Genomic DNA, 56,629 nt, shown 5'->3' with positions numbered 1-56,629 from the left:
TCCGACCGTCGGGCAAGCCGCTGTCCGAGGGCGTTCCCGGCCTCTACAGCTATGACGGCTTCCACAAGGCTGTGCTGCCGGCGCTGCCCAAGGTCGCCAAGGCGCTGGTCGACGAGAATTGGGTGCTGGGCCAGCCGAGCAGCGGCCCGCAGGCGGTCGCCAGCGCCCAGCGGCTGGAGAAGGGCATCCTGGCCGTCTATCTCGACCGCTACGCCCGCCAGTGGGACGAGCTGCTGGGCGACGTGGTGGTGGTGCCGCTGCGCAGCCTGAACCAGGCGGCCGACGTGCTGAACACGCTATCCGGCCCGCAATCGCCGCTGAAGCTGTGGCTGACCGCCATGGTGCGCGAGACGACGCTGGCCCCCGGCCCCAACGACAAGCCGGCCACGGACGGAAAAGGTCCGGTCGCGGGAGGGCCGCTGGCCGGGATCGCCCAGCAGGCGCAGGCGGGGGAGAGGGCGGTCGAGTCCACCGGCACCAACGCCGCCTATCTGGCGCGGCTGGCCGGCGTCTCGCTCCAGCCCGCAGGCCCGCCGCCGGGCCAGCCGATCAACGACCATTTCAAGGCGCTGCGCGACCTCGTGCAGGGCGAAGGCGGGGCGCCGCCCAGGCTGGACGAGTCGCTGAAGCTGCTGGGCGAGCTGTACCAGCAGATCGCCCGGGCCGCCAACGCGCCCGACCAGAACGGCGCGCTGCTGGCCGGGCTGGCCGGCGGCGGCGACAAGGGTGCGGTGGCGGCACAGCTGCGCACTCTTGCCCGCGACCTGCCCGACCCGATCGGCGGCATGGTCGCCACCGTGGCGCAGAGCGCGGCGACCGTCAGCGCCGGCGGCGCGCGGACGCAGATCAACAAGGCGTGGCAGTCGACCGTCCTGCCCTTCTGCCGGGCGGCGCTCGACAACCGCTTCCCGATGGTGGCGACCAGCCCGGTCGACGTGACGGCGGCCGACTTCTCCAAGCTGTTCGCGCCGGGCGGCATGATCGACCAGTTCTTCAACACCAACCTGCGACCCTTCGTCGACATGACGGTCAGCCCCTGGGCCTGGCAGAAGGTGGATCAGGTCGATCTGGGCATCCCGCCCGCCGTGCTCGACCAGTTCGAGCGGGCGGCGCGCATCCGCGACAGCCTGTTCCCGGCCGGGGCCGCCGCCGCCAAGGTGGTGTTCGAGATCACCCCGGTCGAGCTGGACGCCAAGGCGACGCAGGTGGCGCTGGACATCGACGGCCAGACGCTGATCTATCAGCATGGACCGCCGCGGCCGCAGGTGATGAAATGGCCGGGTGCGGAAGGCACCAGCAGCGTGCGGCTCGGCTTCGGCCCGCCGCTGCCGGGCGAGCCGGCCGGCATTTCGCGCCAGGGCCCCTGGGCCCTGTTCCATTTCCTCGCCGACGGCAGGCTGGAGTCCACGCCGCAGCCCGACCGCTTCACCCTGTCGGTGACGGTGGGCACGCGCAAGGCGGTCTTCGCCCTGCGCGCCGACAGCGTGAACAACCCGTTCGGCAAGAACCTGCTGGAGAGTTTCCGATGCCCGACGGCGCTGTAGCCGCGACACTCCCCGGCCCCATCGGCCCCTACCGGGTCGAGGGCGTGCTTGGCCAGGGCGCCATGAGCGTGGTGTACCGCGCCACCGACGGGCGCGACGGCCGGCCGGTGGCGCTGAAGCTGCTGCGCGGCGAGCTGCTGGCCGCAGCGGAACGCAACGCCGTGCTGACCCGCTTCGCGCGCGAGGCGCAGATCGGCCTGAAGCTCGACCATCCGAACATCGTGCGGGTGCATGACTACGGCACGCTGGACGCGGCCCAGGGCGGCGCCCCCTACCTCGCCATGGAGCTGATCCGCGGGCGGGAGCTGAAGCAGTATCTGGAGGCCGACCGGCCGCTGTCGATCCAGCAGGGCGGCACCCTGATGGCGGCGGTGCTGGACGCGCTGGCCTTCGCCCATGCCCGCAACGTCATCCACCGCGACATCAAGCCGGCCAACATCGTGGTCGAGGACGACCTGACGCCGAAGCTGGCCGATTTCGGCATCGCGCAGATCTCGTCGTCCGACCTGACCCAGGCCGGCGACCTGCTGGGAACCCCCGCCTACATGGCGCCGGAGGTTCTGCGCGGCGAGAAGGCCGACCCGCGCAGCGACCTGTTCTCGGCCGGCGTGGTGCTCTACTACCTGCTGGCGCAGCGGCGGCCCTTCTCCGGCTCGGTCGCCACGGTGATGCAGCAGATCCTGTTCGTCGAGCCGCCGCCGCCGTCCCATGCCAACCCGGACCTGCCGCCGCCCTTCGACGGCCTGATCCTGAAGGCGCTGGCCAAGACGCCGGGCGACCGCTTTGCCAGCGCCGGGGAGTTCGCCGACGCGCTGCGCCGCGCGCTGGCCGTCGCCGGCACCATGCAGGCGCCGGCCCCCAGCGCCGAGCTCACCCTGTTCGGCACCGAGCTGCCGGACATCGCCCCGCCGCTCGACCGCAACGCCCTGCTGGCGGCGCTGGAGACGGCGCTGCGCGCCATCCCCGGCCAACCGATCGACGCGCGCAGGCTGGAAGAGCTGCTGGGCATGCTGGCGGACTGGCAGGCCGGCGGCGAACAGGCGACCTCGGCCGGCGAGTTGCAGCGCTGGCAGTCGCTGCTGCTCGGAGCCGGGATCGAGCCCCTGACCGAGCTGATCGTGGCGGCCGCCCCCGCCCCGCGCGCCGCCCCGGCGAGCCAGCGGCGCGACTGGATGCCGCTGGTCCGGCTGTTCGCCGCGCTGAACCGCGCGCTGGCCGGCACGCCGGCGGCCGACCGGGCCAGGATGTCGGCGGCGCGCATCGCCTTCGACCTGTCCGGCCGCTTCTTCCTCTATTCCGGCGAGCTGAACCGGGTGCTGATGGACGGCGACAATCCGGACATCCAGATGCTGTCGCTCGACTTCCTGCGGCTGGAGCTGCTTCAGCATGCGCTGGAGGAGCTGGGGGCCGAGGCCGAGCTGGCGCAGAGCCGCAGCGCCATGCTGATGTTCGCCGTCCAGGTCATCCGCAAGGTGACGCAGATCCTGCGCGCCTGCACCGACGGCAACGACGGGCTGGCCCGCTTCGGCGTCGCCATCATCCTCGCCAACATCGAGGAGCTGATCGTGATGGCCCAGCGCCTGTTCGAGACCGGCGGGCAGGCCACCGGCGGGCTGCCGCAGGACGCGGTGGCCGAGTTCATCGCCGCCGCCGGCCGGTTCGCCAGCCTGTCGGTGGAAGAGCTGCGCGGCGAGGTCGCCCAGGGAAACCTGGCTGGGGGAAACATGGCGGGCAGCGCCGACAGCTTCGCCGCCCGCCTGCGCGGTGTCGGCCAGCTCTATCTGTTCGCCACGCGGCTCACCGCGCCGGACTGCGCGCCGATGATGCACAGCCTGTCGACCATGCTCTACGGACTGGTCGCCGGGCTGACGGCCGATCTCGGCAACGCCCCGGTGTCCGACACAGGCGCCCGCGCCCGGCTGGTGGCGTTGGCCGACATGGCAAGCGGGCTCGGCTGGAGCGAGGTCGAACGGATCGCCCTGACGGCCTTGCGCCGCTGGGCGGTGGCGGGCGTGACGGCGTGACGGGACACTGGCTCAACCGATCGAAGGATGGCGGCGCATGGGGGAACGGATGGACGATACCGTGACGAACCGCCTGGACCTGGTCCTGCGCAACGAGCTGTCCGAACTGGAACGGCTGGCGGCCGCGGTGGACGAGTTCATCGAGCGCTACGACCTGCCGCCCGGTCTCGGCTTCAAGTTCAACCTCTGCTTCGACGAGTTGATCACCAACACCGTATCCTACGGCTATGGCGACAGCGGACCGCACGAGATCCGGGTGCGGCTCGAGTCGGATGCCGTGGAGATGCGGGCGGAGGTCGAGGACGACGCCGCCGCCTTCGATCCCTTCGACGAGGCGCCGCCGCCCGACCTGACCAGCGCCGTCGAAGACCGCCGGGTCGGCGGGCTCGGCGTCTTCCTGGTCAAGAAGACGATGGACCGCGCCATCTACCGGCGCGAGGGCGACCGCAATCTGGTCCTGCTGGCCAAGGCGCTTGCCTGACCGCAATCTGCGGCGGCAGCTTCGAGCGGGAAAGCGCTTCCCGCGGGAGGGTCGGCCTGCCGGGCCGGCGGATCGCCTTGCCCGCGCGCCTTGCCCGCGCGTAGACTCCTTCGTCCTCCCAATGATCCTGCGGAGGATCGTATAGATTGACCGGCCAATCTTGTGCGATTTGCAGAAAATGCCGGCAAGTCGCGCTCCATGACAATCCGGAAAAGCTGCGCGTCTCACTTTGCAGCAAACAGACACATGACAAGACCGCTGTTTTCTTGCAAAGTTATCGAGGTCGTCGGAACTGTGATGGGTCTGGTCATCGTGACCGCCCGCCGTCCGGAGATCGAAAGCGAACGCTGACGTGTGGAGTCGACGCATCATGACCGGGACGCAGTGCCAAGAGGCACGGCTGCGCCTTGGCTGGTCGACACGGATGCTGGCGAACAAGGCCGGTGTGCCGTGGTACGCCGTGATGAACCTCGATTATGGAACCGGCGAGGTCGATCCGGCCATCGTCGACGCGCTGGCCCGCGCCTTCCGACAGGCCGGCCTGGAATTGCGCTAGATGCTTCCGCCGGCATCGGCGTAACCCGCGAAAAGCCGCCGCATCCTCTCCCCCGGTGGGGAAAGGATGCGGAACGGCCCTGCTCAGCTCTTCTTCCCGGCCTTGCCTTTCCCGCCTGGCCCCTTTTCCGCCGGACGGTCGATGTGCTTGGCCGATTCGGTGTCGGGGGTGATCGGCTTGCCGGTCTCGGACACCTCCTTGGCCGCCTCCAGCGGGTCGGCGATGTCGCGGTCGGGTTCGTTGGACAGGATGTGGCCGTCGCCGGGCTTCCGGTCTGCCATCGGACTGCTCCTTCGGTAAGGTCTTCCGACGACAACAGGCGGGCGGGCGTTCCGTCCCCGCATCTCTGTCCGTCCCCCGAGACCCTGCCCGCCGCGGGAGTGGCGGCGGATACACTCCGTTACCGAATGACCGCCCGGCGGACACAGACCGGCAATGGACGCGCGTCATCCTGTCGTCATGAGATGCCCCACCGGCACCGCCGGCCGGCACCAGACCGATGAGGATGTCAGTCCATGAAGAAAGCCCTGCTTGCCGTGGCCGCCGCGATGATCGCCCTGACCACGGCGACCGGCTCCCCCGCCCTGGCCCAGGGGTGGCAGCCCGGGCCGGACGACCGTGGCGGCCCCCATCAGGGACAGCATCAGGACCGGATCCACGACCGGGACGGCCGCGACCGGGACGGCCATGGTCCGAATGCCCACAATCCGGCACCCCGCCCCGCTCCCCGGCCCGCCCCTCACCCCGCCCATCGGCCCGACTTCCGGCCGGGCCCGCCGGAGGGCCGCGGCTGGCATGCCGGCCAGCGCCTGCCAAGGGAGTGGCGCGCACAGCGCCACGTCATCGCCAAGCCCGCCGCCCACCATCTGCGCCGCCCCCCGCCCGGCCATCGCTGGGTCCGCGCCGGGCACGACGCCGTGCTGATCGTGTCGGCCTCCGGCATCATCGTGCAGATCATGCCCGGCCTGTTCCGCTGACGCTCCTCGGCAGGCAGGTCGGCGCACACGCCCATCGGCGCCTCGACCGCGGCCGGCAGGAGATGCCGGCCGCAAAAACATCCTAATCGGATACAGGAGTTGCCTTCACTCTTCTTTTAGAGGCAATTTCGTTGACATAAATGCAGAATAATTGATATTTTTGGTTGCTTTCATTTCCCTCGACGAATTTCTGCGCTTGGCACTGAAGAGTCGATAAACGAATTGATATGGAGAGTATAAGATGTCGTCCCCGCAGGAATATCTCCTTTCCTCCTACAATGTCCTGACGATCCAGCAGCCCGCCGATATCTTCTACAATTCCAAATCCTGCACCGCGGCCGATGTACCGCAGGACGACGTCGTCACCAAGGATTCCTTCCAGGAGTTCAAAGGGACCTACAAAAGCGAATACACGGCTCAGACACTTCAAACCACCTATACCAATTCGTTCGGCGTGGAATTCGAGTACGCCAAAGTCAGCGGCGACGCGCAGACCACCTACACAAGCAGCAAATACACAAAAACAACGTCCTTCAATGCAAGCTATTATTGTACCGTATCCTGCGGCGTCACCTCGCTCCGCAATCAGGACAGCGCCGACATCCTCGGCGCCTTGAAGCCGGATCTGGTGAGCGAGTTGAACGGCATCGCCAGTTCAGCCCAGGCGAAGGCCTTCACCGATCGGTGGGGCACCCATCTGATCACCGGCGTCAAGCTGGGCGGCAGCCTGTTCATCGCCATCCAGGCCGACACCAACACCGAAACCGACAAGACCGCCGTCGATGCCTCGGTCAGCGCCAGCTACAAGAATGCCGGCAGCAGCATCAACGCGACCGCTTCGGCGGCCAAGTCGGTGACGACGACATCGACGACGGTGACGGTCGAACAGACCACATCGACCGTCGGCGGCAGCGCCACGGCAGGCTTCTCGATCGATTGCAGCGACCCGTCGAGCTTCGAGACGTGGGCCGACAGCTGCTCGACCCAGACCGTGCAGGCGCTGAACAGCTCCGTCACCTTCTTCAGCCTGCTGCCGCAGGGCTCGGCGGCCCGGTCGACGCTGGAACGATATGTCCAGCTGGCCATGCTGGCCGAGAGCCTCAACCACCCGGCCTATCTGAACGCGACCGCGACGCTCCAGCCTTACAAGACCTTCTCGGTATCGGTGGCGCCGAACGAAGCGGGCGAACGGATCCTCTGCGGCGGCGCCGCGCTGTCGGAACATTCCAACAGCTTCCTGATGGGTTCCTATCCCAACCAGAACAGCGACGGCGACATCTCCTCCTGGTCCGCCGCGAGCCATGATTCCGGGGAGGCGGCGACCGGAACGCTGACCGCCTACGCCTTCGCCGTCTACGATCCCCACCGGCTTCTGACGGTGACCGTCAAACCCGGCTTCAGCCATAGCACCGCGTCGGGCGGCGACGAGGTGGGGGCGACCGTCCAGGGCCTGCTGGTGGGGGGCGGCACCAAGAGCACCGCCGAAGGCAGCAGCTCGATCAAGCTGGTCTATGCGAGCTATCCGTCGCCGGCACCAGGCAACAGCTATTACACGGAATGGATTTCCCGAAGCTGCGATTACATCAACAAGGCGAGCGACACGACCCTCACCTCCTATGCGATCGGGCTGATCCTGCCGGACGGCCTGTCGGTGTCATCGACCTTCACCCCCAACCAGACGCAACCCGCCGAATTCGGCGATTCGATCGCCGTCCTTCCGAAATCCCAATTCGTCTGCGGCGGCGGCTTCTGCCTGACATTCGTCGACAACGCCCAGAACTTCCCGACCGCCTCCTACCCGGCCGATCTCAATTCCTGGCGGGTGACCAATGTCGACGGCAACGGCAGGCATGCCAAGGCCTCGACCACCGCCTATGCCATCACCCTGAACGCAGAGGTTCCGGTCTGAGAACCTGGAGGGGGCGTCATCCGTCGCCGATGCCCTTCTGCACCAGGACCAGGAAGATCTTCTCCTCCAGCTGGTCGGGCGTGAAGGGCTTGGCGATGTAGCCGCTGACATGGTGGGCAAGCGCCTTCTTCACCGCCTCCATGGTAGCGAGCGCCGTGACCATCAGGAACGGCAGGTCGCTGTTCGTCTCGCGCACCCGCTTCAACAGGTCGAGCCCGTTCAGCCGCGGCATCATCCAGTCGCAGATGATCAGGCCGTAGCCGACACCGTCCGACCGGAAACGCTCCAGCGCCTCCTGCCCGTCGGCGGCGGTGTCGACCTGCCCGATACCGAGGTCGCGCAGGACGGAGGCGACGAGCGTGCGCGGTCCCTCCTCGTCGTCGACCACCAGCACCCGCAGGGCGGCAAGGTCGATGAAGGGCACGCCGACCATGGCCAGCGACTGGCGCAGCCAGCCCGTCCGCGCCGCCCGCTCCTTCGGGCCGGGTGCGTTCAGCAGGACATGGCGGATGAAGCGCGGCCGGTGGCAATGGCGGTAGAGCACACGCGCCACCGCCAGCCGGCTCTTGCCGGTGCAGACACCCCCCTCCCCCGCCAGCCGCACCAGATCGAGCACGGCGTCGGTCGGCGGATCGTCCTTGGCCTGGATCAGCGGGGCGAGCACGCGCTGGGTACGCAGGAAGGCGTTCTGGATATCGTCCATCTGGCCGGCGAGACAGTCCCGCTCCTCCTCGGGAAAGGCGCTGGCCAGCACCATCCGCTGGACCTCGGCCAGCCCCTTCAGCTTTTCGTTGCGTTCCTTCCAGCAATCGATGAGGCGGCCGGCGAAGTCGCGGCTGTCGAAGAAGCTCCGCAGATAGACGGTCACCGCCTTGGCCGCGGTGGGCGACAGCGGCATCTTCTGCATCACGAACAGGATGCGCAGCTTCTGCACGAAGTTGCGGCCACGGGTGATCTCGGGGACGGTGTCCTCGTTGACCAGCAGGGCGGTGCGGCGCTGGAGCGCGGCTTCGGTCCGGGCGCCGCCGGCATAGCTGCCGTCACGGTCGCGCAGGCGGGCGGACAGGTCGCTCAGCGCCAGGATCTCGCGCTGGACCGCCTCGATCCCGTACATGTCGCCGGCGCTGGAAATGGTGAAGCAGGCGGGCTTGGCCATCTCGCGGCGGAAGGCGGCGGCCAGCGCCTCGCGCAGGCCCGGCATCGGCACCCGCCGCATCAGCGCGTCCAGCCGCCGGAAGACCGGCGGCGCATCCTCCGGCATCGGCCGGTCGGCGGCGATCGGCGTCACGATCAGGTCGATCAGCGTGACGAAGGGTGCGTCCCGCGCGCAGGAGGCGGTGCCGGCGTCGCTCGCCAGGATCTCGCCCAGCAGCCGTTCGAGCGGCGCCAGCGCGTCGGGATGTTCGGTCGCCTCCGCCAGCGTCAGCAGTGCTTCGGCCTTTTCGGCGAAGTTGCGGCCGACGGCGATGTGCTGCGTCACCGCGGCGTCGAGCAGGAAGCGGCCGAGGAAGCCGCCGTTGGACAGCAGCTCCGCCGCGGTGCCGACATAGGAGTCGGGCAGGAATTCCGGCGGCGGATGCTCCTTCACCCGTTCCCTGGTCAGGCGGGCCACCTCGTTGACCAGCGGCGTCAATGCGCCCTTGCGGTCCATCGCCCGTTCGGCCTGGGTCAGGATGGCGACGAAGGTCGCGGTGTTGGACAGCGCGGTCTGGTGGCGCGGATGGTGCAGCAGCTCCGTCGCCGTCAGCGCATTCTCGTCGAGGAAGCGGCGGCAGAGCCGGCCGACGCTGTCGCGACCGACCGTGGCGTAGAAGTCGGCAGGCTCGCGGCAGCCGGCGGGAATGCCGCCGTCACCTGCGTCCGGACCAGGATTGGCGGCAGGATTGGCCCCGGGATTGGCCCCGGGATTGGCCCCGGGATTGGCGGAAAGATCCGCCGCGGGATCGGCGCCCGCGGCCTGCTGGCGGTCGGAGTCCATCTCCGGCTCACACGGCCAGAAGGTCGCGCAACGCCTGGAGCAGCCGTTCCGGCGCCACCGGCTTCATCACGATCTGCCGGCCGGCCTGCGCCGTCAGCCCGGCCGCCGTCTCCTTGGAGGCGTAGCCGGTCAGGAACAGGATGGGCAGCAGCGGGTTGCGCCCCTCCAGCGCGCGGGCAAGCTCCGGCCCGTTCATCCGCGGCATCGACACGTCGCTGACCACCGCGTCGAACAGGCCGCCGGCCCCGTCGTAACGCTCCAGCGCCTCCAGCCCGTCGGCGGCCTCGGTCACGGTGCAGCCGGCCTCCTCCAGGGCAAGGCGCAGGTAGCGGCGCACCGACTCCTCGTCGTCGACCAGCAGGATCGCCGCCCCCTCGCCCTCGGCGACCTGGAGCAGGTCGGGCCCCGGAGACGCGGCCGGCGCCGCCGGGGGATCGGCGGCGGGCAGGTACACCGCGAAGGTGGCGCCGCGCCCCTCCTCCCCTTCCAGTTCGACCGCGCCGCCGGCCTGCTGGGCGGTGCCGTAGACCATCCACAGCCCGAGCCCGGTGCCCTTGCCCGGCTCCTTGGTGGTGAAGAACGGCTCCCAGATCCGGTCGCGGATCGCCGCCGGCACCCCGCCACCCTGGTCGCTTACCCGGATCGCCACATAGCGGCCGGGCTTCAGGTCGCGATGGCGGGCGAAGAAGGCGGCGTCGGGCCGCTCCACCGTCAGCGCGATGGTCAGGGTGCCGCCGTCCGGCATGGCGTCGCGACCGTTCAGCGCCAGATTCAGCAGCGCCTGGCTCAGGGTGACAGGGTTGACCAGCGCATGGGCGGTCTCGTCGCCGGCCACGATCGCCACGTCGATCCCGGCGCTGAGCAGCGGCTTCAGGAAGACGCGCAGGTCGCGCACCAGCGGGGCGACCGCCACCAGCTCGCGCTCGTCAGCGACGCGGCGGTGCGAGAAGTCGAGCAGCTGTCCGGTCAGCGCCGCCGCCCGTTCCGACGCCTTGGCGATCTCCTGCACGCAGGTCAGCACGCGGACGGGATCGGCCGGGTTGCGTTCCGCCAGACGGGCGAATCCGCCGATGGCGGTCAGCATGTTGTTGAATTCATGGGCGATGCCCCCGGCCATCCGGCCGACCGCCTCCATCTTCTGGGCCCGCTGCAGCTCGCCCTCGACCCGGCGGCGGTCGGTGATGTCGTTCAGCACCAGCAGCACCGCCGGCTCGCCGCGATACAGGGCGGGGGTAGCCCCGACCTCCAGCCGGCGGCGCTCGCCGGACGGGCGCAGCGCGGTGCATTCCAGCCGCCGTCCGCCGTCCGCCGCTGCACCGTCGGCAAGCCTGTCGTCGAAGTCGGCCCCCTCCATGCCGGCCCTTTCCATGCCGGCGGCAAGCGTCGCCTCCAGCGTGCCGCCCTCCTCCAGGAAGCCGGCCAGCGGCAGCCCTTCCAGTGCGTCGGCGGCGATGCCGAGAATCGCGGCGGCGGCGCCGTTGGCGAAGCGAATGGCGGCGCGGTCCCAGATGACGATGCCGTAGGGCGCCAGCTCCACCAGCTGCCGGTAGCGCAGCTCGCTTTCCTGCAGGGCGGTGACGGTCTGCTTCAGCCGGGCGGTCTGGCCGGCCAGCTCCTCCTCCCGCGTCTTCAGCTCGGTGATGTCCATCAGGATCTTCACCACGCCGCCGGTACCGGTGGCATGCTCGCTGATCCGGTACCAGCGGCCATCCGACAGCCGGCCGTCCACCGGGGCGGAATGCTGGAGATGGCGGGTCAGCCGCTGTTCGACCCAAGCCCCGATGTCGCCCTCGCCCTCGAAGCCGCCGCGTTCGGCCGCCGCGCGCAGGATTTCGGAAAAGTTGCGGCCGGGGGTCAGCATGTCGGCGATGGTCGGATAGGCGCGGCGATACTGCTCGTTGCAGATCAGCAGCCGGCCGTCGGCGCTGAACAGGACGAAGCCCTCGGACACGCTGTCGATGGCGTCATGCACCACCGCCTGCATGAAGCGCGCCTCCACCAGGGCCAGCGTCTCGGCGGTGGCGTCGACGCCGCAGCCGCGATAACCGCGGAACCGCCCATCGGCCCCGTGGACCGGCACAGCGCTGAGCCGCAGCACCAGATCGCGGCCGTCCACCCCCTCGAAACTAACCTCGAGTTCCTGGAAGGGCCGGCCGGCCTCGATGTCGGCACGATATTCTGCCCAGGTCGCCGCATCGTCGACCAGCGTGCCCAGGTCGAACAGCGACCAGCCGAACACCGCGCGCGGATCGCAGCCGAGCATCGCCGTCAGCCGGTCGGACAGGTAGAGGTAACGATGATCCGGCCCGGTTTCCCAGAACCAGCCGGGAGAGGCGGCGGTGAAGTCGCGGGCACGCGCACGCATCAGCGCCAGCTCGTCCCGGGCCTGGCGCAGGGCGGCGTCCGACCGGGCCAGCGCCGCGGCGGCGGTGGCGGCAGTGGCGGCGGCAGTGGAGGCGGCGCGCCGCGCGCCCCACAGCGACAGCCCGCCGGCGGCCGCCAGCGCACCGGCCGCCGGCAAGCCGGCCTGGCCGGTGGCGGTGAGTGCGAACAGCAGGCCGAAGGCGGTCAGGCCGCCCAGCACTCCCGGAAGCGAGGCGGAAAGGCGGGAGGACGGCTGGCACCGGGGCAATGACCCGCCTGAACCCGCAGTGCGGACAGGCTCGTTGGCGTCTGCAACGTCCACGGGACCTCCATCCGGCCGGAAGGGTGACGATTCGACGATGGTCCGTCGAACCAACTCCGTCTTAGAAGGTCAGGCGTTAACAGCAAGTTTCGACGCTAACGTTCCTTCCCCTTATAGGGGCGATTTTCTGCAACCATTTGCCGCAGTGCGGCGCAAGACTTGCCGGCCGCACCACTCTTACGATGGTTGGACAGTGATACCGGCCCGGCAGCGATGGCGGTCAACCGCCGATGTCGATGTCGAACTCGCCGTCGTCTTCCGGCGCACGGCCCAACAGCAGGTCGGCGGCGTCCAGGGTCAGCGCCTCGACCTCCTCGTGGCGGTCCTCCTCGGGCAGGCGCAGGGCGTGCATCACCTGGGTCGCCAGCTGGATCAGCATGGCGCGGACGCAATCGTCCTCCGGATAGTCCAGCGCCACCACGTCCTTCAGGAAGGCGCCGAGCTGGTCCGGGCTGTTCCAGGGATGGGCGATCACGGTGTCGAAGCCGCTGGTGCCGAGGAAGACGGCGTTCAGCGCGATGGCCTGCCGGTTGATGCCGTCGACGGCCTCGTCCTGGTCGAGCCGGCCGTGCAGCGCCTCGTTGAAGGCCTCCAGGCTGAGCTCGACGAACTGATGGACCAGCAGCCGCACGACCGCCTCGTCGCCGAGGTCGTTGCGCGCCTGCGGTTGGGTCAGCACCGGCAGCGGTTGCAGCAGCGCCGCGATGATCGGCTTTGCGGATTGGGATTCCATCGCGGGCAACTCCTGTCGAAAGGCGGCCCCGGCGGTCGCGGGGCGAAGGGTCCATGGCCGGCGATAGTGCCAGAGCCGGAGGCAAAACGCAAAAAAGGCCGCCTCCCGGGGGAAGCGGCCCTTCCGGCAGGTCCGGCGTGACGCCGGACCTCGAGGGATCAGCCCACCAGCTCGGTGCCGGCGAAGAAGAAGGCGATCTCCTGCGCGGCGGTCTCGGCGGCGTCCGAACCATGGACCGAGTTGGCCTCGATCGACTCGGCGAACTCCTTGCGGATGGTGCCCTCGGCGGCGTTGGCCGGGTTGGTGGCGCCCATGATCTCGCGGTTGCGGGCGATGGCGTTCTCGCCTTCCAGCACCTGCAGGACCACCGGGCCGGAGATCATGAAGGAGACCAGGTCGCCGAAGAACGGACGCTCGCGATGGACGCCGTAGAACTGCTCGGCCTGGGCCTTCGACAGCTGAACGCGCTTCTGGGCGACGATCCGCAGGCCGCCGTCCTCGAACTTGGCGTTGATCTTGCCGGTCAGGTTGCGGCGGGTGGCATCGGGCTTGATGATCGAGAGGGTCCGTTCGACGGCCATGCTGGTGACTCCTGCGGGATTGAGGCTTTTCGCCGATTGAAAAACGCTGAGGCGCCGCCGGAAGACCGGGGCGCCGGATGGGCGGCTTTATAGAGGCGCTTGCGCGGCGCGGCAAGGCGTTCGTTGAGAGGGTATCGGCGGGCCGGCCCGCGCTGCGGGCAGCGGGCGTGTCCGGGCCGTGTCCGGGCGCGGGGATGTCAAGGAGGCGGGCCGGACATGGGTCAATCGCGTGTCATCGCCCCTGCCCCGCTTCAAATCGGCGCGCCCCCGTGCTACATCCTCGCCGCTATGCTGCACATCAATGACCTGACCTTCCGCTTCGGCGGCCGAGTGTTGTTCGACCATGCGACGGCCGTCGTGTCCAAGGGGCACCGGGTGGCGCTGGTCGGGCGCAACGGCACCGGGAAATCGACCCTGCTGAAGCTGATCTCGGGCCAGCTGCAGACCGATGCCGGCGCCGTGACGCTGCCGGCCGGCATGCGGATGGGCATGGTGGCGCAGGAGGCCCCCAGCGGCCCGACCACCCTGATCGACGCCGTTCTGGCCGCCGACACCGAGCGCACCGCCCTGCTGGCGGAGGCCGAGACGGCGACCGACCCGATGCGCATCGGCGAGATCCATGCCCGCCTCGCCGACATCGAGGCGCATTCCGCCCCGTCGCGCGCGGCGCAGGTGCTGTCCGGCCTGGGTTTCGACGCCGAGGCGCAGACCCGGCCCTGCTCGGACTTCTCCGGCGGCTGGCGGATGCGCGTGGCGCTGGCCGGCGTGCTGTTCTCCCGCCCCGACCTGCTGCTGCTCGACGAGCCGACCAACCATCTGGATCTGGAAGCCACCATCTGGCTGGAAGGCTATCTGAAGAACTACCCGCACACCATCCTGCTGGTCAGCCACGACCGCGAGCTGCTGAACGCGGTGCCGACCACCACGATCCACATCGACCAGGGCAAGCTCGTCACCTACAGCGGCAACTACGACCAGTTCCTGACCCAGCGCCGCGCCAACCAGGAGCGGCTCGCCTCGATGGCCGCCAAGCAGGAGGCGCGGCGCAAGCACATGATGTCCTACGTCGACCGCTTCCGCTTCAAGGCCAGCAAGGCCCGGCAGGCCCAGAGCCGCCTGAAGCTGCTGGAGCGGATGGTGTCGGTCACGCTGATGGAGGACGATCCCGAGGTCGTCTTCAACTTCCCTCCGCCCGACGAGCTGGCGCCGCCGCTGATCGCGCTGGAGGGGGTCAGCATCGGCTATGGCGACAAGGTGATCCTGCGGCGGGTGAACCTGCGCATCGACATGGAGGACCGCATCGGCCTGCTGGGCGCCAACGGCAACGGCAAGTCGACGCTGGTCAAGCTGCTGGCCAACCGCCTGGCCCCGATGGCCGGCGAGATGCACCGCCCGTCCAAGCTGCGCATCGGCTATTTCGCCCAGCACCAGTCGGAGGAGCTGGACCTGTCGCTGACGCCGATCCAGCAGACCCAGCGCATCATGCCGCTGGCGCTGGAGGAGAAGGTGCGCGCCCATCTCGGCCGCTTCGGCTTCCCGCAGGCCAAGGCGGAAACCAAGATCGCCAACCTGTCCGGCGGCGAGAAGGCGCGGCTGCTGCTGGCGCTGATGAGCCGGGAAGTCCCGCACATCCTGATGCTGGACGAGCCGACCAACCATCTGGACATCGACAGCCGCGAGGCGTTGATCGAGGCGATCAACGATTTCCCCGGCGCGGTGATCATCATCAGCCACGACCCGCACCTGATCGAGATGACGGTGGACCGGCTGCTGCTGGTCGCCGACGGCACGGTGCAGGCCTATGACGGCGACCTGGAGGATTACAGGCGCTACCTGCTCGACCGCGCCAAGGCGGAGCGGGCGGCGGCGAAGAGCGCGGCCGGCGGCGGCACCGCCGAGCGCGATGCCGGACCCAACAAGAAGGACCAGCGCCGCGCCGCGGCGGAGGCGCGCACCGCGCTCGCCCCGCTGAAGCGCAAGGCGACCGACGCCGAGGCGCTGGTGACAAGGCTGAGCGGGGAAAAGCGCAAGATCGAGACGAAGATGTCCGATCCGGCGCTCTACACCGGCCCGGCCGAGACGCTGACCAAGCTGCAGATCGAACTCGGCACGGTGGAGAAGAAGCTGGCGACCGCGGAGGAGACCTGGCTGGAGGCGCTCGAAGCCTATGAGAGCGCCGCCGCGGAGGCCGGCGTTTGAACGCCCGCCGGCATCTGGACGACGCCGGCGGCGAAACGCTGGAGAGCGTCATCGCCCTTCCCGTCCCCTGCGAGGCGGTGGAGGAGGAGCGCACCTCCGACGTGCTGGCGCGGTTCCGCGCCAACCTGCCGGCCGGGCGGGTCACGCTGGGCGACCTGATCCAGGCGCTGGGCGACCGGTCGCTCGGCACCATCCTGCTGGCGCTGTCGCTGCCGACCATCGCCCCGGTTCCGCTCGGCGTGTCCTGCCTGTTCGACCTGCCGATCTTGCTCTACACCGCACAGCTCGCCTTCGGCCGGCGCGGGGCCGGGCTGCCCGATTGGCTGATGCGCCGGTCGATCGGCAGCCGCATGGCGGCGCGCACGCTGGATACCGCCATGCCGCGGCTGGTGTGGATCGAGCGGATGCTGAAGCCGCGCGTCCACCGGCTGGCCCGCATCGACGAGGAACGCTGGTTCGGGCTGCTGCTGTTCATCCTGACGCTGACCTGCATCGTCCCACTGCCGCTGACCGGCTGGTTGCCGGGCTTCGCCCTGGTGCTGATCTCGCTGGGACTGATCGAGCGCGACGGCGGCGCCATCGGCGTCGGGCTTGGGCTGACCGCGGCGGCCCTGGTGTTCCTGACGCTGGTCGCCAGCAGCCTGTCATACGCAGGTCATCAACTTCTGGCAGCAACCTTGCTGTAGGACGGCCGGCGGGCCGTCCCGACCCGCAGGGAGGCTGCCTTGACCGAGATCCAGACCAAGACCCAGACCGGAACCGCGCCCGCTCCGTTCGCCGAATCCTGGCTGTTCTTCCGCCGCTGGCTGGCCGACCCGTGGGCGATGGGATCGGTCGCGCCATCCTCCCGCTCGCTGCGCCGCCGCATCACCCGCGAGATCCGCTGCGAGGCGGACGAGGCCGTGGTGGAGTTCGGCGGCGGCACCGGCCCGATCACCGCCGCCATCCTGGAGTCCGGCATCCCGGCCGGCCGGCTCTACAGCTTCGAGATCGACCGCGACCTTGCCGGCCATCTGCACCGCCGCTGTCCCGGAGTCGCCGTCATCGCCGACGATTGCCGCAAGGCGCCCGAACTGCTGGGCGAGGCGCTGTGCGGCAAGGTCGGCACCGTCGTCATCGGCATTCCGATGATCACCTTCCCGCTCGCTTTCCAGCGCGAGGTTCTGGACGCCACTTTCCGCATCCTGCGGCCGGGCGGGCGCTTCCTGCTCTACAGCTTCATGCCGCACTCTCCGCTCGACCGGACGGCGCTGGGACTGCGCGGCGAGCGGCTGGGCTTCACCCTGCGCAACCTGCCGCCGGCGTCGGTGTGGGGCTACCGCCGGGCCGAAGGGTGACAGCGGCCTTGGGACCGGTCCTGATGGCGGTCGCGGCGATCGGTTCGCCGACGGCGAGGCGGCTGGTCGGCGGTCGGGCACGCTGCGTCATCGGCGTGGTATCAGGGGCGTGGTATCAGGGGCGTGGTATCAGGGGCGTGGTATCAGGGGCGGAGGCGTCATGCCGCTTCCTCCCGTGAAACGGCGCGTTCCTGCCGCTGCCGCGAGAGGGCCACGGCGGTCAGCCAGCCGGCCGTCAGCAGAGCGGTTGCATCCACCACCATCACCGCCGTCGCCCCCAACCAGGGAGCCGCCGGATGCAGCGCCAGCCGCAGCAGCGGCAGCCCGGCATAGGCAAGGGCGAGAACGAGCAGCGCCGCCCGCTCCACCACCGGCCGGCTGCGGTCCAGCCAGGGCAGGAGATAGAACAGGACGGCGGCCCCAGACGCGGCGAGCACCACGCCGCCATGGGTCGCTCCGGTCATCAGATTGTCGGCAAGCAGCAGAAGCGGCACAAGCAGATACAGCGCGTTGTTGGCGTAGAACAGCCGACGGGACAGGGTGAGCCGGTCCTGCGGACGCCCTTCATCCTTCGCACTCCGCAGCCACAGCAGCTTCATGCCGGAATCCACGATCCACAGACAGAGCACGCCGAGCAGGCAATAGACCAGCACGGTGCCGGCACCGCCGAAGCGGGCATAGTGCAAGGGCCGCAACGCGCTTTCCACCACGCCACCCCAGCCGCCGCCCTGGCCGCCGTCGCGGGAGTCGCGCACCGTGGCGATGGTGGCGTCGGCGAGGCTGCAATAGGCGCGCAGGCTGCCGGCACCCTCACCGGCCCAGGTGAGCCGGCCGCGGGGAATGCCCTCGACCATCAGCCGGTCGCCCTGCCGTTGCAGGCGCCCGATGCGGCTGTCGGGGAAGCCCTCGGCGAAGCGGTCGAGACAGAGCGACAGGCTGTCCGGCACAATGGCGGTCACGCTGCGGCCGGGAACCATGGCCTCGTCGCCATCGTCGCTCAACAGGGCGCGGGCGGCCTTCGGGCTTCCGCCCGCCTGGAGCAGCGCGTCGAGCGGCTGGCTCGCCACCTTCAGCCCGAGGATCCCGCCGCTCAGCCCCATCAGGAACAGATAGGGGATCAGCCAGAAGCCGAACCGCTTGTGCGCGTCGCTGAGGTCGATCAGACGGGACCGGCGGCGCCAGCTCCATGCCTCGACGATCACCTTGCCATGGATGAACAGGCCGGTGCCGACCAGCAGGACGATCAGGATGCCGGCCAGCCCCATCAGGAAACGTCCGTAGGGCTTGGGCAGCAGCAGGTCGGTGTGGATGCGGCGGAACAGGGAATCCGTCAGCACGCTGTTCCACTGCGCCATGACGTCGACCGCCGGGTTGACGATCAGGTTCGTCAGGGGCGCCCCCTCTCCGAAGCGGCCAGAGAAGATGAAGAAATCCCGCAGCGGCGTCGGCGCCATCATCGTCCAGTCAAGGCCGACCGCATGGCGCGACGCCACCGCCCGCAGTGCCTCGACGGCGGTCGGGATCGGCCGCCCGGCGGCCTCCGCCAGACCCGGCATCATCCAGGGGCGCACGAAGTCGGCATAGAAGGCCAGCAGCCCGGTCCACAGCGACCAGGAGATCAGCAGGCAGAACACCAGGCTGATCAGGCGATGGATCGACAGCAGGCGGGCGGAGGTCGACTGGCTTGGCATGAACCGTCCCTAAAGGCTGTTTCCAGTCTGGCGATTTCCCGGCTGGCCGTTTCCTGACCGGCCCGGCCGCGGACCGGCGACCCAGAGCATGGCGAACCAGAGGCAGGTCCAGACCACCGGCCCGGCCACCATCACGATGTGGACTCGGTCGACCCCGCCCACGCCGGCCAGCGCGCACAGGCCGGAAACCGCCGCCAGCGACAGCGGCAGCCCGGCCAGCAGGCTGGCGAGCGAGATCAGGAACACGCGGAAGGCCTGCCTGGTCATCGCCGCCGCTCCGGCCTGGGTGGTTCGCGCAGATGGGCCGTCAGCAGGCTGCCGGTCAGCCCGATCTCCATCACCGCCAGCAGCAGGCCGGCCTCACCGCCCAGGCTGGCGACCGCCAGGGCGAGCAGGACGGCCTGGAGCGCCCAGAAGACGCCCCACAGCCGCCGACGGTCGCGCCGGTCGAGCGGATGCCGCCTAGAAATCAAGGCTGATGCCGCCATAGACGGTCCGAGGCGCGCCGACCGACACGCGGTAGGTGCCGCCCGACGCGGTCAGGTACGACTTGTCGGTCAGGTTCTTGACGCCGAGATCCAGGCGGATCTTCTTCTCGCCGACCGGGATGTAGTACCAGGCGCCGGCATCGATCAGCGTGTAGCTGCCCAACTCAAACGTATGCTGGGCATCGCCGTAACGGTTGCCGACCAGGGTCGCGCCGGCACCGAAGCCGAGGCCGACCAGCGGGCTCGACGGATCCTTGAACTCGTAGCTCGACCACAGGCTGGCATTGTGGGTCGGCACGTTGGTCGGGCGGTTGCCGTCGATGCTGCGGTCGGCGCTCTCCAGCTCGGCATCGACATAGCCGACGGCGGCGCGGATGTTCCAGCCCTCCGCCGGGTTGCCGACCACCGACAGCTCGGCGCCGCGGGACTTCTGCCCGCCGGTCAGCACGGCGACGCCGTTGACGGACTCGACCACGTTGCTCTGCTTGATGTCGAACAGCGATGCGGTCATGAACAGCCGCTCGCCCATCAGGTTGACCTTGGAGCCGACCTCGTACTGGCGTCCCTTCTCGGCCGGGAAGACCTGGGTGTCGCCATTGTAGAAATTGTGCGGCTGGAAGGTGTCGGCATAGTTGGCGAAGAAGGACACCTCCTCGAACGCCTTCCACATCACGCCTGCGGTCTTGGTCAGGTTGCGGTCGACCGGGTAGGAGCCGACCGTGGTGCCGCGGCCCAGCAGGTTCTCGACGCGGGCGCTGCCCTTGGAAAGCTCGTAGCGGGCGCCCAGCGTCAGGGTCACCGTCGGCAGCAGGCTGATGTCGGCCTGGATGAAGGGGCCGAAGTCGGTCTGCTCGACCCGGCGCGCCGTCCTCGCGGTCGGCCGGGCGCTGTTGTCGGTCAGCTGCCAGCTCGCCGGGTTGGACACGGTCCCGCCGACCTGATCGGCGCCGACATAGTTGATCCAGCTTTCCTTCTGGGTGCGGTACTCAATGCCGGTCGCGAGCTTGACCGGCAGCAGCGCCTCGAACTCACCCTTGGTCTGCAGCCGGCCGAAGACGGTGTCGAGGTTGCGGTCGTCGTTGCCCTCGACCCGGCGGACCAGCAGTCCGTTCGATCGGATGCTGCGCACCTCGGTGTGGATTTCGTCGGTGCGCTCGTGGTTGTAGAACAGCTTGCCTTCCAACGTCCATTTGTCGGAATGCAGCGGGATCGAGATGTCCGCCTCGGCCTGATGGTAGGTCGAATCGCGTTTGGTGAAGTCGGCGTCGTAGCGGGTCGAGCGCGAGACGTCGGCGACGCTGCGCAGGCTGCCGCCGGCCGGGTAGGTGATGAAGCCGCGGTCGAGCGGCCGCTTGTCCTTGCTGAATTCGTAGCCCACGGTCACGCTGGCGCCGCTCGACCCGACCCAGCTCATGGTCGGGGCGAAGAACTGGCGCTGGACCAGGGTGTCGTCGCGGAAGCTGTTGCTCGACTCAGCGCTGCCGACGATGCGGTAGGCGAAATTCTCCGACAGCGGGCCGGTGCTGTCGAACATGGTCTGCCGCTCGCCATGGGAGTCGACGTTGACCTCCAGATGGTTGCGCGCCTTCCAGCTCGGCTTCTTGGTGGTGATGTTCACCAGCCCGCCCGGCGTCATCTGGCCGATGTCGGACACCGGCCCCTTGATGATCTGGATGCTCTCGATGGTGCTGGGATCGATGCGGCTGTTGCTCTTCAGGCGGACGCCGTTGCGGTAGACGTCGTCACGGCGGCGGAAGCCGCGGATGATGTAGTCCTCGCGCGTGCCGCCATAGCCGTCGTTGTTCACGACGTTGGGGAAGTAGCGGTAGACCTCCTCCATTTCCCGGGCATGCTGGTCCTGCAGAAGCTGCTCGGGAACCACGTCGATCGTGCGGGGGATCTCGGTGATGTCGCTGCTCAGCCGGCCGCCGACGTCGGTCTGGCGACTGTCGTAGCGGGCCTGCGGCGTACCGCCGACCATCAGGGTGTCGAGGACCACCGGCGCCTCGCCGTCGGCCTGGGCGGTGCCCGCCTTGGACGGTGCCGCCGTCGCCCCTGCGGTCTGGGCCGCGGCATCGCCGGCCAGCGCGACCGGTCCGGTCAGCGCAATCGCCCACAGCAGCACGGCATGCGATGCGCCGCCCTTCAGCCCGCCCCACACGGAACCGGCTTCCGGTGGATGCATACGCCCCTTCACACTCCACGTCATCTTAACGCCCCCCATAGGCACACGGCATCGGTTGCACAATCAAAATGCGATTCAGAATTAATCGCGTTATAGGCGACTGAATCCCCCACAGATCCGGTGGCCGGCATGTCCGCGCCAGCCCTTGTCGTCCCTTTTCACTGAACGGCGTCGAGCACGTTGCGCAGGCTCAGCGGCAGCATATCGGTCCAGGCGCGCCCGATATGGGCATGACGATCGACCTTGCTACCCTCCATCCCCCCCTGCCCGCCATCCGACGGATAAGCGGTCTATAGGCCGGCCAGATCGAGTGTCGCTCTTCATCGTTGATGACACATGGCAAACACTGATCGGCATCAGCCCATGCAATTTCACACATCCAAAGCGGGATTGGTGCCCAAAAACGATATACAGCGGTTGACCCGCAACATACTCGGGCACGCCTGAATTACAATATTGAAAATGATTCTTAGTCTCATAATTAAATGCGAGATACAACCAAACATTGGCCGTATTTGCCACATCATCCACGGCCCCGTCAGCCCCGAAGCCAAGAGCTTTGGCCAAGAGCTTTGGCGGCATGGGCCGCCGCCGCGCCGGTCGGCGCGGATAGCAGCGGTCATCATCAATCACCGCTGGTATAAGGTGTCCCGCCCCGTCACCCGAACCCATCGGGAGTTCCCATGAAATTCGGCTACACCATCCTCTATGTCCCCGACGTCGCCGCCTCGCTCGCCTTCTTCGAGACGGCGTTCGGCCTGACCCGCCGCTTCCTCGCCGAGACCGGCGATTACGGCGAACTGGACACCGGCGCCACCACGCTGTCCTTCGCCAGCCAGGATCTGGCCCTGTCGCATCATCCCGCCGGCTATGTGTTCGCCAGTGCCAGCGACAGGCCGCTGGGCGTCGAAATCGCCCTGGTCACCGGCGACGTGGAGGCGGCGCACGCCACCGCGCTCGCCGCTGGCGCCACCGAACTGGCGCCGCCCAAGGCCATGCCCTGGGGACAGGTCGTGTCCTTCGTCCGCTGCCCCGACGGCACGCTGGTCGAGCTGTGCACGCCGGTCGGCGGCTGACCAAATCTCCGGGCTGACACCGTTGCCCGACGTCAACCGCCCCGCCTATGCTCGCCCCTCCCGTCCACGGCCGAGGATGACTCCCGGTGCTGTCCTTCATCCTGTCGAAGCTGCTGTGGGGACTCGTGGCGCCGGGCAATGCGCTGGTGCTGGCGGTGGTGCTGGGCGCGCTGCTGCTGCGGACGCGGCGCTGGCAGCGGGCCGGGCGGCGGCTGGTCACGCTGGCGGCGATGGCGTTGCTGCTGGTCACCTATACCGGGCTCGGCGCCCTGGTCGCGCTGCCGCTGGAGAACCGCTTTCCCCGGAGCGAACCGGAGGGCCGCATCGACGGCATCGTCATGCTGGGCGGCGCGGTCAACCCGCCGATCACCGCCGACCGCGGCGACCCCTCGCTCAACGACGCCGCCGAGCGGGTGCTGGCCTTCGCCGATCTGGTCCGCCGCCATCCGGAGGCCAAGGCGGTCTTCACCGGCGGCTCCGGCCGGCTGCTCGGGCAGGAGTACAAGGAGGACATCTCCGCCCGCGCCGCCCTGCTCCAGGCCGGCATTCCCGAGGGCCGCGTCGTCTACGAGGCGATGTCGCGCAACACCTGGGAAAACGCAGTGTTCGCCAAGGAGATGGTGAAGCCGGCAGCGGGGGAGCGCTGGATCCTCGTCACCTCGGCGATGCACATGCCGCGGTCGGTCGGCATCTTCCGCGCGGTCGGCTGGGAGGTCGTGCCCTATCCGGTCGACTACCGCACCCGGCACGATGCCAAGCCCTATCTGCGGTTCGAGTTCGCGCACAATCTGGTCATCCTCGACGATGCGGTGCGCGAGTGGATCGGCCTCGCCGCCTACCGGCTGATGGGCCGCACCGGCGAGCTGTTCCCGGCTCCCTGAGGCAGCCGGGCCGACGGGGGCGGGAGGCGGCGGCCGGGCTGTGTCATCGTGTCCGCGACCCGTTCGCAGCCATTGGCGTGGCCGTGCCACTCCGCTAGAGTGCCGCCGCTCCGGCGGTCCGTCCGGGGCGTACGGCACGGTCCGGGGAACGAGGGGTTTGGCGGATGCGTCGCTGGCGCGGGGTGAGCAGGGTGGTCGTGCTGATCGGCGTGGCGGCGCTGGCCGCCTGCGCGCAGAAGCCCGCCGGCACCAACACCGGCCTGCCGACCAGCGGCATCTACAAGGTGGGCAAGCCCTACCAGATCAACGGTGTCTGGTATTATCCCAAGGAAGATTACGGCTATGACGAGACCGGCATCGCGTCCTGGTACGGCCCCGGCTTCCATGAGAAGACCACCGCCAACGGCGAGATCTACGACCAGAACGAGCTGACCGCCGCCCATCGGACCCTGCCGATGCCGAGCCTGGTGCGCGTCACCAACCTGGACAACGGGCGCGCCGTCGTGGTGCGGATCAATGACCGCGGCCCCTATGCCAACGGCCGCGTCATCGACATGTCGCGCCGCGGCGCCCAGCTGCTGGGCTTCGACGGCCCCGGCACCGCCAAGGTCCGCGTGCAGATCCTGGCGGAGGAAAGCCGCGCCATCGCCGCCGCCGCGCGCCAGGGCACCCCCGCCCCGCTGCTGGCGGAGCTGGACGGCCCGCCGCCGAAGGCCGCCCCGCGCGGCCGGATCGAGGTCAGCGGCCCGGCCGGGCCGGTGACGATGCCCGGCGGCTCGACCGGGACCGCCCGGCCGCCCACCGTCGGCGCCCCGGTGCCGCCGCCCGCGACCCTGGCCGGCAGCATGTCGGAGGGCCGCTTCGTGCCGGCCCCGGTGGTGGCGCAATTGCCGGTGCAGGGGCACGACGCCATCTATGTTCAGGTCGGCGCCTATGGCAGCGAGGAGAATGTCGCCAAGGCCCGCGCCCGGCTGTCCGCCATCGGCCAACGCGCCAGCATCAGCCGGACGCGGTCGGCCGGAATGACCCTTCAACGCGTCCGGGTCGGTCCGCTCGACAGCGTGGACCGCGCCGACGCCCTGCTCAACCAGATCATTCAGGCCGGCCTTACGGAGGCCAAAATCGTGGTGGATTGATCCGGGCGAGCCCGTCCCACCCGACCGCTCCGCCGGACGTCCATGGCCCGAAGCCAATGGCCCGACGCCGATGACCCGGCGCCGATGGCCCGACGCCCATAGCGGAGCGCCTGTTACCGAGTGTCCTTGGAGGATTGTTGCCATGAACGCTGTTGTCGTCCGCCTGTGCGCCGTTTTCGGCCGTTCCGTCGCCGCCGCGGCCGGGATAGCCATGATGGCCGGGGCCACGATAGCCGCCGGCGCCGCCGACGCCCGGGCGGCGACGCTGGACACCATCGCCAAGCAGGCGATCCTGCTCGATCTGACCTCGAACACCGTCCTGTTCGAGAAGAACGCCGACGAGCGCATGGCGCCCTCGTCGATGAGCAAGATCATGACCGGCTACATGGTGTTCGAGGCGCTGAAGAGCGGCCGCCTGTCGCTGGACAGCACCCTGCCGGTCAGCGAACGCGCCTGGCGCATGCAGGGCTCCAAGATGTTCGTGGAGCTGCACAACAACATCAAGGTCGACGACCTGATCAAGGGCATGATCGTCCAGTCCGGCAACGACGCCTGCATCGTGCTGGCCGAGGGGCTGTCAGGCTCGGAGAGCGCCTTCGCCGAGCAGGCGAACCGCCGGGCCAGGGAGCTGGGGCTGAAGGCCAGCAACTTCGCCAACTCCACCGGCTGGCCCGACCCCAACCACTATATGACCGCCCGCGACCTCGCGCTCCTGGCCGAGCATCTGATCAAGGAATTCCCGGAATATTACCGGTATTACTCGATCCGGGAGTTCAAGTACCACGGCATCAACCAGGGCAACCGCAACCCGCTGCTGTACCGCGGCATGGATGTCGACGGCATGAAGACCGGCCACACCGATGCCGGCGGCTACGGCCTGACCGCGTCGGGCGAGCGCGAGGGGCGCCGGCTGCTGCTGGTGGTCAACGGCCTGCCCAGCATGCAGGCGCGCGCCGACGAATCGGCCCGGCTGCTGGAATGGGGCTTCCGCGAGTTCGCGTCCTACACGCTCTACAAGGGCGGCGAGACGATCGAGCAGATCCCCGTCTGGCTGGGCGAGCGCGAGACGGTTCCGGTCACCGTGCCGCAGAATCTGAGCGTCACCATGGCCCGCACCGACCGCCCCGGCATGAAGGTGTCGCTGATCAGCAACTCCCCGGTGGCCGCGCCGATCAAGAAGGGCGACACCGTCGGCAAGCTGGTGATCTCCGCCCCCGGCTTCCCGGGCAAGGAGGTGCCGGTGGTGGCCGCCCAGGACGTGCCGAAGGCCGGCATCTTCGGCCGCGCCTTCGCCGCCGCCAAGTATCTCGTGTTCGGCAACAGCCTGTGACCGGGACGACGATGACCGCCTCCGCGGCCTCTGCGGACCGTGGCCGCTTCATCACGCTGGAAGGCGGCGAGGGTGCGGGCAAGTCGACGCAATTGCGCCGGCTGGCCGACTCCCTGCGCGAGACCCTGCGTGCCCGCGGCGCCGATCTGGTGACGACGCGCGAGCCGGGCGGGTCGCCGGGGGCCGAGGAAATCCGCGGCCTGCTGGTGACCGGCGAAACCGGCCGCTGGAGCCCGGTGACCGAGGCGCTGCTGCACACCGCCGCCCGCCGCGACCATCTGGAGCGCACCGTCTGGCCGGCGCTGGAGGCCGGGCGCTGGGTTCTGTGCGACCGCTTCTTCGACAGCACCATGGCCTATCAGGGCTACGGGCTCGGGCTCGGGCGCGAGCTGGTGGAGACTTTGCAACGGGCGGCGCTGGGTGGCTTCCGCCCCGACCTGACGCTGATCCTCGACATCGAGGTCGAGACGGGACTGCGCCGCGCCGCGTCGCGCCATGGCGGCGAGGACCGTTACGAGCGGATGGACATCGGATTCCACCAGCGGCTGCGCGACGGCTTCCTCGACATCGCCCGCCGCGAGCCGGAGCGCTGCGCGGTGATCGACGCCGATGCCGATCCCGACACCGTCCAGGCGCGGATCCGGGACGCGGTGTCCGCCCGGCTGGGGCTGCGGTCGTGAGCAAGGCACGCGGCACCGCGGCCGCCGCGCCGGAGGCGGAGGAGACGCTGGCCCCGCGCCGCAATCCCGACCTCGCCGGCCATGACGAGGCCGAACGGCTGCTGCTGGAGGCCTGGAATTCCGGCCGGCTGCCGCATGCCTGGCTGATCGGCGGCACCCCCGGCGTCGGCAAGGCGACGCTGGCCTTCCGCTTCGCCCGCTTCGTCCTGGCGCAGGAACCGCATGGCGACAGCCTGTTCGGCGGGGCCGCTCCGGTGACGTCGCTGCACATCCCGCCTGAGCATCCGGTGTTCCGCCGGGTCGCGTCGGGCGGCCATGCCGACCTGCTGACGGTGGAACGCCAGCGCGACGAGAAGAAGGACCGGCTGAAACGCGACATCGCCGTCGACGACGTGCGCAAGATCGGCCCCTTCCTGCGCCGCACCTCCTCGGAAGGCGGCTGGCGCGTTGCGGTGATCGATGGCGCCGACCGCATGAACCTGAGCGGCCTGAACGCCATCCTGAAGATCCTGGAGGAGCCGCCGCCCGGCGCCCTGCTGCTGCTGGTCAGCGACAATCCGGGCGGCATGCTGCCGACCATCCGCTCGCGCTGCCGCAAGCTGACGCTGAAGCCGCTGGAAGAGGACGCCGTCGTCGCGCTGCTGGGGCAGCACCGCCCCGACATCGCCGAAGAGGACCGCGCCGCGCTCTCCCGCCTGTCGGAGGGCAGCGTCGGCCGCGCCATCGATCTGGCCGATGCCGGCGGGCTGGCGCTCTACCGCGAGATGGTCGGGCTGCTCTCCGCCCTGCCCCGCCTCGACATCGCCGCCGCCCACGCCTTCGCCGACAAGCTGACCCGCAAGCAGGATGACGGGCTGTACGAGACGGCAACCGAGTTGCTGGTCTGGTGGCTGGCCCGCTTCGCCCGTTCGCTCGCCCGGGGGGCCTGGCCGGCGGAGGTGGTGGCGGGCGAGGCCGCGCTGATGACCCGGCTGGCCAACGCCCGCGGTCTTGAACGTTGGGTGGAGGTGTGGGAAAAGGTTCAGCGTCTTTTCGCGCGCGCGGAATCCGCGAACCTGGATCGCAAGCAGGTGCTCCTGAACGCCCTGGCGGCGCTGGAAACGGCCGCCGCCTAGCGTCGGTCCACCTGCCGGGTAACCTTGATTGGAAAGAAAGTGCCGCAAATGGCCGGGCCGAAGACCTTCTACCTGACGACGCCGATCTATTACGTGAACGACGTGCCGCACATCGGCCACGCCTACACGACGCTTGCCTGCGACGTCCTCGCCCGGTTCATGCGGCTCGACGGCTATGACGTGAAGTTCCTGACCGGCACCGACGAGCATGGCCAGAAGGTGGAGAAGTCGGCGGAGAAGGCCGGCATCCCGCCGCAGGATTTCACCGACCGGGTGTCGCAGAACTTCCGCGATCTCGTGTCGCTGATGAATTATTCCAACGACGACTTCATCCGCACCACCGAGCCGCGCCATGTCGCGTCGGTGCAGGCGCTGTGGACGGTGCTGAAGGACAAGGGCGAGATCTATCTCGGTTCCTATGCCGGCTGGTATTCGGTCCGCGACGAGGCCTTCTACGGCGAGGACGAGCTGACCACCAGCCCGGCCGGCAAGAAGATCGCCCCGACCGGCGCCGAATGCGAGTGGGTGGAGGAGCCGTCCTACTTCTTCAAGCTCTCGGCCTGGCAGGACCGGCTGATCGCGTTCTATGAGGCGAACCCGGATTTCATCGCCCCGGCCGGCAAGCGCAACGAGGTGATGGCCTTCGTCAAGTCGGGGCTGAAGGATCTGTCGGTCAGCCGCACCACCTTCAAGTGGGGCATCCCGGTGCCGGGCGACGACGCCCACATCATGTATGTCTGGCTCGACGCGCTCGCCAACTACATCACCGCCGTCGGCTATCCCGACACGACCGGCGAGTATGCCAAGTATTGGCCGGCCGACCTGCACATGGTCGGCAAGGACATCCTGCGCTTCCACGCCGTCTATTGGCCGGCCTTCCTGATGGCCGCCGGGCTGGAGCCGCCGCGCCGCGTCTTCGCCCATGGCTGGTGGACGATCGAAGGCCAGAAGATGTCGAAGTCGCTCGGCAACGTCATCGCGCCGGAAACGCTGGTCGACACCTACGGCCTCGACCAGACGCGCTATTTCCTGCTGCGCGAGGTGCCGTTCGGCAATGACGGCGACTTCTCGCACAAGCAGATGGTCAACCGGATCAACGGCAACCTCGCCAACGATTACGGCAACCTCGTGCAGCGCGTGCTGTCGATGATCGGCAAGAACTGCGGTGCCGCCGTGCCGGTGCCGGGCGCCTTCACCGAGGCGGATAACGCGCTGCTCGGCGCCGCCTACGGCATGCTCGACATCGTGCGGGCGGAGATCAAGGCGCAGGCCTTCCACAAGGCGCTCGACGCCATCTGGGCGGTGGTCGGCGACGCCAACCGCTATGTCGACGAACAGGCCCCGTGGGCGCTGAAGAAGACCGACCCGGCGCGCATGGCGACCGTGCTCTATGTGCTGGCCGAGACGATCCGCCATCTCGCCATCCTGACCCAGCCGGTGATGCCGGACGCCTCTGCCCGCATCCTCGATTTGCTGGCGCTGGGGCCGGACGCGCGTGGCTTCGGCAGCTTCGGGCCGTCGGGCGCGCTGGCCGCCGGCACGCCGCTGCCGTCGCCGCAGGGCGTCTTCCCGCGTTACGTCGAAGAACCCAAGGCCTGAGTTCCGGAATGCTCGTCGACAGCCATTGCCATCTCGACTTCCCCGATTTCGCCGAGGAGCTGGACGCGGTCGTCGACCGCGCCCGGCAGGCCGGCATCGGACGGATGGTCACCATCTGCACCTACATCAGCCGTTTCGACCGCATCCTGGCGGTGGCGGAGCGCTATGACGACATCCTCTGCACGGTGGGCGTCCATCCCCACCAGGCGGCGGAGGAGTTCGCCATCACCACGACCGAAAGGCTGGTGGAGCTGTCGCGCCACCCCAAGGTGATCGGGCTGGGCGAGACGGGGCTCGATTACTTCTATGACAAGAGCCCGCGCGACCAGCAGCAGGAGTGCTTCCGCCGGCACATCCGTGCCAGCCTGGAAACCGGCCTGCCGCTGATCGTCCATACCCGCGATGCCGACGACGACACCATGCGCATCGTCAAGGAGGAGTCCGCCGGGCAGACGGTGAAGGGGCTGCTGCACTGCTTCAGCTCCGGCCGCGCCCTGGCGGAAGAGGCGCTGGAGTACGGCTTCACCCTGTCGCTGTCGGGGATCGTCACCTTCAAGAAGTCGGAGGAACTGCGCGCCATCGTGAAGGACGTGCCGCTCGACCGCATCCTGGTGGAGACCGACGCGCCCTATCTCGCGCCGATCCCCTTCCGCGGCAAGCGCAACGAGCCGGCCTATGTCACCCACACCGCGGCCTGCGTCGCCGAGGTGAAGGGGGTCACGGCGGCGGAACTGGCGCGGGCCACCACCGAGAATTTCTTCCGCCTGTTCGACAAGGCCACCATCGACACGGCGGCTGCATGAGTGTGGACGGCGCATCACCCGGCCCGGACGGCGGTGGGTCGATGCGCGTGACCATTCTTGGCTGCGGCGGGTCGCGCGGGGTGCCGGTGATCGCCGGGGTGCCCGGCGGCCAGTGGGGCCGTTGCGATCCGGCCAATCCGAAAAACCGGCGGATGCGCCCGTCGGTGCTGGTCGACCAGGGCGGCGTCTCCGTCCTGGTCGACAGCTCGCCCGACCTGCGGCAGCAGTTGCTCGACAGCGGCTGTGCCCGGTTGGACGCCGTGCTGTGGACCCACCAGCATGCCGACCATTGCCACGGCATCGACGAGCTGCGCGAGATCTGCCGCCAGATGCATGCCCCGATCGACGCCTATGGCTGGGATGAGCATCTGCGCGACATCGAGGTCCGCTTTCCCTATTGCTTCGACCCGCTGCCGGACGGCTATCCCTTCTACCGGCCGGTGCTGAAGGCGCACCGGATCGACGGGCCGTTCACGGTGAAGGGGCTAAAGATCACGCCGTTCGAGCAGGACCACGGCTATATGCGGACGGTCGGCTACCGCTTCGGCGGCTTCGCCTATTCGACCGACGTGGTGCGGCTGGACGAGCGGGCCTTCGAGGCCCTGGCCGGGGTGGAGACCTGGGTGGTCGATTGCGGCCGGCTGGAGCCGCCGCATCCGGTGCATGCGCATCTGGCGCTGACGCTGGAGTGGATCGAGCGGGTGCAGCCGCGGCGGGCCTACCTGACCCACATGGACAACAGCATGGATTACGACAGCCTGCGCCGCATCCTGCCGGCGGGTGTCGAGCCGGCTTACGACGGGCTGGTGATCGAGGTGTGAAGGGGGATGCCCCCACCCTTCCCATGGCGATGCCATGGGCCCCTTCCCTCCCCCGCCTTCGGCAGGAGAGGGAGGAGAGCAGAGAGCGGCGGCAGTTCCCTCTCCCGCCGAAGGCGGGGGAGGGTTAGGGAGGGGGCAAAAACCTGAAGCAGACTGCCCTTACTTCTTCCTCTCAAGCGGCGGGGCCGCGTAGATGAAGCGGTCGAAGCTGTACTCGGCGACGCGGAACCACAGATATTCCTCCTCGCGGAACTTCTTCCACGCCTCGTAGACCTTGCGGAACTTCTCGTTCTTCGCGGCCTCGTCCTCATAGACCTCGATGGCGGCCTGATAGCAGGCCTGCATCACCTCGTTCGGGAAGGGGCGAAGCTGAGTGCCGGCGGCGACCAGACGCTTCAGCGCGGTCATGTTCTGGACGTCGTACTTGCCCAGCATGTCGAGCGTCGCGTCGGCGCAGGCCGCCTGCAGCGCCGCCTTGTAGGCCGGCGGCAGGGACTCGTACTTCTCCTTGCCGAACAGCATGGAGACCTGCGGGCCGCCTTCCCACCAGCCGGGATAGTAGTAATACTTGGCGACCTTGTGGAAGCCGAGCTTCTCGTCGTCATAGGGGCCGACGAACTCGGCGCCGTCGATGGTGCCCTTCTCCAGCGCCGGATAGATGTCGCCGCCGCCGATCTGCTGCGGCACGACGCCCAACTTGGCCATGATGGTGCCGGCATAGCCGCCGATGCGGAACTTCAGGCCCTTCAGGTCGTCGACGGTCTTGATTTCCTTGCGGAACCAGCCGCCCATCTGGGTGCCGGTGTTGCCGGCGCCGATGGCGACCAGATTATGGCCGGCGAAGAACTCGGCCATCAGCTCCTTGCCGCCGCCATGGGTCATCCAGGCGTTCTGCTGGCGGGCGTTCAGACCGAACGGCATCGCCGCGTCGAAGGCGAAGGTCGGATCCTTGCCGACATAATAGTAGGAGACGGTGTGGCCGCACTCGATCGTGTTGTCCTTGACCGCATCCAGCACCTGGAGCGCCGGCACGATCTCGCCAGCCGCGAAGACGCGGATCTGGAACTTGCCGTCGGTCAGCTCGGCCACGCGCTTGGCCACGAACTCCGCACCGCCATAGATGGTGTCGAGGCTCTTGGGAAAGCTGGAGGCGCAGCGCCACTTGATTTCGGGCGCCGTCTGCGCGATGGCGGGGGCCGCGAGCGTGCTGGCAGCGACGCCCACACCGGCGGAGGTCAGAAATGCACGACGTTTCATCAAGAAGCTCCCTTGTCCATTCTCTGTTCAGCGTTTTTGTCGTTATGCGTTCTTATCGCTTTGCATTCACAGCGCCGGCCCGGCTGTTCGCCGGCCCGGACCCGGCCGCACCAAATCCCTCACGGGACCGGACAGCGCCGGGTGAGCGGGGAAAGTGGGAATGGTTTGGAATGCACGCTCGACCAACCCGGACGGCGCACCGAGGGAAACCGCGGACGGGCGGGCGGGCGCCAGCGCAAGGGCACCCCCACCGGTCACGCGGTTTCCGACGTCGATGTGCGTTTCCTCCCGTCCATCCGGGCTTGCCGCCGGCCTTGTCGGCCGATCCGTCCCAGCTTTCTTTTGCTTGCCGGATTATGCAGGAAGCAAATGGTCGCAATCAAGCACGAAGCGGAATTGAATATAGTATTTCAGAGGTTTAAGGCTGCGACGCGAAGCCGCGGCAGGGCATCGGCCCCGATGCTGCGCACGGCCGGCGCGACGGCGCGTCCCGCCCGCCCCGCCGCCTCCGTACAACCCGCCGGGCGCTCGCAATCGCCGGCAGGCTCCCCATCTCTTTCGCACCGGCGAACCCTGCTCCCGGCAGCCATCCGCCGCGGCGCAGGAAAAACGCCGTGCCCCGGCCGGAAGCGATGAAACCGGGACCGGGCCGGGGTGTTGACGATGACAGGGCGGCCATTCGCAGGTTGAACGACCATGACCGACGCAAGCATGGCAGACGAGGCGAAGGGGGCGGCGGCACGCGATCTGCGGCTCGACTTCTTCCGCGGGCTCGCCCTGTGGTTCATCTTCGTGAACCACATCCCGGCGAACCAGATCTCATGGGCGACGCCGCGGAATTTCGGGCTGAGCGACGCCACCGAGATCTTTGTCTTCATCTCCGGCTACACCGCGGCCCTGGTCTATGGCCGGACACTGCAGGGACAGGGGCTGCCGATGGCGGGGGCGCAGGTGCTGCACCGCTGCTGGTCGCTCTACGTCACCTACATCATCCTGTTCTTCGCCTTCACCGCCCAGATCGCCTACACCGCCCGCGCCTTCGACAGCCCGCTGTTCGCCGAGGAGATGGGCATCGCAGGCTATTTCCAGGATCCGGTGGGCGCCCTGACCCAGGCGCTGCTGCTGAAGTTCCGCCCGGCGAACCTCGACGTGCTGCCGCTCTACATCGTGCTGCTGCTGGCCTTCCCGCTGCTGCTGCCGGCCCTGCGCAGCCGGCCGCTGGCGGTGCTGGCCGGGTCGGCCGCGCTCTATGGCGCCGCCCGGCACTGGGGCTGGAACCTGCCGACCTATCCGGATGGCGGCGTCTGGTACTTCAACCCCTTCACCTGGCAGTTCCTGTTCGTGCTCGGCGCCGTGCTGCAGGGCCGGCCCGACCTGCGCGCCGCGGCGACCCGCTTCCGCCGGCCGGTGGCGCTGGCGGCGGCGGCGGTCCTGCTGGCGAGCCTGTTCCTGGCGCTGTCCTGGAAGTTCGCCCCGCTCCACGCGCTGATCCCGGTCGCGCTGACCGAGATCCTCTACCCCATCAGCAAGACCGACCTCGACCCGCTCCGGCTGCTCCATTTCTTCGCGCTGGCCTATCTCGTCCTCCGGCTGGTGCCCGCCGACGCGCCCTGGCTGGGCGGGACGCTGGCCGCCCCGGTGCTCGATTGCGGGCGGCAGTCGCTGCCGGTGTTCTGCCTGGGCGTGCTGCTGTCCTTCGCCGGGCAGACGGTGCTCGTCCATGTCAGCGGCTCGCTTTCCGCCCAGTTCCTTGTTACCGTGCTCGGCATCGCCGCGATGGTGCTGCTGGCCCGTTTCCTGGGCTGGTACCGCTCTGCCGGACGGGTCCGCCGCCCCAAGGCCGCGTCCGCCGGAAAGCTGAGCGCATGAGCGGTGCCAGGAGCGCGCGCGTAAGGGAGCGCATGGGGAACGGATGAGACGACAGGTTCGGCGGTCGCCGGCCGCTGCGGCCATGCTGCTGGCGGCCATGGTGCTGGCTGTGATGGTGGCGGGCGCGCGTACCGAGGCCCGCGCCGGCATGCCGGCCGATCCAGCCTGCGCCGTGCCGGACAGCGTCCTCGCCCCCGGCGAAGCCTTGCCACGGGTCGCATCCCGGCTGGCCGAAGACCGGACGCTGTCCATCCTGATCGCCCATTCCGCCAAGCCGAACCCGAAGCCCGGCATCGTCGGCTATCCGGTCCGACTGGAGGAGGAGTTGAAGCGCCGCCTGCCCGGCCTCGACATCCGCATCTCCGTGCTGAGCCTGCCCGGCGAGGCGGCGCCGGCGATGGTCGCGCCGCTGGCCCGGGCGGTGGAGGAGCGGCGGCCGGCGCTGGTGGTCTGGCAGACCGGCACCGTGGACGCGATGCGCAGCCTCGATCCGGAGAGTTTCGGCATCGCGCTCCAGAACGGCATCGCCGAAGTACAGCGGCGCGGCGCCGATATCGTCATCATGGACATGCAATACAGCATGCACACGGCGCAGTTGATCGACTTCGCCCCCTACGTCTCCTACATGTCCTGGCTGGCACAGAGCTCGGACGTCTTCCATTTCCCGCGCTACGACATCATGCGGCACTGGGTCGAGGACGGCCGGGTCGACTTCGCCGACGAAGGCGACGAGGCAAAGCGCCGTTCTTATGATTTCGTTCACCGTTGCATCGGACAATTGCTGGCGGAAAGCGTCGCCACGATGGTCGACCGACGCAACGGAGCCGGTCATTGAGCCCTGCCCTGCCTAAGCCCGTCAGATCCAGCGCCCGATCGGGTGCCCGCGCCCGTGCCTTCGCGCCGATCGCCGCCGCCATCCTGTCTGCCGCCACCCTCTCCGCCGCTCCGGCGGCGCGGGCCGCCGACGCCGCGCCGCCGCCGGTGCAATGCCAGCTTCCGCGCGGCGCCGCGGCGCTCTCGGCGCCGCTGCCGCTGCTGTCGCGGCGCATCGCCGCCGGCGAGCCGATCCGGATTGTCGCCATCGGCTCCTCCTCCACCGCCGGGGCGGGGGCGAGCGGTCCGGACAAGACCTATCCGGCCCGCCTCGCCCATCACCTGCGCAACCGCTTCGGCATGGCCGACATCGCGGTGCTGAACCGCGGGATCAACGGCGAGACCGACGACCAGACCGAGAAGCGGATCGACGCCGATGCGCTGGCGGCAAGGCCGGATCTGGTCATCTGGCAGGTCGGCGCCAACACGGTGCTGCGCGACGGCGACCAGGGGCTTAGCGAACGCTCGGTGCGCCAGGGGGTCGAGCGGCTGCGCGCCGTCGGCATCGACGTCGTGCTGATGGATTTGCAATACGCCCCGAGGATGGTGGAGAAGGCCGGCGTCGCCCCGATGCTGGCGCGCATCGCCGACATCGCCGCCGACGAGCGCGTCGGGCTGTTCCACCGTTTCGCGGTCATGCGCTCCCTGGTGGACTCGCGCCGGATGACCGTCACCGACCTGATCGGGCCGGACGGCGTGCACCAGAATGACGGCGGCTACGACTGCGTCGCCAGCATGCTGGCGGTCGGCATCGAGGATGCCGTCCGCGTCCACAACAGCGGGCTGGCGCGGTAGGACGCGCCGCCCACCGCTGCAACACTTATCGCTGCATCAGGGCGCTTTCCTTGCCGCAGAGGAAGAACACCTTCGAATAGACCTTCAGCAGCGCGTCGGTCAGCGCCTGGACCTCGGGGCTGCCCATGGCACGCGGCTTGGCCGGGTCGACATGCAGGACGCAGCTGTCCTTGACGTCGTTGAAGGCGGCCAGCGCGTGGATGCGGTCGGGGCGGAACTCCTCGGGGAAATTCTCGTCCATCAGCCAGAAGCACTGGAAGTTCCGGCAGGATTGCGGCCGGTCCTCGTAGATCGAGCAGCCCTTGCCCTGGTCGCAGGACGCGCACCATTTGGCCGACGGCTTCTTCAGTTCCGGCACCCCCATCAGCTTGCAGCACAGGGTGCATTCCCCGCAATCGCGGTCGGACATAACGGGATCTCCAAAAAACAGGTCAGGCCGGCGCCGGCAGGGCCGCGCAGACCTCGGCGGCCAGCAGACGCTCCACCGCCTCCGGCAGGGCCGGGCGGGCGAAATGGAAGCCTTGCGCGTATTTGCACAGGATGCCGCGCAAATACACCGCTTCGTCCGCCGTTTCCACCCCTTCCGCCACGGTGTCGAGCCGCAAAATGGTGGCAAGCCCGGCGATGACCTGGACGATGGCGGCGTTGCTCTCCCCCATCGACACCGCACGGACGAAGCTGCGGTCGATCTTCAGCACATCGACCGGCAGCTTGTGCAGGTAGGCCAGCGACGAATAGCCGGTGCCGAAATCGTCGATCGAAATCCGCACGTCCATGTCGCGGATGCTCTGCATCAGCATCCGGCATTCGTCCGGATCCTTCATCAGCAGGCTTTCGGTCACTTCCAGCTTCAGGCTCGACGGCGGGATCGGCACGGAGTCCAGCAGGTCGCGCACCGCGCCCACCAGATCGTCGTCGCGGAACTGGCGGGTGGAGACGTTGACGCTCATGAACAGCGGCACCGCGCGGGGAAAGCGCGCCTGCCAGGCGGCGAGCTGCCGCACCGCCTCGCCCAGCGCCCAGCGGCCCATCGGCGCGATCAGCCCGGTCTCCTCCGCCAGCGGGATGAATTCGACCGGCGAGACCAGCCCGCGGTCGGGATGGTTCCAGCGCATCAGCGCCTCGAACCCGGCGATGGCGCCGGTCTCCAGCAGCACGATCGGCTGGTAGTGCAGGCAGAGCTGCCCCTGCTCCAGCGCGGCGCGCAGGTCGGCCTCCATCCGCATCGCCGCCATCGCCTGCCGGCGCAGGTTGGCGTCGAACACGTCGATGCGCGCCCGCCCGCCGCTCTTGGCGCGGTACATGGCGAGGCTGGCGTCGCGCAGCATGTCCTCCGCCCGCTCGTAGCCGGTCTGGCTGAGCGCCACGCCGATCGAGGCGGTCATCACGATGTCGCGCCCCTCCTCCTGCGGGACCGGGCGGGAGATGGCGCGGGCCATGCGCTCGGCCGCCTCCAGCGCGTCGCCGGCATCGTCCAGTTCGTCCAGCAGCACGGCGAACTCGTCGGCAGACAGGCGGGCCAGCGTGTCGCCAACGCGGCGGTTCACGTCCAGCCGCTGGGCGACGACGCGCAGGACACGGTCGCCGGTGCTGCTGCCGAGCGCGTCGTTGATCGCCTTGAAGCGGTCGAGATCGACGATGATCACCGCGAAGGGCCGGGCGCCGGCACGGCGGTTGCGGTCCAGCGCCTGCCCGATGCGGTCGAGCAACAATGTGCGGTTCGGCAGGCCGGTCATGCTGTCATGGACGGCATTGAACAGGATCTGCTGTTCGGCCTGCTTGCGCGCGGTGATGTCGGTCATCGAACCGGCCATACGGACGGCGCAGCCCCTGTCGTTGCGCACCGCCAGCCCGCGCACCAGCATCCACAGCTCGGTGCCGGTCTTGCAGCGGATGCGGAACTCGTGCTGAAGGTGGGGACGCTCGCCGGCCACATGGAGGTTGATGGCAGTGCGCAGCCCGTCCAGGTCGTCGGGCAGCACACGCTGGAACCATTCGTCGACGGTGCCGGCGATCTCCGCATCGTCGAAGCCCAGCATCGCTTTCCAGCGCGGCGAGTAATAGACCTCGCCGCTGTCGAGATGCCAGTCCCACAGCCCGTCGGCCGCCCCGGCGGCGGCGAGCGCATAGCGCTCCTCGCTCTGGCGCAGGCGCTGCTCGGCGGTCTTGCGGTCGGTCACGTCGGCCTGGCTGCCGACCAGCCGGATCGGCTTGCCGGCATCGTCAAGCACGGCGATGCCGCGGCAGGCCATCCAGCGGGTGGCCCCGGCGGCGTTGCGCATGCGGTATTCGACCTGGAAGGCCGCGTCCGCAGCCGGCTCCCCGTCCGGATCGGTGTCCGGATCGGCCGCCGCCATCCCGGCCAGCGCATCGGTCAGGATCCTCCGGTCGGCCGGATGGATGCGGCCCAGCCATTCCCGCGGATGGTCGGTCAACTCCCCCGGCACCAGCCCCAGCAACGAGGCCCAGCGCGGAGAGTAATAGACGCGGTCGGTGACCAGATCCCAGTCATAGAGCCCGTCGTTGCTGGCGGCTGCGGCGAGCGAATAGCGCTCCTCGCTGCGGCGCAGCTCCTGCTCGGCATGCTTGCGGTCGGTGATGTCGGCGACGGAGCCTACCAGCCGGACCGGCATGCCGGCATCGTCCATCACCGCCATGCCGCGGCAGACCAGCCAGCGCCAGCGCGGCTTGGCGCCATTGGCGGAAGGGGCGGAGAAATCGGCGCGACGGACGCGATGCTCGATCTGGAAGGGAACCGACAGCCCGACCATCTGTGCCTCGAACGAGGCGTGCAGCCAGTCGACATCCTCGGGATGGACCAGCGACAGCCAGTCGTTCGGCCGGTTGGCGTCGCGGCCGGTGTCGCCCGGGGCCAGCCCGAGAAAGCCCTTGAAGCGGGGGGAGAGATACAGCGTGTCGCTGCGCAGATCCCAATCCCAGACGCCTTCGGAGCCAGCCATTTCCGCCAGCAGATATCGGTCGATGTTGGTGTTCAAAGACCCCTCGTCGGCCCCGGTCTGCGATCAGCGATCAGCGATTGGCGGGGCGACCCACCAGCGAGGTGCAATTCTAGGGCGAGTCTGGTGAAGAAAACATGAATGCCCCCCGCGAATGCATCCGCTTGCCCCAACCCGGCAGCGTCACGAACGGTTCCCTTCGAGAAATTTTTTCCTATATTAGGATAAACCGCTGCCTCCACCTGCGAACGGCCCCCAATGGACTGGTCCGATCAGGGAATCGTTCTGTCGTCCCGCCCGCAAGGCGAAGGCTCCGCCGTCGCGACGCTGCTGACGCGCGATCACGGCCGCCATGCCGGCATGGTGATGGGCGGCCGCTCCGCCCGCCAGCGCGGCACGCTGGAGCCGGGAACCCTGGTCGCCGTCCGCTGGCGCGGGCGCCTGCCCGAACATCTCGGCCATTTCACCCTGGAGCCGGTCAAGGGCTATGCCGCCGGCTTCTTCGACGACGCGCAGGCGCTGGCGGCGCTGATCAGTGCCTGCGCCCTGGTCGAGGCCGCCCTGCCCGAGCATGAGCCGCACCCGGCGCTGTTCGACGGGCTGCTCACCCTGTTCGGTCTGCTCGACGGCCCGGCCTGGGCCGAGACCTATGTCCGCTGGGAGATCGGGCTGCTGGCCGAGCTTGGATTCGGGCTCGACCTCGACCGTTGCGCGGTGACGGGGGCCAACGACTATCTCGCCTTCGTCAGCCCGCGCACCGGCCGCGCGGTGACCGCCTCGGTGGGCGAGCCCTACCGCGACCGGCTGCTTCCCCTGCCCGATTTCCTGGCCGGGCGTGGCGGCGGCGGCCCCGCCGCGGTCGCCGACGGGCTGCGGCTGACCGCGCATTTCCTGGAGCGCCACGTCCTGAACGGCCCCCTGCCGCCGGCGCGCGACCGCTTGAGGGAACGTTACGCGAACGCGGTAGCGCGCGCCGGCTTAAACTGCTAAACCCCCCTGATCATGAAGCCGCAAAACCCCGCCTCCGAGATCCTGGAAAAGCCGCTGGCCGACGCGCTCGGCGAGCGCTATCTCAGCTATGCACTGTCCACCATCATGTCGCGCTCGCTGCCCGACGTGCGCGACGGGCTGAAGCCGGTGCACCGACGCCTGCTGTTCGCCATGAGCCAGCTGCGGCTGGAGCCGACGACTCCGCCCAAGAAGTCGGCCCGCGTCGTCGGCGACGTGATCGGCAAGTTCCACCCGCACGGCGACAGCTCGGTCTACGACGCGCTGGTGCGGCTGGCGCAGGATTTCTCCGTCCGCTATCCGCTGGTCGACGGCCAGGGCAATTTCGGCAACATCGACGGCGATAACGCCGCGGCGATGCGATACACCGAAGCCCGCCTGACCGAGGTGGCGAAGGCGCTGCTGGAGGGCATCGACGAGGATGCCGTCGATTTCCGCCCGACCTACGACGGCGACGGCGACGAGCCGGCGGTGCTGCCGGCCAACTTCCCCAACCTGCTGGCCAACGGGTCGAGCGGCATCGCGGTCGGCATGGCGACCAACATCCCGCCGCACAATGTCGGCGAGATCTGCGACGCGCTGCGCCACCTGATCAAGCACCGCGATGCGCCGATCGAGACGCTGGTCGGCTTCATGCCCGGCCCCGACTTCCCCACCGGCGGCGTGCTGGTCGAGTCGCGGGAGAATGTGATCGAGGCCTACCGCACCGGCCGCGGCGCCTTCCGCCTGCGCGCCCGCTGGGAGGTCGAGCGGCTGGGCCAGGGCACCTGGCAGATCGTCGTCACCGAGATGCCCTATCAGGTGCAGAAGGCCCGGCTGGTCGAGAAGATCGCCGAGCTGCTGCTGGCCAAGAAGCTGATCCTGCTGGACGACGTGCGCGACGAATCGGCGGAGGACGTCCGCCTCGTCCTGGTGCCGAAGAACCGCAACGTCGATCCCGAGGTGCTGATGGCCTCGCTGTTCCAGGCCACCGACCTGGAAATCCGCTTCTCGATGAACATGAACGTGCTGGGCGCCGATCATGTGCCGCGGGTGATGAACCTGCGCGAGGTGCTGCAGGCCTTCCTCGACCACCGGCACGAGGTGCTGGTCCGCCGCTCCAACCACCGGCTGCGGCAGATCGACCACCGGCTGGAGGTTCTCGGCGGCTATCTCGCCGCCTACCTGAACCTCGACGAGGTCATCCGCATCATCCGCGAGGAGGACGAGCCCAAGCAGGAGCTGATCCGCGCCTTCACCCTGACCGATGTCCAGGCCGACGCCATCCTCAACATGCGCCTGCGCAACCTGCGCAAGCTGGAGGAGATGGAGATCCGCCGCGAGCACGAGGCGCTGACCACCGAGAAGAACGGCCTGCTGGAGCTGCTGGGCGACGAGACCCTGCGCTGGAAGCGCATCGCCGAGAGCGTGGCCGAGATCAAGAAGAAGTTCGGCGCCGGCGCGCTCGGCAAGCGGCGCACCGACATCGCCGACGCGCCTGCCATGATCGAGGTGCCGCTGGACGCGCTGGTGGAGCGCGAGCCGGTCACCGTCATCTGCTCGGCCAAGGGCTGGATCCGCACGGTGCGCGGCCATCTGACCGACGCGGAAGCCGACGAGGTGAAATACAAGGACGGCGACGAGCGCGGCTTCATCGAGCGCTGCGAGACGACCGACAAGCTGCTGGTCTTCGCCAGCAACGGCAAGTTCTTCACCATCGGCGCCGACAAGCTGCCGCGCGGCCGCGGCTTCGGCGAGCCGGTGCGGCTGATGATCGACCTCGGCAACGACGTCGACATCGTCGACCTGTTCCGCCACCGGCCCGGCCGCACCCTGCTGGTGGTGTCGGAGGACGGCCGCGGCTTCCGCGTCGAGGAGGCGGAGGTGCTGGCCCAGACCCGCAGCGGCAAACAGGTGCTGAACCTGGAGGACGGCAAGTCGGCCCGCCTGTGCCATCCGGTCAGCGGCGACACGGTGGCGATCATCGGCAACAACCGCAAGATGCTGGTCTTCCCGCTGGAGCAGGTGCCGGTGATGACCCGCGGCAAGGGCGTGCAGCTTCAGAAATACAAGGACGCCAGCGTCACCGACGTGAAGACCTTCACGCTGGCCGAGGGCTTGAGCTGGCGGAACGGCGAGCGCAACTTCAATGTCAGCGACCTGACCGGCTGGATGGGCGACCGCGCCGGCATCGGCAAGATGCCGCCGAACGGCTTCCCGAAGAACAACCGGTTCATGTGACAGGGGGTTTGGGGGTGCTTTCTGGTGCCCCCTCCCTCCCACGGCTTCGCCGCGGGTCCCTCCCTCCCCCGCCTTCGGCGGGAGAGGGCAAATTCGCAATGCGGCGGCAGTCCCCTCTCCCACCGAAGGTGGGGGAGGGTTAGGGAGGGGGCACCGCTGAGTGCCCCACCAAGTAAAATCGTCCCTACTTCGGAACCGTGACCGTCGCCGTCAGCGGCACGCGGCGTTCGACCAGGGCCGAGGTGACCTCCTTGGCCTTCACCGGGTCCATGGCGGCCAGGATCGGCGCGGTCTTCTGTTCCTTCATCTTCTGGATGACGCCCAGCAGCACCGGCATGTCGAGTTCCTCGAAGATGCGGGCCGCTTCCTTCGGCTTCATCGTCTCGTAGATCTTCACCAGGCTTTCCAGCTGCGCCGACTGCTTGTCGTCGCCCTGGGCCATCAGCTTCTGGATGTCGGCGCGGGTCTTCTCCATCTCCGCCACCTTCTGGTCGATCCGCTTCTCGGCGGCGGCCAGCAGGGCTTCGCGCTGTTCCATCTCCTTGGTGCGGCGCTCGATCTCGGCGCGGCGGTCGGCGAAATGCTGGAGCAGTTCCTGGTTGTCGATCGGGCCGAGCGGGGCCGGCGGCGCATTGGCGGCCGGGGCGCCGGCCGCGGCGCTCGCCCCGCCGGGGGCCGGCGGCGGCTCCTTGCCGGTCGCGTTCGCCATCGGCTTGGTGGTGGCGGCGGGCGGGGTCTGGCCGGGCGGCGTCGCCGGGGTGTTGCTTTGCGGCCCCTGGGCGAGGCTGACCGGGAAATCGGGCAGGCGGGCGTCATGGGTGGCGAGCCGCCACAGATCGCCGACCCGCACCCCCAGCATCATCACCGCGACGAAGATGGTCAGCGGCAGCAAGCGGAAGCGGAAACCGCGCATCCGAGCCCGCAGCCGCTCGGTCAGCGGCACGCGCGGCCGCGCCGGCTTGCGCGCCTTGGCCTTGCCCTTGCCCTTCTTCACCGGAGCCTTGCCGGCTGGGCGCACGGCCGGCAGTTGCGCCTGCTGGGCCTGCTGCGCGGCGAGCGTGGGGGAGGTGCGCACGCCGGTCGGCGCGGCGCCGGCCGGACGGATCACCACCCTGGGTTCCGCAGTGCCGCCCGCCGCCGCGGCAGGCCGTCCGTCATTGGTGCGCATGCTCATCCGAGCCCCTTACCGGCGTTCTCGATCGCCTGCAGCAGTTCGCGTTCGGCCCGCGACAGGCTTTCGCCGTCGCGCAGCATGGGGTCGCGCGGCTCGCCCGCCGGCTCCGCCCGGGCGACGGCGCGGCGCGGCGGCGCATCGGACCGGCCGGGGTCGAGGCGGGCGGGCGGCGGCGCGTCGTGATGGTCGTCATCGTCCTCGGCCGGGAAGCTGCGCAGGGCGGGTCGCGGCGCCACCAGCGGCGCCCGGGCCGGGCTGCGCGCCGCCAGCGGCGGGGCGACGGCGGCAGAGCGTCCCATTTCACGGCCCATATCCCGGGCCGCATCGCCGCGCAGGCCGTCGCGGCCCCCGACGCCGCCCAGCCGGTTCGCCAGCGTGTCGGCCGCCTCGATCATGAAATGCAGTTCGTCGCGCAGGGCCTGAGCCTTGGCGACGGTGCGCTGAAGCTCCTCGCCCGTGTCGCCGGCCGCCTTCTTCAGCGTGCGCACCCCGGTCTCCGCCCGCCCCATCGCCTCGTTGAGGCCCCGGATCAGTTCGGCCATCTCGCCGCGGCTTTCGCGCAGCGCGATGATCTGCCGGTTCAGGATGATCGCGTAGGCGATGGTCGCCGCCAGCAGGCCGACCATCACGACATCGATGATGATGGAGACCAGCGGACTCATAGCCTCATGACCTCCTGCTTGGGCAGTTCCTTTTCCAGCCGGACGGCGATGTGCCCGCCCTTGCGCCCCATCCGCCCCTGGAACATCGACACGTCGCCGCAGCGCAGCTCTATGGCGCCGTCCGGGGTGGCGTTCAGCAGGATACGGGTGCCGACGCGCCAGTTCAGCACGTCGTGCAGGGTCATCGTCACCTCGTCCAGCACGGCGGACAGATCGACGTCCGTCACCATCAGCTCCGAGGCCAGGTGGGTTTCCCAGATCGAGTCACGGCCGAACTTCTCGCCCATGAACATCTGGAGCAGCAGTTCGCGCACCGGCTCCAGCGTCGCATAGGGGATCATCAGCTCCAGCCGGCCGCCGCGATCCTCCATGTCGATGCGCAGCTTGACCAGCACCGCCGCGTTGGCGGGCCGCGCGATGGTGGCGAAGCGCGGGTTGGTCTCCAGCCGGTCGAAGCGGAAGGTGACGGGCGACAGCGGGTCGAAGGCGGCGGACAGGTCGGACAGCACCACATGGACCATGCGTTCCACGAGGTTGCGCTCGATGGTGGTGTAGGGGCGCCCTTCGATGCGCATCGCCGCCGTGCCGCGCCGGCCGCCCAGCAGCACGTCGACGATGGAATAGATCAGCGCCGAGTCCACGACCATCAGGCCGTAATTGTCCCACTCCTCCGCCTTGAAGACCGACAGCATCGCCGGCAGCGGGATCGAGTTCAGATAGTCGCCGAAGCGCACCGACGAGATCTGGTCGAGGCTGACCTCGACATTGTCGGAGGTGAAATTGCGCAAGCTGGTGGACATCATGCGGACGAGGCGGTCGAAGACCACCTCCAGCATGGGCAGGCGTTCGTAGTTGACCAGCGCCGAGTTGACCAGCGCCATGATGCCGGAATTGTCGCCGTCGCCGGCACCGCCCTGGTCGAAGCCGAGCAGGCTGTCGATCTCGTCCTGGTTGAGGACACGGGTCGACCCGCCGCCGCCCATGTCGCCGACGTCGCCGCTGTCCTCGGCCAGTGCCGCCCATTCGGCGGCAAGCCTTTCCTCTTCGCTCAGCTCTTCGGTGTCGCTCATCGGCCTCAACCCCCACCCGACCGGGCCGCCGTCCAAACCGGCACGGCCGTCACTGGACCAGCATTTCCTTGAACAGCACGTCCTTCACCTTCACCGGAAAGGCCGCGGCGGTGATGCGCAGCAGCAGTTCCTGGCGCAGCCGGTACATGCCGGCCGACCCGCGCAGATCCTCCAGCCGCAATTCGCGCAGATACACCTGGAAATTGTCGATGATGCGCGGCAGAACATGCTCCACCGCGCCGACATCCTCCGGCTTGGACAGCTGGATCGAGATCTTGATCTTCAGAAAGGCCGGCCGCTTGTTGCCGGTGTTCAGGTTTACCAGCATGTCCGGCAGGTCGTAGAAGACCGGGGCGGCATGCGGATCGGCCTTGCCCGGCTCGGCCCCATGCTCGCCCTCCGCCGCGGCCTGCTCGCCCTCCGCCGCCGGCTCCTCCTTGCCCAGCAGGCTGTCGAGCAGGCCGGAGAAATAGACGCCCGCACCGGCGCCGATCAGCAGGACGAGCGGCAGGACGACGAACAGAACCAGCTTCTTGCCGCTGAATTTCTTCCGGGGCAGGCCGTCGGTCGAAAGTTCGCCGGCATTGGATTCGGCAGCCATGACATCCTGGAATCGTTCGAGCTACGCAAGGGCACAGGGCATCCCCCGCCTGTCCAGGTCAAAGCTACTTTTGGGATAGTTAATAACTCCTTTCGAGTGGCCGGTGGACCGCCCCGGGCGGACAGGTTTGCACCATCCGTTGCGGTTTCGGCACGGTTCTTGATTGGGGCTGCCCGGCAGTCCCTGCGCGGCGCCTGTCGATCCCCCGGACTCCATCTCCCGGGCCTCATCTCCCGGACCGGCCGCCGCGACGCCCGGACTCCGCCTCCGCGACCCGCCGCCCTTCCCGGGCCGGCGGGCCGGACCGTCATCGCCCCGCCGCAGCCCGTTGCGGCGGGAACGGGATGTCCTTGCCCGGCCGGACCCGGCAAGGACATCCCGTCCCCCGGCAGATTCTGCCCGGCATCCCCTGCCCCACCCGGCGGGAACGCCCCGTCCTTGCCCGGTTTCCTGCTGTCCGGGAGCTTCGACGGAACTGGCACGCCGCCTGCATTGTCCCTTTCGCCGGTCGGACGGTTCCGCCCGATCAGTTCGCAAGGTGAAGAGGCCGCAAGATGGAAAATTCGATCTACGTCGCCATGTCGCGCCAGATGGCACTGCAACGCCAGCTGGACGTCACCTCGAACAACATCGCGAACATGAACACGGCCGGCTACAAGAACCAGCGGATGCTGTTCACCGAATTCGTCGAAAGGCCGGGCCTGCACGAGAAGGTCAGCTTCGTCCAGGACCGCGCCGTGGTGCGCGACCTGTCCAACGGCGCCATGACCCAGACCGGCAACCCGCTGGATCTGGCGCTGACCGGCCAGGGATACTTCACCGTCGATACCGCCAGCGGCCCTCGCTACACCCGCGCCGGCAATTTCCGCCTGAACGACCAGCGCCAGATCGTCGATGCCGGCGGCCTGCCGGTCCTGGCCAACAACGGCCAGCCGCTGGTCATGCCGGCCGGCACCAGCGACGTCAAGGTCAGCGGCGACGGCACCGTCGCCACCGAGCTGGGACCGGTCGGCAAGCTGAACATCGTCACCTTCAAGAACGAGCAGCTGATGACCGAGGTCGGCAACGGCCTGTACGTCACCGACGAGCAGCCCGAGCCCGCCCCGGTCGAGACGAAAGTGGCACAGGGTTTGCTTGAAGGTTCCAACGTAAAGCCCGTGGTCGAGATGACGCAGATGATCGAGGTCCAGCGTCAGTACATGTCCGCCCAGCGGATGATGGACAACGAGCACGAGCGCATCCGCACGATGATCCAGCGTCTGGGCCGCAGCGTCTGAACCAGACCGACGACGAGAGGAGAAGACCACAATGCGCAGCCTCGCCATCGGCGCCACCGGCATGATCGCCCAGCAGCTCAACGTCGAGACGATCTCCAACAACATCGCCAACTCGACCACCACCGGCTACAAGAAGCAGCGGGCCGAATTCCAGGACCTGCTGTACCAGAATTTCCGCCGCATCGGCTCGACCTCGTCGGATGCCGGCACCGTGGTGCCGACCGGCGTGCAGGTGGGCGCCGGCGTGCGCGTCGCCGCGGTGGCCCGGGTGCTGGAACAGGGCAACCTGAACATCACCGACAACAAGCTGGACGTCGCCATCAACGGCTCGGGCTATTTCCAGGTGACGCTGCCCAGCGGCGACACCTCCTATACCCGCGCCGGCAACTTCAAGCTGTCGCCGGAAGGCGTGATCGTCACCGCCGACGGCTATCCGATCCAGCCCAACATCACCATCCCGACCGATGCGGTCGACATCGCCATCAACTCCTCGGGCGAGGTGATGGTGAAGCTGGATGGCCAGACGGCGACGCAGAATGTCGGCCAGATCCAGCTGAGCACCTTCGCCAACGCCGCCGGCCTGGAGGCCACGGGCGACAACCTGTTCCTGGAAACGGGCGCCTCGGGCCAGGCCGTGACCGGCAACCCCGGCGCCCCCGGCTTCGGCCGCATCACCCAGGGCGCTCTGGAGACCTCGAACGTCAACGTGGTGCAGGAGATCACGACCCTGATCACCGCGCAGCGCGCCTACGAGATGAACTCCAAGGTCATCAAGACCACCGACGAGATGATGCAGCAAGCCAGCCAGATGAAGTAACGCCGGTCCCCGGTCCTTCCTCTCGGCCTCAACTCGGGAATTGCCGCCATGATCCGCCCCGCCAACCGCCCCGCCAGAAGCTTCGCCACCCGCAGCCTCTCCGCCCTCCTGCTCGGCGCCGCCCTGATGACCGCTCCGGTCGCCGGGCTGGCCGCCACCGCGGCGGGCGTGGCCGCCGCCCCGGCCCCCGAACTCGTCTACGGGATGCCGCACGTCGAGGCCGTGCTGTCCGACGCGCTGTCGAAGGTGGTGACGCTCGGCCGGCTGCAGATGGAGCTGGACACCCGCGTGGCGGAACTGCGCGCCCCCCAGGGCGGCGGCGGGTTGGCGGTCGAGAATCTCTATTACAGCCCGGTGCAGGGCCGCTTCGCCGCCGAGGTGGTGGTGACGGGGACCGCGGTGCGCCTGCCGGTGTCGGGCCGCGCCTTCGGCGTGGTGCAGATCCCGGTGCTGACCCGCCGCGTCATCCCCGGCGACATCATCGGGCCGGGAGACGTCGACTGGCAGGACGTGCGCGCCGACATGACCACCAGCGACACCGCCGCCACCGACGCCCAGCTGATCGGCATGACGCCGCGGCGCGGCATCTCCACCAACCAGGCCGTGCGGCTGCGCGACCTGCAGTCGCCGCGCATGATCGACAAGGGCTCGCTGGTCACCATCACCCTGACCACACCGGCGATGACGCTGACCACCCAGGGCAAGGCCCTGCAGGACGGCGGCCGGGGCGAGGTCATCCGCGTCGTCAACATCCAGTCCAACCGCATCGTCGAAGCGACGGTCGCAGGCCCCAACGTCGTCGCCGTGGCAAAGCCCGGCACCATCGCGCAGTGAGGAGAAATCTCCAATGACCGCCACCTACGCCACCAGCCTGCTCCGCGTCGCGATGGTCACGACCGCCGCCCTGTCCCTGACCGCCTGCGGTGCCGCCTCGCGCATCGCCGACATCGGCAAGGCGCCGGAGCTGTCCTCCATCCAGGATCCGCAGGCCAGGGCGGGCTACCAGCCGGTCAGCCTGCCGATGCCGACCCCGCTGCCGACCGAGCGCAACCCGAACTCGCTGTGGCGCACCGGGGCCAAGGCCTTCTTCAAGGACCAGCGCGCGGCGAAGGTCGGCGACATCCTGACCATCAACATCTCGATCGACGACAGCGCCAAGGTCGCAAACGAGAGCAAGCGCTCGCGCGCCAACAGCGAAAAGGCCGGCATGCCGAACCTGTTCGGCCTGGAGGCCGGCACGCTGAGCCGCGTGCTGCCGGCCGGCGCCTCGGCCTCCAGCCTGGTCGACCTGTCGAGCGACACCAGCAACGACGGCAAGGGCTCGGTCAACCGCAACGAGCAGATCGACCTGAAGGTGGCGGCGTTGGTGACCCAGTCGCTGCCCAACGGCAATCTGGTCATCCAGGGGCGCCAGGAGGTCCGGGTCAATTTCGAAGTCCGCGACCTGCAGATCCACGGCGTGATCCGCCCCGAGGACATCACCGCCCAGAACACCATCAGCTACGAGAAGATCGCCGAGGCCCGCATCTCCTACGGCGGCCGCGGCCAGATCAGCGACGTCCAGCAGCCGCGCTACGGCCAGCAGCTCTACGACATCATCATGCCGTTCTGAGGACGTGCCTGACGGACAGGCGGCGGCCCGGATCCCGCAGCAGGGGGAGCCGGGCCGTCAAGCTGTTCATCGGACGACGGGACATTTCTGCCGACCGGGCGGTTTTGCCGGGCCGTTTCCGCCGCCCTGCGGCGGATGCGTCAGCCGGCCGGGCGCCTGCCCTCACCCTGGCCCTCATCCTCCCCGCCGACCTCGTCGCCGCGGGCCGCGTTGATCTGATCGAGCGTGCGGCCGCAACCGGTGCAGACGTCGCCGTCGATGGCGCACATGCCAAGGCAATCCGGATCGTCGCTCATGCGGTGGGGCTCCCCTGGCGGACGGTAATCGACGGTGCCATCCCTAGACCAAAGGCGGGGGCCGCTCAATGCCCTCCTCGATGGCCGCGGCTCCGGCGGGCGCGTGGCTGCCTTCGATGGAACGGAGGTGGTTGCCGTCGCCGGTCCGGCGGTCTAGACCTCTGCCGTCCTTCCACCAGCCCGAAGCCCCCGAATGCCCACGGCACTGCTCGTGTCCAGCGCGATGTACCGATTCGGCACCGCCCGGATGCCCGCCGCGTTGAAAGCGGCAGGCTTTCGCGTCCATGTGGTCTGCCCGAAGAACTCTCTGCTCCTGTTCAGCGATTTCCTCGATGGCGGGGTCAGCTTTTCCTCATCGTTGACAGCCGACGATCTCGCCATCACCGCGGCGCGCGCCGCGGCGGAGGCACGGGCCGACATCGTCATCGCCTGCGAGGAGAGTGCCGCCGTGGCACTCGCCGGTGCGGGGCGGTTGCTGGACCGCGTTCCGGCGACCGGCGCCGATGCCTGGGGATTGCGCGCCATCGGGGCATGGTACGGCGGCCCGCCGTGGGAAGCCTTGCGGTCGCGCTGCGTCGAGCGGGCGGCAGCGGCCGGCATCCGCACGCCTCGCCAGATCATGATCGAACCGGGCCGCACCGCCGCGGCCGATCTCGCCGGGCTCGGCACGCCTCTCCTGCTGAAACGCGATTACAGCTCCGCCGGACGCGGCGTGGTGCCGGTGGCAGACGCGCGGCAGGCGATCGAACGGGCGATGGATCCGGCGCTCCATACTCAGGACGGTACGCCGCTGCCTGCCGACTGCGGCCTCGTCGCGCAGGAGTTCGTGCGTGGACGCGCGGCCTCGGTCTCGTTCGCCGCACTGAACGGGCGGATGCTGGCGGGTTTCACCTATACGGTCCTGCACCAGCAGCCGGCCCCCTTCGGCCCCGCATCGGTGATCGAGCTGGGCCATGAGCCGGCACTGCTGGAGACCGCCTGGCGGGTGGTGGAACTGGCGGGCTATTCCGGCTTCGGCGGCATCGACGCGATCCTGCCCGAGGATGGCGGACCGCCGGTGTTCCTGGAGTTCAACGGCCGCCCGACCCAGACCACCCATCTCGGCCGGCTGGCCGGGGCGGACCTGTGCCGGGCGATGGCCTCGGCGCTGACAGGCCAACCCGTTGCCGCCGGGACCGCCGATCCGGCAGGACGGAAGACGGTGGCCCTGTTCCCGGCGGAATGGATTCGCGACCCCTACAGCCGCTATCTGACCGAAGCCTACCACGACGTGCCGTGGAACGAGCGCCGGATGACCGCGGCGATCATCAGCATCACGCCGCAGCTTCATCCCGGCTGACCGCTCTCCCGCTCCAGCGACAGGTCGCCGGTAACCTCGTGGGTCAGGCCGATGCCGTCGACGGTCAGGACCATGCGGACCGGCAGCGACCCGACCCCGTCCAACCGGCCTGAAGCGAGGGCGCGGCCGACAGCCAGCTCGATCTCGCGCTGCGAGGTGACGCCGACCTGCTTCAGGAACTTGCGCAGGTCGAGGTTGAAGGTCTCGTTGTCCATGGCTTTTCCTCCGGGAGTTTTGGAACCGCAAACCGGAACCCCCGGGGGAAGGCAATGGTTCCGCTCCATCTCCGCTCCGGCCGCCCGGCCTCATCCGGTGGCGGCGAGCGGATCGGCTGCAGGCTGGCCGGCGGCGGCACTCAGCATGTGGCGGATCTGGGCGTAGCGGACCAGCGCCTCCACCACCTCCGCCTGGGCGTCGGGACGCCACTGCGCGGCGGACAGGGCGCCAAGGATCATCCGCTTTTCCGCCGCACCCAGTCCCGACAGGCGTTTCAGCACGCTGCGCAGCAGGGGCGGCAACGGCACGGGATGCGGCACCGGAGCGGAAGCCGCCCCCCCTCCACCATAGGCGGAGAGGAAATTGGCGATCCGCCGGCTGTAGGCGGCCGGGCTGTAGATGTCGTCGCACAGCCGCGACAGCCCGTCGAGCAGTTGCCGCCGGCTCATCCGCGCCGGGCGGATATTGGTGGTGAAGGGGCTGGCCGCGCTCTGCCAGTCGGCGCCGGTCAGCCGCCCTTCCGCCGCCAGCCGGTCATGCAGCGGCGTTCCCGGCGGCGCCACCAGGGCGCCAACCGACAGCACCGGAACCGCCTGATCGTGGATGAAGCCGGCCAACCGCTCGAAGATGTCCGGCCCGTCGGCGTCGAAGCCGACGATGATGCCGCCCGACACCGCGATGCCCTGCGACAGGATGGCGGCCAGCGAGTCGGCGGTCGACTGGTACAGGTTCTGGCGCTTGCCGGCCTGGCGCAGGCTGTCCTCGTTGATGGTCTCGATGCCGATGAAGACGCTGTCCAGCCCGGCCGCCTTGCAGGCTGCCATCAGGTCGGCATCGCGGGCCAGATCGATCGACACCTGGGTCATGAAGCGCACCGGCGCGTCGGCATGCGCCTCGTTCCAGCGGCGCAGCGCCGCCAGCATGTCATGCGCGCGGTTGCGGTAGACGGTGAAGTTGTCGTCGGCCAGGAAGACCCGGCGGTAGCCGTGGCGGTATAGCACCTCCAGCTCGGCAACCACCTGTTCCGGATCCTTGTGGCGCTGCTTGCGGCCGAGATACTGGATGACGTCGCAGAAATCGCATTGGAACGGACAGCCGCGCGAGGTCTGGATGGCGCCCAGATTGGCGCGATCGTTGGGATAGAGATCCCAGCGCGGCACCGGCGACCGCCGCAGGTCGGGCCGCGTCCCCTCGTAGCGGTCGCGCGGACGCCCGGCGGAGAGATCGGCGAACAGCTCCTCGGCGATGTCCTCGATCTCGCCGGTCACCAGCACGTCGGCATGGGGCCGCACGTCGTCGGGGCTGAGCGAGGCATAGGAGCCGCCGATCACCACGCGCCGCCCCAGCGCGCGGTAACGGTCGGCCAGCTGCAGCATACGGTTGCGCTGCGACACCTTGCCGGTGATGGCGACGATGTCGGCATCACCGCCGCCATCACCGGCCGCGGGATGCTCCGGCAGCGGGGTCAGCGCCTCGTCGGTCAGACGGATGTCCCAGCCCGCCGGGACGAAGGCGGCCAGCGTCGCGGTCGACAGGTCGGCCACACTGGTGCGCCCGCCCAGCCCCCAGGCCGCGAAGACGTCGGCGGTGTGATAGCTGGGGAAATCCGCCGCCGGGTTGATGATGTGAATGCGCACCGGCGCCTGCTCCCGTTCCGCCAATCGTCCTGCCGGACCGGATTGGATTAGGGACCGGACAATCGCCCCGTGGCAAGCCTGTGATCAAACCTGTGATTCGGTGGGATTTGGCCGGAATACAAGGCGGCGGGAGGGAGCCCTGCCGGCCGCCTGCCCTGTCGATGCCGTCGACCGTGAACGCACAACCCCTTTCCCCCCGACGATGGATATCGGGGGATCGGGTCGGCATGGCAGGACCGCGCCCGGCCGGGCGCGGCCTCAGTCGTCGCGCTGGGTGCGTTCCATCCGCTCGTGACGCTCCTGGGCCTCCAGGCTCAGCGTCGCGATCGGGCGGGCGTCCAGCCGGCGGACGGAGATCGGGTCGCCGGTCTCCTCGCAATAGCCGAAGCTACCGTCGACGAGACGCTCCAGCGCCGCATCGATCTTGGAGATCAGCTTGCGTTCGCGGTCACGGGTGCGCAGTTCCAGCGCGCGGTCGGTCTCGGCCGAGGCGCGGTCGGCGATATCCGGTTCCTGGATACCGCCTTCCTGGAGGCTGTTCAGCGTGCCGGTGGATTCCGCGAGAAGTTCCGCGCGCCAGCGCAGCAGCTTCTGGCGGAAATACTCCCGCATGATCGGGTTCATGAACTCCTCGTCTTCCGACGGGGAATAGTTCTGGGGCAGAAGCGGCGACGTCATCCGAAAGCATCCAGCGAAAAAGGGGTGATCCGGGCGGCGCGGAGTATAGGGATGCAAGGTCGGGACCGCAACCCTATGGTTCGCCCCCGGAACGACCGAACAAGCCCTTGGAATAAAAAAGATTTGTGACCGCGGCAAATCCGCCGCCGCAACCGCCGCGCGCTTGGCGGCGCGCCTGACGGCATTGCGGCCGCCCGGCGGTCAGGAGGTGAGCTTCGCAAGCTCCACCTGCGCGCGCAGGTCGATCTCGTCTAGGATCTCGGCGAGGTTGGGGTCGTCCACCTGGGCGCGGCGGGTCTGGATGACCTTGGCCAGATCGGTCAGCTTCTGCACCGACAGCGTGCCGGACAGCAGGCCGTGCTGGATTTCCTCCAGCCGGTCCAGCATCTCCTCCGCCCGCATCTTGCCGCGCGACGCCCGCGCGGTGGCGTCGTCGGTCGCATCGACCTCCTGCACGGCCAGCACACCGGAAACCCCGCCGGTGGCGGCGGTGCCGCTGACGCCGTGGGCGGAGCCGGAGTCTCCCACCAGCTGCTTGGAGAACGCGGCGCCGGACGAGCCTTCGGCCTTGCCGGTGCGGCGGACCGAACCGCTGCCGCGTATGTTTCCGGTGCCTTCGACTTTCATGATCCGTGCAACCGTTTGCAGTAAAGGATGCGTAAACGCGCGCACTGTAGATGGATCAACCTTAACATCCGGTCAAGGCTTGCCGCAATCGGGCAAAAATTGCCGACCGGCTGTGACCGAAAGGCGCCATATTGCGGGCGTTTTTCAGGGCAAGGGCGGAAAGCCGCCATCCACAGCCACTGGCACGGCGTTTGTATAGGGATGGGCACGAGTTCAGGAGTGCCCGCGTCATGACCCCCACCGCCCTTCGCCTTGCCGGCCGCCGCGTCCTTGTCTCGCTGCTGTCCGCCCTGCTGGCGCTTTCCCTCGCGGGGGCGGCACCGGCCGAGGCCGCGTCCGCCCGTATCAAGGACATCGTCGATGTGGAGGGCGTGCGCGACAACATGCTGATCGGCTACGGGCTGGTGGTGGGCCTCAACGGCACCGGCGACAGCCTGAACAACTCGCCCTTCACCGAACAGAGCCTGACCGGCATGCTGGAACGGATGGGCGTCAACACCCGCGGCACCAACATGCGCACCAAGAACGTGGCGGCGGTGATGGTGACGGCGACCCTGAACGCCTATGCGGCGCAGGGAACGCGGATCGACGTCACCGTGTCGGCGATGGGCGATGCCAAGAGCCTGCTCGGCGGCACCCTGCTGGTCACCCCGATGATGGGCGCCGACGGCGAGGTCTATGCCGTCGCCCAGGGGCCGATCGCGGTGTCGGGATTCTCCGCCCAGGGCCAGGGCGCCAGCGTGACCCGCGGCGTGCCGACCGCCGGCCGCATCTCCTCCGGCGCCATCGTCGAGCGCGAGATCCAGTTCTCGCTGGCCGAGCTGCCGGTGCTGCGGCTTTCCTTGCGCAACCCCGACTTCACCACCGCCCAGCGGGTGGCGACCGCCATCAACATCCAGCTGCGCGGCAACCGTGCCCAGGCCACTGACCCGGCGTCGGTGCTGCTGAACGTGCCGGACGCGCGCCGCGGGGACATCGTCGGGCTGGTGACGGAGATCGAACAGCTGCGCATCACCCCCGACCAGGTCGCCCGCGTGGTGGTGGACGAGAAGTCCGGGGTCATCGTGATGGGCGAGAATGTCCGCATCTCCACCGTCGCCATCGCCCAGGGCAACCTGACCATCCGCATCACCGAGACGCCGCAGGTCAGCCAGCCAGGCCCCTTCAGCCAGGGCCAGACCGCGGTGGTGCCGCGCACCGACATCCAGGTCGACGAGCAGTCCAACAACCGCCTCGCCGTGATGAATGCCGGGGTGACGCTGCAGGAGTTGGTACAATCCTTGAATGCGCTTGGAGTGGGACCGCGGGACATGATCGCCATTCTCCAGTCGATCAAGGCCGCCGGAGCCCTGCAAGCCGAGATCGAGGTGATCTGATGACCATGAGCCCCGCCATTTCCGCCGCTTCGGCCCCGCCCTCGCTGGTGGAGCGCGCCCAGGCCGCCGGATATGGCGTGCGGACCCTGGCAAGGATTTCCGACCTGGAGGCAAAGGTCGACCCGGCAAAGCTTGCCCAGCTGCGCAAGTCGGCCACAGAATTCGAGAGCCAGTTCGTGTCGCAGATGCTCGGCCCGATGTTCGAAGGCATCGGCACCGACGAGACCTTCGGCGGCGGCCGCGGCGAGGAGATGTTCCGGCCGATGCTGATCGAGCAGTTCGGCAAGCAGATCACCCAACGCGGCGGCTTCGGCATCGCCAATCAGGTTTACCAAGAGCTTCTTCGCGCCCAGGAGGCCAGCCATGGATAAGGTCGACGTCCGTTTTCCCCAACAGGCCAAGCCCGCCGCCAACCTGCCGAAGAACGCGCAGGAACGCGCGGTCGCGCTGGTCGACCTGATGGGGCGCCTGACCGCCGTTCTGGAGCGCGAGGCCGCCGCCGTCCGCGCCCGCCGCCCGGCCAAGGAGCTGGCCCAGATCGGCCGGGACAAGCAGCCGATGACGCTGGTCTACGAGGAAATCTCCCGCCTGCTGCGCGTCGACCGCGATGGGCTGATAGCCCTGCCGGTGGAGCTGAAGACCACGCTGAAGGACGCCACCGCCAAGCTCTACGCCGCCACCGCCGACAATGCCGAGGCGCTGCGCGTCGGCGGCGCCGCCCAGAAGATCATGGTCGACACCGTCGTCGGCGTCATCAGCCGCCAGCAGAAAGCCCCGTCCACCGCCTATGCCGCGCATATGGGCGGCGGCCGCGGCTATTCCCCGCCGCCCAGCGGGCCGCGCACCTCCGCCGCGCTCAACACCCGGCTCTGAACCGGGAGGCCCGGACCTGAAGGCTTGGACCTGAAGGCTTGGACCGGGACGCCGCCCCCCTTCATCCGTGACTGCCGAACCGTTTCGGAAGGCCGCCCCCAACCATCGGGGCGGCCTTTTCTTCGCCCGCCGCGGCATGGCCCATGACGGCGCGGCAAGAAAGGCCGGGGAACCCGGCGGATTTTGCCGGTCCGGCCGGCACGACGGGGCGGGAACTGCCGACCGGCCCGGGCCGGAGAGCCCCCCGGCGGCGCTCCGGCATGGCGCCAGGATGGACGCCCGAATTGGCCCGCCGGTTGCATTGGTCCTGTCGCACCGCCGTCGGTGCGCTCCGCCGTCCCCGAGAGGCCGTTCCATGGACATCCAATCGAACAACATCGCCGCTTCCTTGTTCGACGGTCTCGCCCAATCCCAGCAGACCCAGGCGACGACGGCCAAGAGCGACCAGTTCTCCAAGATGATGGACCGCATGCTGACCGACGCCGCCGCGCGCAAGCGCGAACAGGCCGAGGACACAGCCCGCGACGCAGCCGCAGCCCGCAGCACGGCCGCACGCGATGCAGCCCGCACCGCCGCCGACGACGC

Annotated in this window: 53 protein-coding genes (2 of these 53 only partly in view); 32 read left to right on the top strand and 21 right to left on the bottom strand. The window is 68.9% G+C overall.

Features of this window, described 5'->3' with window-relative positions:
• From tssM to AL072_RS34295, 4 genes are all read left to right on the top strand, one after another.
• Nucleotides 1-1,544: the end of a type VI secretion system membrane subunit TssM gene (gene tssM, locus AL072_RS10785; RefSeq protein ID WP_045580336.1), read on the top strand. Its footprint begins 2,101 nt before the window's first position; only the last 1,544 of its 3,645 coding nucleotides appear in the window; the start codon falls outside the window, past its left edge; the stop codon is at nt 1,542-1,544.
• Nucleotides 1,526-3,568, top strand: a complete 2,043-nt coding sequence (locus AL072_RS10780; protein ID WP_045580337.1) for a serine/threonine-protein kinase — start codon at nt 1,526-1,528, stop codon at nt 3,566-3,568. Before tssM ends, AL072_RS10780 begins: the two co-directional genes overlap by 19 nt.
• A gap of 61 nt (nt 3,569-3,629) precedes the next feature.
• A complete protein-coding gene (locus tag AL072_RS10775; RefSeq protein WP_158511059.1) occupies nt 3,630-4,049 on the top strand; it encodes an ATP-binding protein in 420 nt (139 codons plus the stop codon).
• 370 nt (nt 4,050-4,419) lie between these two features.
• Nucleotides 4,420-4,605 carry a hypothetical protein gene (locus AL072_RS34295; RefSeq protein WP_144428193.1) on the top strand — a complete coding sequence of 62 codons (186 nt, stop codon included), beginning with the start codon at nt 4,420-4,422 and terminating at the stop codon, nt 4,603-4,605.
• Between the two features lie 83 nt (nt 4,606-4,688).
• On the opposite strand, the gene AL072_RS10770 is transcribed toward AL072_RS34295, so the two are convergent.
• Nucleotides 4,689-4,886 (bottom strand): hypothetical protein, encoded by a 198-nt coding sequence (locus tag AL072_RS10770; protein ID WP_045580338.1) that lies wholly within the window; start codon nt 4,884-4,886, stop codon nt 4,689-4,691.
• 234 nt (nt 4,887-5,120) lie between these two features.
• Between AL072_RS10770 and AL072_RS10765 the strand changes: the two genes are divergently transcribed.
• The gene (locus AL072_RS10765; RefSeq protein ID WP_052709868.1) at nt 5,121-5,582 is read left to right on the top strand and encodes an RcnB family protein; all 462 of its coding nucleotides are present in this window, start codon (nt 5,121-5,123) and stop codon (nt 5,580-5,582) included.
• A gap of 241 nt (nt 5,583-5,823) precedes the next feature.
• Nucleotides 5,824-7,491: an MAC/perforin domain-containing protein gene (locus tag AL072_RS10760; RefSeq protein WP_045580339.1), complete on the top strand. Its 1,668-nt coding sequence runs from the start codon at nt 5,824-5,826 to the stop codon at nt 7,489-7,491.
• 16 nt (nt 7,492-7,507) lie between these two features.
• Here AL072_RS10760 and AL072_RS33385 read toward each other — a convergent pair whose 3' ends face one another.
• The 4 genes from AL072_RS33385 to ndk form a co-directional block, all read right to left on the bottom strand.
• Nucleotides 7,508-9,469, bottom strand: coding sequence for a response regulator (locus tag AL072_RS33385; protein ID WP_082108785.1), 1,962 nt, complete (start codon nt 9,467-9,469; stop codon nt 7,508-7,510).
• 7 nt (nt 9,470-9,476) lie between these two features.
• On the bottom strand, nt 9,477-12,155 hold the full coding sequence (locus AL072_RS10750; RefSeq protein ID WP_045580340.1) for a hybrid sensor histidine kinase/response regulator: 2,679 nt from the start codon (nt 12,153-12,155) through the stop codon (nt 9,477-9,479).
• A 220-nt stretch (nt 12,156-12,375) separates the two neighbouring features.
• Nucleotides 12,376-12,888: a hypothetical protein gene (locus AL072_RS10745; RefSeq protein WP_045580341.1), complete on the bottom strand. Its 513-nt coding sequence runs from the start codon at nt 12,886-12,888 to the stop codon at nt 12,376-12,378.
• A gap of 158 nt (nt 12,889-13,046) precedes the next feature.
• Nucleotides 13,047-13,469: a nucleoside-diphosphate kinase gene (gene ndk / locus AL072_RS10740; RefSeq protein ID WP_045580342.1), complete on the bottom strand. Its 423-nt coding sequence runs from the start codon at nt 13,467-13,469 to the stop codon at nt 13,047-13,049.
• 288 nt (nt 13,470-13,757) lie between these two features.
• Here ndk and AL072_RS10735 point away from each other — a divergent pair, with 288 nt between their 5' ends.
• The 3 genes from AL072_RS10735 to AL072_RS10725 are packed head-to-tail and all read left to right on the top strand — an operon-like array spanning nt 13,758 to nt 17,005.
• Nucleotides 13,758-15,668 (top strand): ABC-F family ATP-binding cassette domain-containing protein, encoded by a 1,911-nt coding sequence (locus AL072_RS10735; protein WP_045580343.1) that lies wholly within the window; start codon nt 13,758-13,760, stop codon nt 15,666-15,668.
• Nucleotides 15,665-16,354: an exopolysaccharide biosynthesis protein gene (locus AL072_RS10730; protein WP_045580344.1), complete on the top strand. Its 690-nt coding sequence runs from the start codon at nt 15,665-15,667 to the stop codon at nt 16,352-16,354. The genes AL072_RS10735 and AL072_RS10730 overlap by 4 nt, the downstream gene beginning before the upstream one ends.
• Nucleotides 16,355-16,393: 39 nt before the next feature.
• Nucleotides 16,394-17,005: a class I SAM-dependent methyltransferase gene (locus AL072_RS10725; protein WP_245636655.1), complete on the top strand. Its 612-nt coding sequence runs from the start codon at nt 16,394-16,396 to the stop codon at nt 17,003-17,005.
• A gap of 158 nt (nt 17,006-17,163) precedes the next feature.
• Here the strand turns inward: AL072_RS10725 and AL072_RS10720 are convergent, their stop codons facing one another.
• The 4 genes from AL072_RS10720 to AL072_RS10705 are packed head-to-tail and all read right to left on the bottom strand — an operon-like array spanning nt 17,164 to nt 21,369.
• Nucleotides 17,164-18,696, bottom strand: coding sequence for a PepSY-associated TM helix domain-containing protein (locus AL072_RS10720; protein WP_045580345.1), 1,533 nt, complete (start codon nt 18,694-18,696; stop codon nt 17,164-17,166).
• Nucleotides 18,697-18,705: 9 nt separating this feature from the next.
• Nucleotides 18,706-18,963, bottom strand: a complete 258-nt coding sequence (locus tag AL072_RS10715) for a hypothetical protein (RefSeq protein ID WP_045580346.1) — start codon at nt 18,961-18,963, stop codon at nt 18,706-18,708.
• Nucleotides 18,960-19,169: a hypothetical protein gene (locus AL072_RS10710; protein ID WP_045580347.1), complete on the bottom strand. Its 210-nt coding sequence runs from the start codon at nt 19,167-19,169 to the stop codon at nt 18,960-18,962. The genes AL072_RS10715 and AL072_RS10710 overlap by 4 nt, the downstream gene beginning before the upstream one ends.
• Entirely contained in the window at nt 19,159-21,369 is a 2,211-nt protein-coding gene (locus AL072_RS10705) for a TonB-dependent receptor (protein ID WP_052709869.1), read from the bottom strand. The genes AL072_RS10710 and AL072_RS10705 overlap by 11 nt, the downstream gene beginning before the upstream one ends.
• A gap of 683 nt (nt 21,370-22,052) precedes the next feature.
• Here AL072_RS10705 and AL072_RS10700 point away from each other — a divergent pair.
• The 9 genes from AL072_RS10700 to AL072_RS10660 all read left to right on the top strand — a co-directional run bounded on the left by AL072_RS10700 (nt 22,053) and on the right by AL072_RS10660 (nt 30,810).
• Nucleotides 22,053-22,445 carry a VOC family protein gene (locus AL072_RS10700; protein ID WP_045580348.1) on the top strand — a complete coding sequence of 131 codons (393 nt, stop codon included), beginning with the start codon at nt 22,053-22,055 and terminating at the stop codon, nt 22,443-22,445.
• Between the two features lie 86 nt (nt 22,446-22,531).
• Nucleotides 22,532-23,326, top strand: coding sequence for a YdcF family protein (locus tag AL072_RS10695; RefSeq protein ID WP_060721702.1), 795 nt, complete (start codon nt 22,532-22,534; stop codon nt 23,324-23,326).
• A 164-nt stretch (nt 23,327-23,490) separates the two neighbouring features.
• Nucleotides 23,491-24,462 (top strand): septal ring lytic transglycosylase RlpA family protein, encoded by a 972-nt coding sequence (locus AL072_RS10690; protein WP_045580349.1) that lies wholly within the window; start codon nt 23,491-23,493, stop codon nt 24,460-24,462.
• Between the two features lie 142 nt (nt 24,463-24,604).
• Nucleotides 24,605-25,792, top strand: a complete 1,188-nt coding sequence (locus tag AL072_RS10685) for a D-alanyl-D-alanine carboxypeptidase family protein (protein ID WP_045580350.1) — start codon at nt 24,605-24,607, stop codon at nt 25,790-25,792.
• 11 nt (nt 25,793-25,803) lie between these two features.
• Nucleotides 25,804-26,472, top strand: coding sequence for a dTMP kinase (tmk, locus tag AL072_RS10680; protein ID WP_045582302.1), 669 nt, complete (start codon nt 25,804-25,806; stop codon nt 26,470-26,472).
• Entirely contained in the window at nt 26,469-27,587 is a 1,119-nt protein-coding gene (locus AL072_RS10675) for a DNA polymerase III subunit delta' (RefSeq protein WP_045580351.1), read from the top strand. The genes tmk and AL072_RS10675 overlap by 4 nt, the downstream gene beginning before the upstream one ends.
• 48 nt (nt 27,588-27,635) lie before the next feature.
• Nucleotides 27,636-29,186 (top strand): methionine--tRNA ligase, encoded by a 1,551-nt coding sequence (gene metG / locus AL072_RS10670; protein ID WP_045580352.1) that lies wholly within the window; start codon nt 27,636-27,638, stop codon nt 29,184-29,186.
• An 8-nt stretch (nt 29,187-29,194) separates the two neighbouring features.
• Nucleotides 29,195-29,989: a TatD family hydrolase gene (locus tag AL072_RS10665; RefSeq protein WP_045580353.1), complete on the top strand. Its 795-nt coding sequence runs from the start codon at nt 29,195-29,197 to the stop codon at nt 29,987-29,989.
• A gap of 41 nt (nt 29,990-30,030) precedes the next feature.
• Entirely contained in the window at nt 30,031-30,810 is a 780-nt protein-coding gene (locus AL072_RS10660) for an MBL fold metallo-hydrolase (protein ID WP_045580354.1), read from the top strand.
• A 159-nt stretch (nt 30,811-30,969) separates the two neighbouring features.
• Here the strand turns inward: AL072_RS10660 and AL072_RS10655 are convergent, their stop codons facing one another.
• Nucleotides 30,970-32,067, bottom strand: a complete 1,098-nt coding sequence (locus AL072_RS10655; RefSeq protein ID WP_045580355.1) for a TRAP transporter substrate-binding protein — start codon at nt 32,065-32,067, stop codon at nt 30,970-30,972.
• A gap of 696 nt (nt 32,068-32,763) precedes the next feature.
• Here AL072_RS10655 and AL072_RS10650 point away from each other — a divergent pair.
• From AL072_RS10650 to AL072_RS10640, 3 genes are read left to right on the top strand one after another with little or no spacing between them, the layout of a single operon-like run.
• Nucleotides 32,764-33,936 (top strand): OpgC family protein, encoded by a 1,173-nt coding sequence (locus AL072_RS10650; protein ID WP_082108788.1) that lies wholly within the window; start codon nt 32,764-32,766, stop codon nt 33,934-33,936.
• Nucleotides 33,937-33,979: 43 nt separating this feature from the next.
• Nucleotides 33,980-34,771, top strand: a complete 792-nt coding sequence (locus tag AL072_RS10645; RefSeq protein WP_144428192.1) for an SGNH/GDSL hydrolase family protein — start codon at nt 33,980-33,982, stop codon at nt 34,769-34,771.
• Entirely contained in the window at nt 34,768-35,604 is an 837-nt protein-coding gene (locus AL072_RS10640) for an SGNH/GDSL hydrolase family protein (protein ID WP_245636654.1), read from the top strand. Before AL072_RS10645 ends, AL072_RS10640 begins: the two co-directional genes overlap by 4 nt.
• A gap of 25 nt (nt 35,605-35,629) precedes the next feature.
• Here AL072_RS10640 and AL072_RS10635 read toward each other — a convergent pair whose 3' ends face one another.
• Nucleotides 35,630-36,013, bottom strand: a complete 384-nt coding sequence (locus tag AL072_RS10635) for a hypothetical protein (RefSeq protein WP_045580357.1) — start codon at nt 36,011-36,013, stop codon at nt 35,630-35,632.
• 22 nt (nt 36,014-36,035) lie between these two features.
• A complete protein-coding gene (locus AL072_RS10630) occupies nt 36,036-38,600 on the bottom strand; it encodes a sensor domain-containing protein (RefSeq protein WP_082108789.1) in 2,565 nt (854 codons plus the stop codon).
• Nucleotides 38,601-38,819: 219 nt separating this feature from the next.
• On the opposite strand from AL072_RS10630, the gene recO reads away from it, so the two are divergent.
• A complete protein-coding gene (gene recO, locus AL072_RS10625) occupies nt 38,820-39,551 on the top strand; it encodes a DNA repair protein RecO (RefSeq protein WP_045580358.1) in 732 nt (243 codons plus the stop codon).
• Nucleotides 39,552-39,563: 12 nt separating this feature from the next.
• The gene (gene parC / locus AL072_RS10620) at nt 39,564-41,789 is read left to right on the top strand and encodes a DNA topoisomerase IV subunit A (protein ID WP_045580359.1); all 2,226 of its coding nucleotides are present in this window, start codon (nt 39,564-39,566) and stop codon (nt 41,787-41,789) included.
• Between the two features lie 184 nt (nt 41,790-41,973).
• Here parC and AL072_RS10615 read toward each other — a convergent pair whose 3' ends face one another.
• The 4 genes from AL072_RS10615 to AL072_RS10600 are packed head-to-tail and all read right to left on the bottom strand — an operon-like array spanning nt 41,974 to nt 45,296.
• The gene (locus tag AL072_RS10615) at nt 41,974-42,963 is read right to left on the bottom strand and encodes a MotE family protein (RefSeq protein ID WP_052709870.1); all 990 of its coding nucleotides are present in this window, start codon (nt 42,961-42,963) and stop codon (nt 41,974-41,976) included.
• Entirely contained in the window at nt 42,960-43,625 is a 666-nt protein-coding gene (locus AL072_RS10610; protein ID WP_045580360.1) for a DUF6468 domain-containing protein, read from the bottom strand. The genes AL072_RS10615 and AL072_RS10610 overlap by 4 nt, the downstream gene beginning before the upstream one ends.
• Nucleotides 43,622-44,695 (bottom strand): flagellar motor switch protein FliM, encoded by a 1,074-nt coding sequence (gene fliM / locus AL072_RS10605; protein WP_045580361.1) that lies wholly within the window; start codon nt 44,693-44,695, stop codon nt 43,622-43,624. Before fliM ends, AL072_RS10610 begins: the two co-directional genes overlap by 4 nt.
• A gap of 49 nt (nt 44,696-44,744) precedes the next feature.
• Nucleotides 44,745-45,296 (bottom strand): flagellar basal body-associated FliL family protein, encoded by a 552-nt coding sequence (locus AL072_RS10600; RefSeq protein ID WP_045580362.1) that lies wholly within the window; start codon nt 45,294-45,296, stop codon nt 44,745-44,747.
• A 554-nt stretch (nt 45,297-45,850) separates the two neighbouring features.
• On the opposite strand from AL072_RS10600, the gene flgF reads away from it, so the two are divergent.
• From flgF to flgH, 4 genes are read left to right on the top strand one after another with little or no spacing between them, the layout of a single operon-like run.
• Nucleotides 45,851-46,573, top strand: a complete 723-nt coding sequence (flgF, locus tag AL072_RS10595) for a flagellar basal-body rod protein FlgF (RefSeq protein ID WP_045580363.1) — start codon at nt 45,851-45,853, stop codon at nt 46,571-46,573.
• A gap of 31 nt (nt 46,574-46,604) precedes the next feature.
• A complete protein-coding gene (gene flgG / locus AL072_RS10590) occupies nt 46,605-47,390 on the top strand; it encodes a flagellar basal-body rod protein FlgG (protein WP_045580364.1) in 786 nt (261 codons plus the stop codon).
• A 48-nt stretch (nt 47,391-47,438) separates the two neighbouring features.
• Nucleotides 47,439-48,224 carry a flagellar basal body P-ring formation chaperone FlgA gene (gene flgA / locus AL072_RS10585; protein ID WP_045580365.1) on the top strand — a complete coding sequence of 262 codons (786 nt, stop codon included), beginning with the start codon at nt 47,439-47,441 and terminating at the stop codon, nt 48,222-48,224.
• Nucleotides 48,225-48,237: 13 nt separating this feature from the next.
• The gene (gene flgH, locus AL072_RS10580) at nt 48,238-49,002 is read left to right on the top strand and encodes a flagellar basal body L-ring protein FlgH (protein ID WP_082108790.1); all 765 of its coding nucleotides are present in this window, start codon (nt 48,238-48,240) and stop codon (nt 49,000-49,002) included.
• Nucleotides 49,003-49,142: 140 nt separating this feature from the next.
• On the opposite strand, the gene AL072_RS33380 is transcribed toward flgH, so the two are convergent.
• A complete protein-coding gene (locus AL072_RS33380) occupies nt 49,143-49,298 on the bottom strand; it encodes a DUF1289 domain-containing protein (RefSeq protein ID WP_082108791.1) in 156 nt (51 codons plus the stop codon).
• Nucleotides 49,299-49,491: 193 nt separating this feature from the next.
• Between AL072_RS33380 and AL072_RS10575 the strand changes: the two genes are divergently transcribed.
• On the top strand, nt 49,492-50,637 hold the full coding sequence (locus AL072_RS10575; RefSeq protein ID WP_045580366.1) for an ATP-grasp domain-containing protein: 1,146 nt from the start codon (nt 49,492-49,494) through the stop codon (nt 50,635-50,637).
• On the opposite strand, the gene AL072_RS10570 is transcribed toward AL072_RS10575, so the two are convergent.
• From AL072_RS10570 to AL072_RS10555, 4 genes are all read right to left on the bottom strand, one after another.
• On the bottom strand, nt 50,625-50,852 hold the full coding sequence (locus AL072_RS10570; RefSeq protein ID WP_045580367.1) for a DUF6494 family protein: 228 nt from the start codon (nt 50,850-50,852) through the stop codon (nt 50,625-50,627). The genes AL072_RS10575 and AL072_RS10570 overlap by 13 nt on opposite strands.
• 90 nt (nt 50,853-50,942) lie before the next feature.
• Nucleotides 50,943-52,490 (bottom strand): B12-binding domain-containing radical SAM protein, encoded by a 1,548-nt coding sequence (locus tag AL072_RS10565; RefSeq protein WP_045582308.1) that lies wholly within the window; start codon nt 52,488-52,490, stop codon nt 50,943-50,945.
• 258 nt (nt 52,491-52,748) lie between these two features.
• Nucleotides 52,749-53,168, bottom strand: coding sequence for an RNA polymerase-binding protein DksA (gene dksA, locus AL072_RS10560; protein WP_045580368.1), 420 nt, complete (start codon nt 53,166-53,168; stop codon nt 52,749-52,751).
• A 201-nt stretch (nt 53,169-53,369) separates the two neighbouring features.
• A complete protein-coding gene (locus tag AL072_RS10555; RefSeq protein ID WP_045580369.1) occupies nt 53,370-53,795 on the bottom strand; it encodes a flagellar assembly protein FliX in 426 nt (141 codons plus the stop codon).
• A gap of 230 nt (nt 53,796-54,025) precedes the next feature.
• On the opposite strand from AL072_RS10555, the gene AL072_RS10550 reads away from it, so the two are divergent.
• From AL072_RS10550 to AL072_RS10535, 4 genes are all read left to right on the top strand, one after another.
• Nucleotides 54,026-55,171 (top strand): flagellar basal body P-ring protein FlgI, encoded by a 1,146-nt coding sequence (locus AL072_RS10550; RefSeq protein WP_045580370.1) that lies wholly within the window; start codon nt 54,026-54,028, stop codon nt 55,169-55,171.
• The gene (locus AL072_RS10545; protein WP_045580371.1) at nt 55,171-55,542 is read left to right on the top strand and encodes a rod-binding protein; all 372 of its coding nucleotides are present in this window, start codon (nt 55,171-55,173) and stop codon (nt 55,540-55,542) included. The genes AL072_RS10550 and AL072_RS10545 overlap by 1 nt, the downstream gene beginning before the upstream one ends.
• Complete coding sequence (locus AL072_RS10540; protein WP_045580372.1) at nt 55,535-56,044, top strand: hypothetical protein; 510 nt, start codon at nt 55,535-55,537, stop codon at nt 56,042-56,044. Before AL072_RS10545 ends, AL072_RS10540 begins: the two co-directional genes overlap by 8 nt.
• Before the next feature lie 355 nt (nt 56,045-56,399).
• Nucleotides 56,400-56,629: the beginning of a flagellar hook-length control protein FliK gene (locus AL072_RS10535; protein WP_045580373.1), read on the top strand. 1,666 nt of this gene lie beyond the right edge of the window; 230 of the gene's 1,896 nt are visible here — the first part of the coding sequence; its start codon is at nt 56,400-56,402; its stop codon lies off the right edge, out of view.

It is taken from the genome of Azospirillum thiophilum (assembly GCF_001305595.1).
Taxonomy (GTDB): Bacteria; Pseudomonadota; Alphaproteobacteria; order Azospirillales; family Azospirillaceae; genus Azospirillum; species Azospirillum thiophilum.
This window is presented reverse-complemented; position numbering and strand designations above follow the sequence as displayed.

Coding starts and splice junctions, on each gene's coding strand:
- AL072_RS10635 (WP_045580357.1), bottom strand. CDS start 36,013: ATGTCCGACCGCGATTGCGGGGAATGCACCCTGTGCTGCAAGCTGATG.
- AL072_RS10745 (WP_045580341.1), bottom strand. CDS start 12,888: ATGGAATCCCAATCCGCAAAGCCGATCATCGCGGCGCTGCTGCAACCG.
- AL072_RS10685 (WP_045580350.1), top strand. CDS start 24,605: ATGAACGCTGTTGTCGTCCGCCTGTGCGCCGTTTTCGGCCGTTCCGTC.
- AL072_RS10615 (WP_052709870.1), bottom strand. CDS start 42,963: ATGAGCATGCGCACCAATGACGGACGGCCTGCCGCGGCGGCGGGCGGC.
- flgG (WP_045580364.1), top strand. CDS start 46,605: ATGCGCAGCCTCGCCATCGGCGCCACCGGCATGATCGCCCAGCAGCTC.
- AL072_RS10780 (WP_045580337.1), top strand. CDS start 1,526: ATGCCCGACGGCGCTGTAGCCGCGACACTCCCCGGCCCCATCGGCCCC.
- AL072_RS10655 (WP_045580355.1), bottom strand. CDS start 32,067: ATGAAACGTCGTGCATTTCTGACCTCCGCCGGTGTGGGCGTCGCTGCC.
- ndk (WP_045580342.1), bottom strand. CDS start 13,469: ATGGCCGTCGAACGGACCCTCTCGATCATCAAGCCCGATGCCACCCGC.
- AL072_RS34295 (WP_144428193.1), top strand. CDS start 4,420: ATGACCGGGACGCAGTGCCAAGAGGCACGGCTGCGCCTTGGCTGGTCG.
- AL072_RS10550 (WP_045580370.1), top strand. CDS start 54,026: ATGACCCCCACCGCCCTTCGCCTTGCCGGCCGCCGCGTCCTTGTCTCG.
- flgH (WP_082108790.1), top strand. CDS start 48,238: ATGACCGCCACCTACGCCACCAGCCTGCTCCGCGTCGCGATGGTCACG.
- AL072_RS10760 (WP_045580339.1), top strand. CDS start 5,824: ATGTCGTCCCCGCAGGAATATCTCCTTTCCTCCTACAATGTCCTGACG.
- AL072_RS10705 (WP_052709869.1), bottom strand. CDS start 21,369: ATGCATCCACCGGAAGCCGGTTCCGTGTGGGGCGGGCTGAAGGGCGGC.
- AL072_RS10665 (WP_045580353.1), top strand. CDS start 29,195: ATGCTCGTCGACAGCCATTGCCATCTCGACTTCCCCGATTTCGCCGAG.
- fliM (WP_045580361.1), bottom strand. CDS start 44,695: ATGAGCGACACCGAAGAGCTGAGCGAAGAGGAAAGGCTTGCCGCCGAA.
- AL072_RS10545 (WP_045580371.1), top strand. CDS start 55,171: ATGACCATGAGCCCCGCCATTTCCGCCGCTTCGGCCCCGCCCTCGCTG.
- AL072_RS10645 (WP_144428192.1), top strand. CDS start 33,980: ATGAGACGACAGGTTCGGCGGTCGCCGGCCGCTGCGGCCATGCTGCTG.
- AL072_RS33385 (WP_082108785.1), bottom strand. CDS start 9,469: ATGGACTCCGACCGCCAGCAGGCCGCGGGCGCCGATCCCGCGGCGGAT.
- AL072_RS10610 (WP_045580360.1), bottom strand. CDS start 43,625: ATGAGTCCGCTGGTCTCCATCATCATCGATGTCGTGATGGTCGGCCTG.
- AL072_RS10715 (WP_045580346.1), bottom strand. CDS start 18,963: ATGACCAGGCAGGCCTTCCGCGTGTTCCTGATCTCGCTCGCCAGCCTG.
- metG (WP_045580352.1), top strand. CDS start 27,636: ATGGCCGGGCCGAAGACCTTCTACCTGACGACGCCGATCTATTACGTG.
- AL072_RS10770 (WP_045580338.1), bottom strand. CDS start 4,886: ATGGCAGACCGGAAGCCCGGCGACGGCCACATCCTGTCCAACGAACCC.
- AL072_RS10720 (WP_045580345.1), bottom strand. CDS start 18,696: ATGCCAAGCCAGTCGACCTCCGCCCGCCTGCTGTCGATCCATCGCCTG.
- AL072_RS10735 (WP_045580343.1), top strand. CDS start 13,758: ATGCTGCACATCAATGACCTGACCTTCCGCTTCGGCGGCCGAGTGTTG.
- AL072_RS10600 (WP_045580362.1), bottom strand. CDS start 45,296: ATGGCTGCCGAATCCAATGCCGGCGAACTTTCGACCGACGGCCTGCCC.
- flgF (WP_045580363.1), top strand. CDS start 45,851: ATGGAAAATTCGATCTACGTCGCCATGTCGCGCCAGATGGCACTGCAA.
- AL072_RS10570 (WP_045580367.1), bottom strand. CDS start 50,852: ATGGACAACGAGACCTTCAACCTCGACCTGCGCAAGTTCCTGAAGCAG.
- AL072_RS33380 (WP_082108791.1), bottom strand. CDS start 49,298: ATGAGCGACGATCCGGATTGCCTTGGCATGTGCGCCATCGACGGCGAC.
- AL072_RS10575 (WP_045580366.1), top strand. CDS start 49,492: ATGCCCACGGCACTGCTCGTGTCCAGCGCGATGTACCGATTCGGCACC.
- AL072_RS10700 (WP_045580348.1), top strand. CDS start 22,053: ATGAAATTCGGCTACACCATCCTCTATGTCCCCGACGTCGCCGCCTCG.
- recO (WP_045580358.1), top strand. CDS start 38,820: ATGGACTGGTCCGATCAGGGAATCGTTCTGTCGTCCCGCCCGCAAGGC.
- AL072_RS10690 (WP_045580349.1), top strand. CDS start 23,491: ATGCGTCGCTGGCGCGGGGTGAGCAGGGTGGTCGTGCTGATCGGCGTG.
- AL072_RS10555 (WP_045580369.1), bottom strand. CDS start 53,795: ATGAAAGTCGAAGGCACCGGAAACATACGCGGCAGCGGTTCGGTCCGC.
- AL072_RS10660 (WP_045580354.1), top strand. CDS start 30,031: ATGCGCGTGACCATTCTTGGCTGCGGCGGGTCGCGCGGGGTGCCGGTG.
- AL072_RS10650 (WP_082108788.1), top strand. CDS start 32,764: ATGACCGACGCAAGCATGGCAGACGAGGCGAAGGGGGCGGCGGCACGC.
- tmk (WP_045582302.1), top strand. CDS start 25,804: ATGACCGCCTCCGCGGCCTCTGCGGACCGTGGCCGCTTCATCACGCTG.
- AL072_RS10540 (WP_045580372.1), top strand. CDS start 55,535: ATGGATAAGGTCGACGTCCGTTTTCCCCAACAGGCCAAGCCCGCCGCC.
- flgA (WP_045580365.1), top strand. CDS start 47,439: ATGATCCGCCCCGCCAACCGCCCCGCCAGAAGCTTCGCCACCCGCAGC.
- parC (WP_045580359.1), top strand. CDS start 39,564: ATGAAGCCGCAAAACCCCGCCTCCGAGATCCTGGAAAAGCCGCTGGCC.
- dksA (WP_045580368.1), bottom strand. CDS start 53,168: ATGACGTCGCCGCTTCTGCCCCAGAACTATTCCCCGTCGGAAGACGAG.
- AL072_RS10765 (WP_052709868.1), top strand. CDS start 5,121: ATGAAGAAAGCCCTGCTTGCCGTGGCCGCCGCGATGATCGCCCTGACC.